Annotated in this window: 52 protein-coding genes, 1 tRNA gene and 4 pseudogenes; 27 read left to right on the top strand and 30 right to left on the bottom strand. The window is 60.5% G+C overall.

The window, feature by feature from the left end:
- Window positions 1-97 precede the first annotated feature (97 nt).
- Complete coding sequence (locus I2H36_RS13120; RefSeq protein WP_196264355.1) at window positions 98-310, top strand: hypothetical protein; 213 nt, start codon at window positions 98-100, stop codon at window positions 308-310.
- A gap of 22 nt (window positions 311-332) precedes the next feature.
- Here the strand turns inward: I2H36_RS13120 and I2H36_RS13115 are convergent, their stop codons facing one another.
- Window positions 333-881 (bottom strand): c-type cytochrome, encoded by a 549-nt coding sequence (locus I2H36_RS13115; RefSeq protein WP_246718800.1) that lies wholly within the window; start codon window positions 879-881, stop codon window positions 333-335.
- Window positions 878-1,993, bottom strand: coding sequence for a hypothetical protein (locus tag I2H36_RS13110; RefSeq protein WP_196264353.1), 1,116 nt, complete (start codon window positions 1,991-1,993; stop codon window positions 878-880). The genes I2H36_RS13115 and I2H36_RS13110 overlap by 4 nt, the downstream gene beginning before the upstream one ends.
- 371 nt (window positions 1,994-2,364) lie before the next feature.
- Here I2H36_RS13110 and lepA point away from each other — a divergent pair, with 371 nt between their 5' ends.
- Together lepA and I2H36_RS13100 are read left to right on the top strand one after the other, a co-directional pair.
- Window positions 2,365-4,170: a translation elongation factor 4 gene (gene lepA / locus I2H36_RS13105; protein WP_196264352.1), complete on the top strand. Its 1,806-nt coding sequence runs from the start codon at window positions 2,365-2,367 to the stop codon at window positions 4,168-4,170.
- Window positions 4,171-4,431: 261 nt separating this feature from the next.
- On the top strand, window positions 4,432-5,667 hold the full coding sequence (locus I2H36_RS13100; protein ID WP_196264351.1) for an MFS transporter: 1,236 nt from the start codon (window positions 4,432-4,434) through the stop codon (window positions 5,665-5,667).
- 20 nt (window positions 5,668-5,687) lie between these two features.
- Here I2H36_RS13100 and I2H36_RS13095 read toward each other — a convergent pair whose 3' ends face one another.
- The 3 genes from I2H36_RS13095 to I2H36_RS13085 all read right to left on the bottom strand — a co-directional run bounded on the left by I2H36_RS13095 (window position 5,688) and on the right by I2H36_RS13085 (window position 7,676).
- Entirely contained in the window at window positions 5,688-6,467 is a 780-nt protein-coding gene (locus I2H36_RS13095) for an SDR family oxidoreductase (RefSeq protein ID WP_196264350.1), read from the bottom strand.
- 67 nt (window positions 6,468-6,534) lie between these two features.
- Window positions 6,535-6,960: an arsenate reductase (glutaredoxin) gene (gene arsC / locus I2H36_RS13090; protein WP_196264349.1), complete on the bottom strand. Its 426-nt coding sequence runs from the start codon at window positions 6,958-6,960 to the stop codon at window positions 6,535-6,537.
- 95 nt (window positions 6,961-7,055) lie between these two features.
- Window positions 7,056-7,676, bottom strand: coding sequence for a hypothetical protein (locus I2H36_RS13085; RefSeq protein WP_196264348.1), 621 nt, complete (start codon window positions 7,674-7,676; stop codon window positions 7,056-7,058).
- Window positions 7,677-7,815: 139 nt separating this feature from the next.
- On the opposite strand from I2H36_RS13085, the gene I2H36_RS13080 reads away from it, so the two are divergent.
- Window positions 7,816-8,649, top strand: a complete 834-nt coding sequence (locus tag I2H36_RS13080; protein WP_196264347.1) for a lytic murein transglycosylase — start codon at window positions 7,816-7,818, stop codon at window positions 8,647-8,649.
- 98 nt (window positions 8,650-8,747) lie between these two features.
- Here I2H36_RS13080 and I2H36_RS13075 read toward each other — a convergent pair whose 3' ends face one another.
- The 5 genes from I2H36_RS13075 to I2H36_RS13055 form a co-directional block, all read right to left on the bottom strand.
- Window positions 8,748-8,921 carry a DUF1328 domain-containing protein gene (locus I2H36_RS13075; RefSeq protein WP_036347532.1) on the bottom strand — a complete coding sequence of 58 codons (174 nt, stop codon included), beginning with the start codon at window positions 8,919-8,921 and terminating at the stop codon, window positions 8,748-8,750.
- 96 nt (window positions 8,922-9,017) lie between these two features.
- A complete protein-coding gene (locus tag I2H36_RS13070) occupies window positions 9,018-10,109 on the bottom strand; it encodes an ATP-dependent DNA helicase (RefSeq protein WP_196264346.1) in 1,092 nt (363 codons plus the stop codon).
- Window positions 10,106-11,071, bottom strand: coding sequence for a DMT family transporter (locus I2H36_RS13065; RefSeq protein WP_246718799.1), 966 nt, complete (start codon window positions 11,069-11,071; stop codon window positions 10,106-10,108). The genes I2H36_RS13070 and I2H36_RS13065 overlap by 4 nt, the downstream gene beginning before the upstream one ends.
- Window positions 11,072-11,405: 334 nt before the next feature.
- Window positions 11,406-12,272, bottom strand: coding sequence for an AAA family ATPase (locus I2H36_RS13060; RefSeq protein WP_196264345.1), 867 nt, complete (start codon window positions 12,270-12,272; stop codon window positions 11,406-11,408).
- Window positions 12,273-12,408: 136 nt separating this feature from the next.
- Window positions 12,409-12,819, bottom strand: a complete 411-nt coding sequence (locus tag I2H36_RS13055; protein WP_196264604.1) for a PRC-barrel domain-containing protein — start codon at window positions 12,817-12,819, stop codon at window positions 12,409-12,411.
- A 185-nt stretch (window positions 12,820-13,004) separates the two neighbouring features.
- On the opposite strand from I2H36_RS13055, the gene I2H36_RS13050 reads away from it, so the two are divergent.
- Window positions 13,005-14,165, top strand: a complete 1,161-nt coding sequence (locus I2H36_RS13050; protein ID WP_196264344.1) for an SDR family oxidoreductase — start codon at window positions 13,005-13,007, stop codon at window positions 14,163-14,165.
- A 106-nt stretch (window positions 14,166-14,271) separates the two neighbouring features.
- Entirely contained in the window at window positions 14,272-15,192 is a 921-nt protein-coding gene (mepA, locus tag I2H36_RS13045) for a penicillin-insensitive murein endopeptidase (RefSeq protein WP_196264343.1), read from the top strand.
- 71 nt (window positions 15,193-15,263) lie between these two features.
- Here the strand turns inward: mepA and msrA are convergent, their stop codons facing one another.
- Window positions 15,264-15,923, bottom strand: coding sequence for a peptide-methionine (S)-S-oxide reductase MsrA (gene msrA, locus I2H36_RS13040; RefSeq protein WP_196264342.1), 660 nt, complete (start codon window positions 15,921-15,923; stop codon window positions 15,264-15,266).
- A gap of 86 nt (window positions 15,924-16,009) precedes the next feature.
- Window positions 16,010-16,162: a hypothetical protein gene (locus I2H36_RS13035; RefSeq protein ID WP_196264341.1), complete on the bottom strand. Its 153-nt coding sequence runs from the start codon at window positions 16,160-16,162 to the stop codon at window positions 16,010-16,012.
- Window positions 16,163-16,533: 371 nt separating this feature from the next.
- On the opposite strand from I2H36_RS13035, the gene I2H36_RS13030 reads away from it, so the two are divergent.
- Together I2H36_RS13030 and I2H36_RS13025 are read left to right on the top strand one after the other, a co-directional pair.
- A tRNA-Ser gene (locus I2H36_RS13030) sits at window positions 16,534-16,623 on the top strand.
- Between the two features lie 596 nt (window positions 16,624-17,219).
- On the top strand, window positions 17,220-18,341 hold the full coding sequence (locus I2H36_RS13025) for an AraC family transcriptional regulator (RefSeq protein ID WP_246718798.1): 1,122 nt from the start codon (window positions 17,220-17,222) through the stop codon (window positions 18,339-18,341).
- Between the two features lie 458 nt (window positions 18,342-18,799).
- On the opposite strand, the gene I2H36_RS13020 is transcribed toward I2H36_RS13025, so the two are convergent.
- The gene (locus tag I2H36_RS13020; protein WP_425523307.1) at window positions 18,800-19,783 is read right to left on the bottom strand and encodes a formylglycine-generating enzyme family protein; all 984 of its coding nucleotides are present in this window, start codon (window positions 19,781-19,783) and stop codon (window positions 18,800-18,802) included.
- A 282-nt stretch (window positions 19,784-20,065) separates the two neighbouring features.
- Between I2H36_RS13020 and I2H36_RS13015 the strand changes: the two genes are divergently transcribed.
- The 3 genes and pseudogenes from I2H36_RS13015 (at window position 20,066) to I2H36_RS13005 (ending at window position 24,280) form a co-directional block, all read left to right on the top strand.
- Complete coding sequence (locus I2H36_RS13015; RefSeq protein WP_196264340.1) at window positions 20,066-22,597, top strand: arylsulfatase; 2,532 nt, start codon at window positions 20,066-20,068, stop codon at window positions 22,595-22,597.
- 546 nt (window positions 22,598-23,143) lie between these two features.
- Window positions 23,144-23,611 carry an RrF2 family transcriptional regulator gene (locus tag I2H36_RS13010; RefSeq protein WP_196264339.1) on the top strand — a complete coding sequence of 156 codons (468 nt, stop codon included), beginning with the start codon at window positions 23,144-23,146 and terminating at the stop codon, window positions 23,609-23,611.
- Window positions 23,612-23,663: 52 nt separating this feature from the next.
- Window positions 23,664-24,280: pseudogene (locus I2H36_RS13005) on the top strand (class I SAM-dependent methyltransferase).
- Between the two features lie 736 nt (window positions 24,281-25,016).
- Here the strand turns inward: I2H36_RS13005 and I2H36_RS13000 are convergent.
- Window positions 25,017-25,496, bottom strand: a complete 480-nt coding sequence (locus tag I2H36_RS13000; RefSeq protein WP_196264338.1) for a fasciclin domain-containing protein — start codon at window positions 25,494-25,496, stop codon at window positions 25,017-25,019.
- A gap of 171 nt (window positions 25,497-25,667) precedes the next feature.
- On the opposite strand from I2H36_RS13000, the gene I2H36_RS12995 reads away from it, so the two are divergent.
- Together I2H36_RS12995 and I2H36_RS12990 are read left to right on the top strand one after the other, a co-directional pair.
- Window positions 25,668-26,144: a hypothetical protein gene (locus tag I2H36_RS12995; RefSeq protein WP_196264337.1), complete on the top strand. Its 477-nt coding sequence runs from the start codon at window positions 25,668-25,670 to the stop codon at window positions 26,142-26,144.
- Window positions 26,145-26,248: 104 nt separating this feature from the next.
- Complete coding sequence (locus I2H36_RS12990) at window positions 26,249-26,698, top strand: sensor histidine kinase (protein ID WP_196264336.1); 450 nt, start codon at window positions 26,249-26,251, stop codon at window positions 26,696-26,698.
- A 236-nt stretch (window positions 26,699-26,934) separates the two neighbouring features.
- Here I2H36_RS12990 and I2H36_RS20510 read toward each other — a convergent pair.
- The 3 genes and pseudogenes from I2H36_RS20510 to I2H36_RS12975 form a co-directional block, all read right to left on the bottom strand.
- Window positions 26,935-27,237: pseudogene (locus tag I2H36_RS20510) on the bottom strand (DUF5681 domain-containing protein); the annotation flags it as partial.
- A 236-nt stretch (window positions 27,238-27,473) separates the two neighbouring features.
- Window positions 27,474-27,797, bottom strand: coding sequence for a DNA methyltransferase (locus I2H36_RS12980; RefSeq protein ID WP_196264334.1), 324 nt, complete (start codon window positions 27,795-27,797; stop codon window positions 27,474-27,476).
- Window positions 27,798-28,022: 225 nt separating this feature from the next.
- Window positions 28,023-28,856, bottom strand: a complete 834-nt coding sequence (locus I2H36_RS12975; RefSeq protein WP_196264333.1) for a ParB N-terminal domain-containing protein — start codon at window positions 28,854-28,856, stop codon at window positions 28,023-28,025.
- Window positions 28,857-29,621: 765 nt separating this feature from the next.
- Here I2H36_RS12975 and I2H36_RS12970 point away from each other — a divergent pair.
- The 4 genes and pseudogenes from I2H36_RS12970 to ppsA all read left to right on the top strand — a co-directional run.
- A pseudogene (locus tag I2H36_RS12970) lies at window positions 29,622-29,929 on the top strand (cyclophilin-like fold protein); the annotation flags it as partial.
- Between the two features lie 378 nt (window positions 29,930-30,307).
- Window positions 30,308-31,144 (top strand): universal stress protein, encoded by an 837-nt coding sequence (locus tag I2H36_RS12965; protein ID WP_196264332.1) that lies wholly within the window; start codon window positions 30,308-30,310, stop codon window positions 31,142-31,144.
- A gap of 54 nt (window positions 31,145-31,198) precedes the next feature.
- Window positions 31,199-31,636 (top strand): universal stress protein, encoded by a 438-nt coding sequence (locus I2H36_RS12960; protein ID WP_196264331.1) that lies wholly within the window; start codon window positions 31,199-31,201, stop codon window positions 31,634-31,636.
- 120 nt (window positions 31,637-31,756) lie between these two features.
- A complete protein-coding gene (gene ppsA / locus I2H36_RS12955; protein WP_196264330.1) occupies window positions 31,757-34,177 on the top strand; it encodes a phosphoenolpyruvate synthase in 2,421 nt (806 codons plus the stop codon).
- 72 nt (window positions 34,178-34,249) lie between these two features.
- Here ppsA and I2H36_RS12950 read toward each other — a convergent pair whose 3' ends face one another.
- The 3 genes from I2H36_RS12950 to I2H36_RS12935 form a co-directional block, all read right to left on the bottom strand.
- Window positions 34,250-34,978: a universal stress protein gene (locus I2H36_RS12950; RefSeq protein ID WP_343234451.1), complete on the bottom strand. Its 729-nt coding sequence runs from the start codon at window positions 34,976-34,978 to the stop codon at window positions 34,250-34,252.
- Window positions 34,979-35,159: 181 nt separating this feature from the next.
- On the bottom strand, window positions 35,160-35,351 hold the full coding sequence (locus tag I2H36_RS12945) for a hypothetical protein (RefSeq protein ID WP_196264618.1): 192 nt from the start codon (window positions 35,349-35,351) through the stop codon (window positions 35,160-35,162).
- A 453-nt stretch (window positions 35,352-35,804) separates the two neighbouring features.
- Window positions 35,805-36,236 carry an Hsp20/alpha crystallin family protein gene (locus I2H36_RS12935; protein ID WP_246718797.1) on the bottom strand — a complete coding sequence of 144 codons (432 nt, stop codon included), beginning with the start codon at window positions 36,234-36,236 and terminating at the stop codon, window positions 35,805-35,807.
- Window positions 36,237-36,479: 243 nt separating this feature from the next.
- On the opposite strand from I2H36_RS12935, the gene I2H36_RS12930 reads away from it, so the two are divergent.
- Window positions 36,480-37,298 (top strand): universal stress protein, encoded by an 819-nt coding sequence (locus I2H36_RS12930; RefSeq protein ID WP_196264326.1) that lies wholly within the window; start codon window positions 36,480-36,482, stop codon window positions 37,296-37,298.
- On the opposite strand, the gene I2H36_RS12925 is transcribed toward I2H36_RS12930, so the two are convergent.
- Together I2H36_RS12925 and I2H36_RS12920 are read right to left on the bottom strand one after the other, a co-directional pair.
- Window positions 37,195-37,878 (bottom strand): phosphoribosyltransferase family protein, encoded by a 684-nt coding sequence (locus tag I2H36_RS12925; RefSeq protein ID WP_196264601.1) that lies wholly within the window; start codon window positions 37,876-37,878, stop codon window positions 37,195-37,197. The genes I2H36_RS12930 and I2H36_RS12925 overlap by 104 nt on opposite strands.
- A 692-nt stretch (window positions 37,879-38,570) precedes the next feature.
- A complete protein-coding gene (locus I2H36_RS12920) occupies window positions 38,571-38,855 on the bottom strand; it encodes a hypothetical protein (RefSeq protein ID WP_196264325.1) in 285 nt (94 codons plus the stop codon).
- Window positions 38,856-39,101: 246 nt separating this feature from the next.
- Between I2H36_RS12920 and I2H36_RS20070 the strand changes: the two are divergent.
- Together I2H36_RS20070 and I2H36_RS12910 are read left to right on the top strand one after the other, a co-directional pair.
- Window positions 39,102-39,714: pseudogene (locus tag I2H36_RS20070) on the top strand (TCP-1/cpn60 chaperonin family protein); the annotation flags it as partial.
- 290 nt (window positions 39,715-40,004) lie between these two features.
- Window positions 40,005-41,072 carry a sensor histidine kinase gene (locus tag I2H36_RS12910; RefSeq protein WP_196264323.1) on the top strand — a complete coding sequence of 356 codons (1,068 nt, stop codon included), beginning with the start codon at window positions 40,005-40,007 and terminating at the stop codon, window positions 41,070-41,072.
- Window positions 41,073-41,152: 80 nt separating this feature from the next.
- Here the strand turns inward: I2H36_RS12910 and I2H36_RS12905 are convergent, their stop codons facing one another.
- Window positions 41,153-41,830: an IS6 family transposase gene (locus I2H36_RS12905; protein WP_196264600.1), complete on the bottom strand. Its 678-nt coding sequence runs from the start codon at window positions 41,828-41,830 to the stop codon at window positions 41,153-41,155.
- Between the two features lie 205 nt (window positions 41,831-42,035).
- On the opposite strand from I2H36_RS12905, the gene I2H36_RS12900 reads away from it, so the two are divergent.
- From I2H36_RS12900 to I2H36_RS20500, 3 genes are all read left to right on the top strand, one after another.
- Window positions 42,036-42,635: a hypothetical protein gene (locus tag I2H36_RS12900; RefSeq protein WP_196264322.1), complete on the top strand. Its 600-nt coding sequence runs from the start codon at window positions 42,036-42,038 to the stop codon at window positions 42,633-42,635.
- The gene (locus I2H36_RS12895; protein ID WP_196264321.1) at window positions 42,632-42,952 is read left to right on the top strand and encodes a c-type cytochrome; all 321 of its coding nucleotides are present in this window, start codon (window positions 42,632-42,634) and stop codon (window positions 42,950-42,952) included. The genes I2H36_RS12900 and I2H36_RS12895 overlap by 4 nt, the downstream gene beginning before the upstream one ends.
- 496 nt (window positions 42,953-43,448) lie before the next feature.
- Window positions 43,449-43,673 (top strand): DUF6894 family protein, encoded by a 225-nt coding sequence (locus I2H36_RS20500; protein WP_425523306.1) that lies wholly within the window; start codon window positions 43,449-43,451, stop codon window positions 43,671-43,673.
- Between the two features lie 31 nt (window positions 43,674-43,704).
- On the opposite strand, the gene I2H36_RS12890 is transcribed toward I2H36_RS20500, so the two are convergent.
- The 3 genes from I2H36_RS12890 to I2H36_RS12880 form a co-directional block, all read right to left on the bottom strand.
- Entirely contained in the window at window positions 43,705-43,920 is a 216-nt protein-coding gene (locus I2H36_RS12890; RefSeq protein WP_196264320.1) for a hypothetical protein, read from the bottom strand.
- Window positions 43,921-45,089: 1,169 nt separating this feature from the next.
- Entirely contained in the window at window positions 45,090-47,849 is a 2,760-nt protein-coding gene (locus I2H36_RS20065; RefSeq protein WP_196264319.1) for a PAS domain S-box protein, read from the bottom strand.
- 581 nt (window positions 47,850-48,430) lie between these two features.
- On the bottom strand, window positions 48,431-49,189 hold the full coding sequence (locus I2H36_RS12880) for a helix-turn-helix domain-containing protein (RefSeq protein WP_196264318.1): 759 nt from the start codon (window positions 49,187-49,189) through the stop codon (window positions 48,431-48,433).
- A gap of 293 nt (window positions 49,190-49,482) precedes the next feature.
- Here I2H36_RS12880 and I2H36_RS12875 point away from each other — a divergent pair, with 293 nt between their 5' ends.
- Window positions 49,483-50,220: a response regulator gene (locus I2H36_RS12875; protein ID WP_196264317.1), complete on the top strand. Its 738-nt coding sequence runs from the start codon at window positions 49,483-49,485 to the stop codon at window positions 50,218-50,220.
- A 383-nt stretch (window positions 50,221-50,603) separates the two neighbouring features.
- Here I2H36_RS12875 and I2H36_RS20055 read toward each other — a convergent pair whose 3' ends face one another.
- Window positions 50,604-50,759, bottom strand: a complete 156-nt coding sequence (locus I2H36_RS20055; RefSeq protein WP_246718796.1) for a hypothetical protein — start codon at window positions 50,757-50,759, stop codon at window positions 50,604-50,606.
- Between the two features lie 532 nt (window positions 50,760-51,291).
- Window positions 51,292-51,987, bottom strand: coding sequence for a hypothetical protein (locus tag I2H36_RS12865; protein ID WP_196264316.1), 696 nt, complete (start codon window positions 51,985-51,987; stop codon window positions 51,292-51,294).
- A gap of 235 nt (window positions 51,988-52,222) precedes the next feature.
- Between I2H36_RS12865 and I2H36_RS12860 the strand changes: the two genes are divergently transcribed.
- From I2H36_RS12860 to I2H36_RS12850, 3 genes are all read left to right on the top strand, one after another.
- Window positions 52,223-52,516: a hypothetical protein gene (locus I2H36_RS12860; protein WP_196264315.1), complete on the top strand. Its 294-nt coding sequence runs from the start codon at window positions 52,223-52,225 to the stop codon at window positions 52,514-52,516.
- Window positions 52,517-52,662: 146 nt separating this feature from the next.
- Window positions 52,663-53,526, top strand: coding sequence for a universal stress protein (locus I2H36_RS12855; protein ID WP_196264314.1), 864 nt, complete (start codon window positions 52,663-52,665; stop codon window positions 53,524-53,526).
- A gap of 180 nt (window positions 53,527-53,706) precedes the next feature.
- Window positions 53,707-54,033, top strand: a complete 327-nt coding sequence (locus tag I2H36_RS12850; RefSeq protein ID WP_196264313.1) for a DUF1476 domain-containing protein — start codon at window positions 53,707-53,709, stop codon at window positions 54,031-54,033.
- Window positions 54,034-54,135: 102 nt separating this feature from the next.
- On the opposite strand, the gene I2H36_RS12845 is transcribed toward I2H36_RS12850, so the two are convergent.
- Both I2H36_RS12845 and atpC read right to left on the bottom strand, forming a co-directional pair.
- On the bottom strand, window positions 54,136-54,474 hold the full coding sequence (locus I2H36_RS12845; RefSeq protein ID WP_196264312.1) for a phasin family protein: 339 nt from the start codon (window positions 54,472-54,474) through the stop codon (window positions 54,136-54,138).
- 28 nt (window positions 54,475-54,502) lie between these two features.
- Window positions 54,503-54,895 carry an ATP synthase F1 subunit epsilon gene (atpC, locus tag I2H36_RS12840; protein ID WP_210331072.1) on the bottom strand — a complete coding sequence of 131 codons (393 nt, stop codon included), beginning with the start codon at window positions 54,893-54,895 and terminating at the stop codon, window positions 54,503-54,505.
- Window positions 54,896-54,998: the final 103 nt, after the last annotated feature.

The raw sequence follows: 54,998 nt of genomic DNA, 5'->3' as shown, positions 1-54,998 counted from the left end.
TCCTCCCGCAATGCGGCCGGCATCAGGCGAAGCTTAAGCCTGATCCTGCTTTGGATTGCCCCCTTCGTTACCCGTGACCCAACGGAGAACCCGCATCATGTCAGACCGGTCTTTTCAGGAGATGGTGGAGGTCATGCCATCGCCTTCCGATCTGAAACAGATCAAGGATGCCGTGCGGGATTTGCGCGCTTCAAGCCCCGGAAGCGCTCTCGCCGATCTGGTCGAGAAAAAGATCCGGGCAATCGAGAGCCGCCATCCTGTGTCACGTCTCCACGAGTCGGCGGAGCCGCTGCGATGGATCGGGCAGTAAGCAACGTGTCACACTGAGTCGGTCACTGCTTCGGCGGCAGCGGATCAGGCACCTTGTTCTTCACAGGAGGAACTTGGCGTAGATAGGCGAAGACCGCCTTCAGGTCGTCATCGGTCATATTTCCATAGGCTGGCCACGGCATCGGCGGCAGGATCGGCCGGCCCTGACCCTGATGGCGCCCCGTGCGCATGGTCTGGATGAATTGCTGCTCGGTGAAATCCCGCAGCACACCGGTTTCCGGGTCTGGCGTGAGATTGGCGGAGAAACTGACACCCCAGGGGCCGGACCAGCCTGTCGAGGTTGGATTCATAGCGCCACTCCAGGGTGGTGAGAGAGTGGCCGGAGCGGAAATCATCACATCCTGCGGGTGGCCCGACAATGCCCGCTTCATGTCAGGTTCCGGACCGGCAGAGCCCGTGGTCCAGGGCGTGTGGCAATCGTGGCAACCTGCGATCGAGACCAGATACTCGCCGCGCTTCACCTGCGCGCCGGCGCTGTCCTGAGAAGACACGGTGCTGGGCACCAACAAGGCAGTCGTCAACATCATCGGCAAAGCGCGGTGCATGGTCATCTCCCTTCCTCGTTTATGTGCGCTTGCTGAATGGAAGCACCCTTCTCTTCGATCCAGCGGTAGAGCAGGCGCACGGCTTCGTCATCGATCAGGTCAGTTCCGAGCGGCGGCATCTGCAAACTGGGAGAGCGGGAGGAGATCCGCTGCATCAGCCCGCTACGGTCCGGATGCCCCGGCGCAACACGCAACACAGCGTCGGGTGACTGGCCGGGAGCCGGCTTCTTCACAGATTGCCGGACGGTGCTCGCGATGGCCGGTTCGTCTGAATTCATGACGCTGTGACGGAGGAAGAGCCCGATGTTCTGCAATGAGCCCCGTTCGTTGTGGCAATGCCCGCAGTTGCCATGCATGTAGCCGAGAGCGGCGCGCTCCGTCGCCGTCGCGGCCGCGATCCGAGGCGGCGTATCGAGCAGCGCCCGGGGCAGACCGACGAGCAGGCCCCTGTCGACAAGATATCTAAGATCCACATGCGGTTCGGGCTGAAGCTCGGCATGCGACGCGCCGAGATCCCGCTCCGGCGAAAGCTGCAGGGTGCTGAAGCCGAGAACCTCGGACGGGCCTCCCTGATGACATGCCTTGCAATCGGTCACACCCGGAATCGTATGCGTGCGCCCGCCTGCGAGAGGATATACGCCGCGCTTGCCGCGGGCTGAGACCAGTTGCGCCTCGCGGCCATCGGCGCTCCAGGCATAGGCGGCATAGAGCCACTGACCGTCAGCCCGGCGTTCGAGGTAGCGCGTCTCGACCCTCTCACCATTGAAGGAGAATTCTTTCCAGAAGCGCGTGCCAACCGGGAAGATCCAGACCTCCGGATCGGACCCGTCAATAGCAGTGCCTGGCGGCAGCGAGATCCAGCGGCGCTTGGTGGCGCCGTCGCTCCACAGCGGGTATTGCGGGGCAAAGGCGAGATGAGCAGAATCGACCTGTAGAGTGTCGAAATCGGCATAGAGGCCGGTTTCCTGCAGTGTCGATGGCGGGCTCCCGCTCGCTGGTTGCGGAACGGCCGGCTCACTCTTGAGTATGCCGTAGAAGAGGAGCATCGCAGCAACTGCGACCGAACAACGAACCTGACCGGACCACAGCAGCCTTCTGGCGGCTATCACCTGGGCCATATACGTTTTTCCTTCCACCAGGATGAACGCATGCCGATGGATACGCCTGTTCTCCTCACGGTGCGGTGATCCTACGCACCTGCGCGTCGTGCTGCTAAAACTCTTCGGGGGTGGCTCTTCGGACGGTTCTCGCCTCGAAAGGGATCAGGCGAGGCGAGCCAGACCGCATTGCACCCCTGGGCGGCCGCCTGCCCCGTGAGGCCATAGACGCCGGGTCCCACCCCCGGCCTGAGGAAAAACTTCAGAGGAACAGGATATTGATGGCGGATCGCGAGACTCCCCCTTGCGCGCGACACCGCCTTCCCTTGGCATATGGGGGCCGGGCTGCTATTGCCCGGCCAACAGGGTTTCACACCCGCCAGAGTTTACTGATGACCGCGCGCACCTTCGACAATATCCGCAACTTCTCCATCGTGGCCCATATCGACCACGGCAAGTCCACGCTCGCCGACCGCCTGATCCAGACCACGGGGGCGCTCACCGCCCGCGAAATGACGGAGCAGGTGCTCGACAACATGGATATCGAGCGCGAGCGCGGCATCACCATCAAGGCCCAGACGGTGCGCCTGGAATACAAGGCTCAGGACGGCAAGACTTATATCCTGAACCTGATGGACACCCCCGGCCACGTGGACTTCGCCTATGAGGTCTCGCGCTCTTTGGCCGCCTGCGAGGGCTCGCTCCTGGTGGTCGACGCGTCTCAGGGGGTGGAGGCGCAGACGCTAGCCAACGTTTACCAAGCCATCGACGCCAATCACGAGATCGTCCCGGTCCTCAATAAGATCGACCTGCCGGCTGCCGATCCGGACCGGATCAAGGAGCAGATCGAGGAGGTGATCGGCATCGACGCGTCCGACGCCGTTCCGATCTCGGCCAAGACCGGCCTCAACATCGAGGGCGTGCTGGAGGCCATCGTCAAGAAACTGCCGCCGCCGAAGGGCGACCCTGACGCGCCGCTCAAGGCGCTTCTGGTCGATTCCTGGTACGACGCCTATCTCGGCGTGGTCGTGCTGGTGCGCATTATCGATGGGTCCATGAAGAAGGGCTCGACCATCAAGATGATGGGGACCAACGCCACCTACAGCCTCGACCGCGTCGGCGTGTTTTCGCCGAAGATGCAGGAAATGCCCGTGCTCGGTCCGGGCGAGGTCGGCTTCTTCACCGCCTCGATCAAGGAAGTGGCCGATACCCGCGTCGGCGACACCATCACGGATGACCGCAAGCCAACGGCAGAAGCGCTTCCGGGCTTCAAGCCCGTGCAGCCGGTGGTGTTCTGCGGCCTCTTCCCCGTTGACGCCGCCGAGTTCGAGAACCTGCGTGCCGCCATGGGCAAGCTCCGCCTCAACGATGCGAGCTTTTCCTACGAGATGGAGACTTCCGCCGCGCTGGGCTTCGGCTTCCGCTGCGGCTTCCTCGGCCTGCTGCATCTCGAGATCATCCAGGAGCGTCTGGAGCGCGAGTTCAACCTCGACCTCATCTCCACCGCGCCGTCCGTGGTCTATCACCTGAAGCTGCGCGACGGCTCGACCATCGAGCTGCACAATCCGGCCGATATGCCGGACGTGATGAAGATCGAGACCATCGAGGAGCCGTGGATCCGCGCCACCATCCTCACGCCCGACGATTATCTCGGCTCGGTGCTGAAGCTGTGCCAGGAGCGGCGCGGCGTTCAGATCGACCTGAACTATGTCGGCAAGCGCGCCATGGTGGTCTACGACCTGCCGCTCAACGAGGTGGTGTTCGATTTCTACGACCGCCTGAAGTCGATCTCGAAGGGCTACGCCTCCTTCGACTATCACATTTCCGACTACCGCGAGGGCGACCTCGTGAAGATGTCGGTGCTGGTCAATGCCGAGCCGGTGGACGCGCTCTCCATGCTGGTCCACCGCGACCGGGCCGAGGGCCGTGGCCGCGCCATGTGCGAGAAGCTGAAAGAGCTGATCCCGCCGCACATGTTCCAGATCCCGGTCCAGGCGGCCATCGGCGGCAAGATCATCGCCCGCGAGACCATCCGGGCGCTGCGCAAGGACGTTACCGCTAAGTGCTACGGCGGCGACGCCTCGCGCAAGCGCAAGCTGCTCGACAAGCAGAAGGAAGGCAAGAAACGGATGCGCCAATTCGGCAAGGTCGACATCCCGCAGGAAGCCTTCATCGCGGCGCTGAAGATGGATACGTGAGGCACGTCCTGCATCTTTCATTGAAATCCCAAGGCCCAGCTCACCCGCAGCTGGGCCTTTTTTTGCGACGACCCTGCATCATCGAACATTGGAACATCCCCTCCCTGGCAGAGTTCAATCCAGGCACCGGGTTTGATCTCTACACTGTCATCTGCCGAAATGCGGGGTCTTTCGACGCCGGGCTTCAGCACGTCTGCAAGTGAGGCAAGCTTCACGCACCGCATATCCGAGCCACAGGATCTCATTTCACGAGGAGAGCCCATGACTTCGTCCTTGCGGACCACGCTCCCGACCCTCTTCGCCCTTCTTCTCGGCTATGCCCTCATGCAGGTCGGCAATACCCTGCAGGGCACTCTCCTCAGCGTGCGCGGGAGCATCGAGCAGTTCACCCCCACGGAGATCGGTGCCGTAGGTGCAGCCTTCTGGGCGGGGATCGTGCTCGGCTCTCTCTGGGCTGGACGGGTGATCCATCAGGTGGGGCACACGCGCGCGTTCTCAGCCCTGGCCGCCATAGCCGCATCGGCCGCTCTCCTCCATCTGCTGGTGATTAGCCCAGCCATGTGGATCGCCGCGCGGGCCGTGACCGGCTTCTGCTTTGCGGGATTGTTCATTGTGGTGGAGAGCTGGCTCAACGCCTCCGCCACGGTGCAGACGCGCGGGCAGGTCTTGAGCCTCTACAGCATGACGGGGCTCGTCGCCGGCATTGGTGGCCAGATGCTCCTGCCTGCGGGCGATCCGCATGGGTTCCGGCTGTTCTGCTTCGTGGCCATTCTGATCTCGCTCGCCCTCGTACCAACCGCCCTGTCCCGGGCGACCGCTCCGGCCCATGCGGTGAGCGATACGAGGATCAACCTGATGCAACTCTACCGGCAATCGCCCTTCGGCGTAGTGGCGGCGGTCCTGTGCGGAGTGACCACGAGTTCCTTCTTCGCGCTCGGCCCGGTCTGGGCACAGGAGCGAGGCTTGGACACCATGGGGGTCGCAATCTTCATGGCCTGCGGCACGCTGGGCGGCTTCGCGACCACTTACCCTCTCGGCTGGCTCTCGGACCGGATGGATCGCCGGCATGTGATCATCGGCGCCTCCGCCATGGCCGCTTCCATACTGTTCGTGCTCATCCATTTCGTGCCGTTGGACGGGCCCACCTGGCTCGTTTTTGCCTACGTGACCATCTTCGGCGGCAGTGTCATTCCGACTTACAGCATCGTGACCGCGCATGTGAACGACATGGTGGAACCCGGCGAATTCGTAGCGGCAGCCGGTGGATTGCTGATCCTGCTTGGCATCGGCGCAACCATCGGCCCCGTGATTGCGGGCATGGCCATGACCGAATTCGGACGCTTCGGCCTCCTTTATCTCGTCATCGTTACCCAATCTCTCATGGCGATCTGGGGGGCCTATCGCAGCATCCAGCGCGCCGCACCGCCCACGGAGGCGAAGGAGACTTTCGTGCCGGAACCCACCGTTCCCGTAGGAACACGGCTGGAGGCGCATTAGGGCCTCAAAGTCACAGGTCTTTACACCAGAAGCGATTGCGCTCCGTCGATCCAGACCGGTGTTCCCGTAATGTGACGGGCGCGATCAGAAGCGAGGAAGAGCACGAGTTCCGCTACTTCCTCGCTCGTGCCGGGCTCATTGCCGGTGAGCGGAATACGGCCGGCAGGAAACTCAGCTGGCACCTCCGCCTCCTCTATGTTGCGCTTGTCCGTGTTCTCCGCGATCTCCGTATCGATCTTGCCGGGGCAGACCGTGTTCACACGGATCTTGTGCTTGGCGAGTTCCACAGCCAGCATCTGGGCCATCGCCACCTGGGCGGCCTTGGTGGCGGAGTAGGCCGTAGCGCCTGCACTCGTGAAGGTGCGCGTACCGTTGATGGAGGCGGTGATCACGATGGAGCCTCCCGCTGTCTTCAGATGCGGCACCGCATAGTGAATTGTCAGGTAGGTGCCGCGCAGATTGGTGTTGATGGTGCGGTCCCAGTCCGCCGGCTGCAATTCGTCGATCGGCGCCCAGACACCGTTGATGCCTGCATTGGCGAAGACGATGTCGAGCCGTCCATAAGCCTGGACAAGATCGGCCACCGCCTTCTTCATCTGGCTCTCATCCGCTACGTCGGCAACGAGCGGAATGGCCTTGCCTCCGGCCTGATCGATCTCCTGCGCGACTTTGCGGATCTCATCCTCCGTATGGCTGAGCACGCCGACCATGGCGCCCTCGCGGGCTAAGCGCAGAGCCGCCGCCTTGCCGATGCCGGACCCTGCGCCCGTGACGAGCGCGACCTTGCCTTGAAGTTCCATTGGCTGTTCCTCCGGTGATGGAATGTCTTGTTCCTGAACCGAAGGAGCGCCCGCTTGTTCCGCAGCGTCAGGCGATGCTGACGCGCCGCCCCGTGGCATCGACCACCGGCTCACCGTCTTCCTTGACGAACTCGCCCAGTTGCGGCGGCAGGATGTCGAGCACCGCTTCCGATGGCCGACACAGTCTGACGCCGAGGGGCGTGACCACGATGGGACGCTCGATCAGGAGCGGATGCTCCATCATGGCATCGAGCAATTGATCGTCGGTGAGGGATGGATCACCGAGGCCGAGTTCCTGGAACGGCGTTCCTTTTTCGCGGAGCACGTCGCGGGCACTCATCCCCATGCGCTCGATGAGCTGGCGCAGGAGCAGGCGCGTGGGCGGGCACTTCAGATACTCGATGATGTGCGGCTCAATCCCCGCATTGCGGATCATCGCAAGTGCGTTGCGGGAGGTGCCGCATTGGGGATTGTGGTAGATGATCACGTCCATGGCTTGATACCCGTCCTTGCACGAACCCGTCCCTGGTACTTCTACCGTGAATGGCTAACGGGTAAAGAAGAAGCGTTCAACGCCGTCGTGGGCTCTCAGCCCTGGCAGGCTGCCCTGCCCTGTACCTGCAAGCGTGCCAGGAGACGCCGCGCGAGTGCATCATGGGCCGCCTGGGTTTTGACCCCGCTCAGGGAGAGTTCGAGTACCCATTCGCCCGAGAGCGGCACGATCAGCGTCTCGACCGTCATGCTCGGAGAGGCGCTCGGCAGGTTGGCATCGATCCATGTTGCGGACCAGCGGGCGGCCCTCCCGTGGGGGGATAGGGAAACCGATTGCGCGGGACGGCCGAGAAGATCCTCATAATCCTTTTGCAGGAAGGCCGCATCGCGGCTCGCGAGATCGGGCTGAGGCATGTCGCGGAGCTCTCCGGCGGAGCGAAGGCCGATGCCGATCTCAACGTCAGAAACGGTGGACTTCAGCCCCTGGGCGGTGCGGCGCCATTCTTCCGGGAGCGAGAAGGAGAAGCAGAGGCCTGACGAGACAGCACCCATGACCGATGTCTGCCGTATCATGGGATCGAAGCGCACCTGAACAGGCTCACTCCTCCCGGGCTGGTCGAGCGGCCCGTTGGCAGCCTGTGTGCCGGAAGCGGCAGAGAGCAGGACCAGCGTCGCAGCTTGAAGTGTCCTTGCTCGCCAGGATTTGACGCTGCGCACTCGGTCCTCCTGCTGGAACGGCCCCATTTCCATAGCAACGCACTCGCACTGCTCCGGTTGCGTCAATGGCCTGTGATCTTGAGTTGCAGCGGATGAGCCCTACCTCGCTCAGGAACGAAAATGAACCTGGAGAGACTTCATGCAGGCCTTCATACGCGCCTCGCTCATCGCAGCCACTCTGCTCGTGGCGGGCCAAGCTAGTGCTGCCACATGCCGGGATCCGGCCGGCTTTGAGAAATGGCTCGACGACATCGCGCAGGAAGCCGTGGCGCAGGGCATCTCGGCCCAAGCCGTCAAGCAAGGCCTGTCCGGTGTCACCTTCGATCAGAGCATCATAAAGAAGGATCGCGGCCAGGGCGTGTTCAAGCAGAGCTTCGAGCAGTTTGCTGGCCGCATGGTGTCTCAATCGCGCCTTAAAGGTGGCGCCAACATGCTGCAACGGCATGCTGGTACCCTCCAGCGCATCGAGCAGCGCTACGGCGTGCCGGCTCCAGTGCTGGTGGCGATTTGGGGCCTGGAGACCGATTTCGGTGCCGTGAAGGCCAACTTGCCAGTCATCCGCTCAGTCGCAACGCTTGCCTATGACTGCCGTCGCTCCGACTTCTTCAAGGCTCATTTGTTCGATGCGCTGCGGATCGTCGACAGAGGCGATTTGTCTCCGGCCGAGATGCGCGGAGCCTGGGCGGGCGAGATGGGACAGACCCAGTTCATGCCGTCGAACTACGTGAAATACGCGGTCGATTTCGACGGCGACGGACGCGCCGATCTCCTGCGCAGCCCAGCGGACGTGCTCGCCTCCACGGCCAACTATCTCAAAGGCCATGGTTGGGTGAAAGGCGCGGATTGGGAACCGGGCACGCCCAACTTCGAAGCCATCCGAGCCTGGAACAAGTCGCAGGTGTATTCGAAGACAATTGCATATTATGCAAAGAAGCTCGCGGGCGAAGATACCTCGGCCTTCGCCAGTCAGTGATATCTTTGGAAAAGGCGGGCCTGGAGCCCGCCTGTTCCATTTCATTGATCAGTCGCGGGCGCGGATCCGGCTCGTTGAACGGGCCGAGCGGCACCTTCCTAGAAGATCAGTTCGCCTGCTCCCCAGGCGAGTAGGATGAAGATCACGAAGATCAGCAGGAAGATCCCGAACAGGACCTTGGCGATGCTGCGCGCTCCGGAGGCAATTCCCGTGAAGCCGAGGGCACCGGCCACGAGGGAGATGACGAGGAAGATCAGAGCCCATTTGAGCATGTCCGCAAACCCTTGCTGCTTACTGTCCAGCTTCTACCATAAGCGTTCAAGCCCGATCGGGTTCCCGTATGCCGATGCGAAGCCTGAAGCAGCCTTCTAGATCACCACGGTGATCTTCTCGGCGGCCCGGGTCAACGCCGTGTAGAGCCAGCGGCTGCGATGCTCGCGAAAGGCAAAGGATTCATCGAAGAGCACGAGATCGTCCCATTGCGATCCTTGGGCTTTGTGGACGGTCAGTGCGTAGCCATAGGTGAACTCGTCTGATTCCTTGCGCAGGACGAACGGCACCTCCTCCTCCGTACCCTCGAAGAAGGCCTTGTGCACGGCCACCTCCACGGACCGGCGACGGGCATCGTCGTCGGGCAGCACGTCCATTCGGATGAAGTCGTTGCGGATGCCGCGCAGGGCCTGGATGCTCCAGGTGCCGCCGTTGAGCAAGCCCTTGGTCTTGTCGTTGCGTAGGCAGACGAGCTTCTCGCCCGCCGCCGGCATCGGATCTCGATAACCGTTCAACTCGCGCAGCCGGGTGTTGTAAAGGCGTCGCGTCTTGTTGAGACCGACCAGCACCTGATCGGCCGCCATAACGGCAGCGGCATCGATCTCGCGACGGCGGATGATGCGGCTTTCGCCATAGGTGCCAGCCTCAAGGCGGCCGCCCTCCCGAACCTGCATGGAGAGATGGATGATCGGGTTGTCCTTGGCCTGACGATGCACCTCCGTGAGCATCACATCGGGCTCGCCTTCCGTGAAGAAGCCACCGCCCTTGACCGGCGGCAACTGCGCCGGATCGCCGAGCACCAGAACCGGCTGGCCGAAGGACAGGAGATCGCGCCCCAGTTCCTCGTCCACCATGGAGCATTCATCGATGATGATGAGGTCGGCCTTCGAGGCCGGGCTCTGGCGATTGAGCACGAATTGCGGACCGTTCTCGTCGGACTCCCGCGAGCGGTAGATCATGGAATGAATCGTGGAGGCATCCGCGCAGCCCTTTGTGCGCAGCACGAGCGCCGCCTTGCCCGTATAGGCGCCAAAGGCCACATCGCCCTCCACGTGCTCGGCGATATGCTTGGCGAGCGTGGTCTTGCCGGTGCCGGCATAGCCGAACAACCGGAACACCGGGCGGTCGCCGCGGCGCAGCCACTCGGCGACGGCTTTCAGGGCAGCATCCTGTTGCGGTGACCAGGTCATGCGGAGCGTGCCTCGCGCTGAAGGGAATAGAGAAGACCCACGATGATGCAGAAGCTGCCGAGGAAGACATAAGGATCGAGCCGCTCACCATAGAACTGCCAGCCGACGAAGGCGATCAGCGGGATGCGCATGAAGTCCAGGGGCACGACCATCGTGGCATCTCCCTGACGGTAGGCGTTGGTCAGGCAGTAATGGGCGAGCAGGCCGCCGAGGGAGATGCCGATCAGAGGCAGCACGTGGACGGTCTCGATCTGAAGCCAGAAGGCCCGCCTCACGCCCGCAAGGTTCATGGGCAGCTGCAGCAGGTTCATGAAGAACAGGATCGAGAAGGTGCTCTCGGTCATCGTGAGGCGCTTGGTCATGATCGCCACGAGAGCAAAGCTGAAGGCTACTCCGAGCATCAGGAAACTGGCCGGCTGCAAGGTTTCCAGCCCCGGCCGCAGGATTACGAGAATGCCCACGAAGCCAAGAACAACAGCTACCAATCGGCCTCGTGTCATTGTCTCTTTCAGCAGCGGAATCGCCAGCAGCGCCACCCAGGCCGGCGTCGTGAATTCGAGTGCGAAGACGGTTGCGAGCGGCAGAAGCGTGAGGCCGAAAGCCCACCCATCCGTACCGGCGAAATGCAGGACGTTGCGTGCGAGATGGAGACCGAAGCGCCGCGGCTTCAAGCCTGGTCTCATCTCAGGCCTGACGAGTGCAAGGGCCAGCAGGATCAGGACGCCGGCACCGTTGCGGACGGCCAGCATCTCGAAGATGGAAAAGGCAGATGCGAGCGCACGCACGGCAATGGCGGTTGCCGAGAAGGCGAGGAGCGCGCCGCTCATCCAGAGGACGACGGCAAGGATGCTGCGTTGGGGCACGATGAACCGGACGATGTGAATGCTCCTTCCGCTTACCTCGCTGCTCCCGTCGCGTGAAGCCTCCATCGACACGAGGCCTCCAGCGACCAAGGCGCGCATCAGTGACAGTCTTCAAATCGGCAGACCTCGACTCGGATGACGAGTCATTGAACATGATTCTTGACTCGAATGATCACACGCATGCCGCACGTCATGCCCGAGAGTCGATTTTTTTCGCGCTGCGCCGGAGGGCGGCATCGGACGTGTGAAAGGCCCTGATCTTCCCTCTCCAAGTGAGGAGGATTGCACTGCGATGTTGAACATTCATTAAGATGTTCGAATACTCGCGCAGTGGAGAAGATCAACTTCTGACATCATTTAAGCATATGAATGCAAAAGACTTTTTCAACAATACTCGGCAACCTCCTAAGGCGCTCGATCATGTCGAAGCCTTTTAAAAACAGAGTCTAACTCTCTCATCCTGCACCCGATATTGAGTCCTGCATCGGCAAGTGAAGAGAACAGTGCCGAGCAACATATCCACAGAAAAAGTGAGCGTTCTACTGTCTACACTTTCCGTTATTCGGAACCCCCTTGGTATAACGACGTTGCCTTGCAAGCGTGACGGTTGCACGCGAAGGCCCTTGAAGGAGGCGGCAATGCCGACAGATACCAAGAACCCGCTGACGATGCTGTTCACGGGTGACACCGGTGCGACCAGCACCAAGAAGAAGACCGCGAAGAAGAGCAGCTCTCGCAGCGGCTCGTCCAGCACCAAGAAGTCGGGCTCGAAGAGCTCGGGCGCAAAGAAGACGACGGCCAAGAAGACGGCTGCGAAGTCGACCTCCAAGTCGGCTGCGAAGTCCTCGGCCAAGTCCGGCGCCAAGAAGTCCACCGCGAAGAAGACGGCTGCCAAGAAGACGACAGCCCGGAAGACCGCTGCCAAGAAAACCTCGGCAAAGTCTTCTGCCAAGTCCGCGGCGAAGAAGACCACAGCCCGGAAGACGGCTGCCAAGAAGACGACTGCTGCTAAGAAGACGACAGTTAAGAAGGCTTCGGCCAAGTCGGGCTCATCGGCTTCCCGCAAGTCCTCGTCGGCTCGCTCCGGCGCATCGCGCTCTTCGGCCAAGAAGACGGCCTCGCGCAGCTCCAGCCGCGGCGCGGTGAAGTCCTCGTCCCGCAGCTCGGCGTCCAAGTCCCGCAGCAGCTCCAAGTCGGCGCCCAAGCGCGCTGCCGCTGCTTCGAGCCGTACCTCTTCCACGAAGAAGTCGGCCAAGGTCGCCAAGCGTTCGTCCAGCTCCCGTTCGTCGAGCTCCCGCAAGAGCCCGTCGAAGTCGCGGCGCTAAGACGCCCATGCCGCACGCGCCGGGATAGGCCTTTCTATCGTCCGGCGCATGCGCATAAAAAATCGCCCGGTGAAAACCGGGCGATTTCTTTTTCCCAGGTGTCAAGGCCGGTTACCGGCCCGAGCTCATCGGGTCGCTCGCACCCCAATAGGGGGTGGCATTGTAGTAGCGGTGGACGTGCTCCTCCCATTCCCGGTCGTAAGAGGCATCGTGCCCCTCCGCACTGCGTCGGGGAGCCCCGCGCAGCTGATCCTCGTTGAGGTTCAGCTCATAAGCATCGAGTTCGGTATTGTACTTCAGGACGCCCCATGGAAGCGTATAGTATTCCTCGCCGAGACCCATGAAGCCGCCGAAGCTCATGACCGCATAGGCCACCTTGCCGGACCGCTTCTCGATCATCACGCGCTCGATCGTCCCGATCTTCTCACCGTCCGAGCGGCGGACGGGCGTTCCCTCGACCTTGTCGCTGGCGATCAGGCTATGGGTTTCGCGAACGTCACCGCTCTGTGCCGTCGTCTGCATCATCTCGCTCCTTCGTCTGTGAGATCCTAAGGCAACGCTCGGGTTGAAAACCCGGTTCCGATGCCTGGTTCCGCTTCTCCAAGCTTTCCAAGGCTTTGCCCCGCTCGAAGCGTTGCCGTAGGAACCCCCTCATCGCCCTCACGTTGATCATCGTTTCCAAAGTCGAGGATAGGAGGGAGATTGCCATGGCGGTTCGCCAGAAGCCGATAGAGGAGCAGGTGGTCGTTATCACCGGCGCATCCAGCGGTATCGGACTTGCAACAGCGCACCAGTTCGCCGAGCGTGGCGCGAGAGGCCTCGTCCTCGTGGCTCGCAACGAGGAAGCCCTGAGCAAGATTGCTGATGAGCTCAGCCATGGCCGCACCCGTGCCGTCGCGGTGGCGGCGGATGTCAGCAAGCGGGAGGATCTGGAGCGCGTGGCGCGCATGGCCATCGACACCTTCGGCGGCTTCGACACCTGGGTGAACGATGCAGCCGTCGCTCTGTATGGCAACCTGAACGAGATCCCCATGGAGGATCAGCGGCAGCTCTTCGACGTGAATTATTGGGGCGTCGTCAACGGCTCCATGATCGCGGCCGACCACATGCGCCGCCGCGGCGGCACCATCATCAATGTCGGCAGCGTCCTGTCCGAGCGGGCCATGATCCTGCAGACCCAGTATTCCGCATCCAAACATGCCGTGAAGGCCTTCACCGATGGCTTGCGTATGGAGCTGGAGAACCAAGCCGCTCCGGTTGCGATCACGCTGATCAAGCCCTCCTCCATCGACACGCCTTATGTCGAACATGCCCGCAACTATCTTGACCACAACAATGCCGTTCCTCCGCCGTCCTACGATCCGCATCTTGTGGGCAAGGCGATCATGTTCGCGGCCGAACATCAGCGGCGCGAGATCACGGTCGGGTTCGGCGGCTGGGTCATCGGCGCCATGGGCAAGGTGGCCCCGCGCCTGATGGACAAAGCCATGGAGTGGACGGGCTACGGTTCGCAAACGACGGATCAGCCGGAACGCTCCGGCATGCGCGACAACCTCTATCAGGCCCGTGAGGACGGCGACATGTACTCGTCCCTGCCCGGCGAGCCGCGCAAGACCAGCCTCCTGCTCGAGGCACAGCTTCATCCCTTTGTCACGGCGGCCGTCCTCGCCGGCGTTGCTGCCGGCATCGCGGCGCTGTTCATCCCATCGATGGGTAGCGGACAGCGCCGACCTCAGGTGAAGCGCCCGACCCCGCGCTACCAGCCCACCATGCGGCGCACCGGAAACGGACACGACAAACGCACTCTCGGCCCAGGCCATATGAGCCAGCGCGGCCCCTACGAGGGCCGCCCGCAGCCGAGGCACTGACCCTCACGAAGGGCCGGACCTTACATCCGGCCCTTCTTTTGAAGAGCGACAAGATGGCCGCTGTCGGCACGTTTCGAAGTCGCAGGTTGCAGGTTAGCCTTCCTGAATGAATCCGATTCGCTTCTCCGCCATCGCGCTTGCTCTCGTCATCGGCGGCTCTGCCGCCGCACAAGACAAGGGTACCCTGACTCCGAAACCCCTGCCGCCGCTGGCCAATCCGGATGATCCGAAGCTGGCCGCGAAGGAACTCTTCGGCCGGCGCACAACGCCTGCCGACCTGCGGGCGCGCTCCATCGGCGGCTATGCCCGCGGCTGTGTCGCGGGCGCCGAGGCTATTCCGGTCGACGGGGAGAACTGGCAGGTCATGCGCCTGTCCCGCAACCGCAACTGGGGCCACCCGCAGCTAATCGATTTCCTGCAGAGGTTCGCCACGCGGCTTCCTTCCGTCAATGGATGGCCGGGACTTCTCGTCGGCGACATCTCGCAGCCGCGCGGCGGGCCCATGATCACGGGCCATGCCTCGCACCAGATCGGGCTCGATGCAGACATCTGGCTCACCCCCATGCCCAACCGCCGCCTGAGCCGGGCCGAGCGGGAGGAGCTGTCGGCCACCAACATGGTACGTGACGACTGGCTCGACGTGGATCCGAACCTCTGGACGCCCCAGCACACCGCACTAATCCGCGCTGCCGCTCAGGAACGTGGCGTCGCCCGGATCTTTGTGAACCCCGCCATCAAGAAGGCGCTGTGCCGCGAGGCGGGCGCGGACCGCGGCTGGCTGAGCAAGGTGCGGCCGATGTGGGGCCACAACTATCACTTCCATATCCGCCTCGCCTGTCCGGCCGGCAATGCCGGGTGCTCGGATCAGGACCCGCCGCCCGGCGGCGACGGCTGCGGAGCGGAGCTCGCGGGCTGGTTTACGCCTCAGATGCTGAATCCGAAGCCGGGCAAGCCCCGCCCGCCTCTGACCATGGCGCAGCTGCCCAACGAGTGCCGTGGCGTTCTTGAGGCACCGGACGGGCCCTGAACAAGAAAGAGAGCGGCTCGCCCTTGCAGGAGGCAAACCGCTCTCTTGGGTCTTGAGGTCGATGGAGCGGCCTATTCGGCCGCGACACCCACGCCAATGAGGCAGGACACCCCGGTTCCGCCCAGGCCGCAATAGCCGTTCGGGTTCTTGGCCAAGTATTGCTGGTGGTAGTCCTCGGCGAAGTAGAACGGACCTGCCTCCACGATCTCGGTCGTGACCGGCCCATAGCCCTTGGCTGCGAGCGCCTGGGCATAAGCAGCCTTGGAGGCCTCGGCGGCCCTGCGCTGATCCTCGTTGAGCACGTAGATCCCGGAGCGGTACTGGGTGCCCACATCATTGCCCTGGCGCATGCCCTGGGTCGGGTCGTGGTTTTCCCAGAAGGTCTTTAAGAGGGCGTCGTAGGAGATCACCTTCGGGTCATAGACCACCAGCACCACCTCATTATGGCCGGTGAGACCTGAGCAGACCTCCTCGTAGGTTGGGTTAGGCGTGATGCCGGCGGCATATCCCGCAGCCGTGATCCAGATACCGTCGCCCATCTGCCAGAACTTGCGCTCCGCACCCCAGAAGCAGCCGAGACCGAACACAGCCTTCTCCATGCCATCGGGATAAGACGGCAGCAGCGGGTGGCCATTGATGAAGTGCCGCTCAGCGGTCGGGATGGGGCTTGACCGGCCCGGCAGGGCCTCTGCGGCTTGCGGCAGGTCGGTTCGTTTGCGGAAGCTGAACATGGGGGATCCCTCGCGTGACCCCGCTTATGTAATCATCAACCTGTTCTGATGGGAGGGGCCGCTTGCCTCACCTTGCTGTGAGGTTTTTAGCGCTCTGCCAAGTACCCGATGGGCTCGAGGGGCTTCTGGCCCAGCCAGAGCAGAAAGGCGCCGATGATGAAGCCGGTCACCGAGGCGGGCAATTGAAGACCATAGGTGGCAATCGGCTCCCACAGCCATGGATAGGCACGTTGCGTCATGCCTCCCTCCAGGCCAGCTATGCTCCCGGGGAAGATGACCCCGATGACCTTTCCGAGAGGGGCGAACGATACAGCATTATTGACGATGGAGCGTGTCCCATCGATTACCAACCCAACAAATCCTGCTGCAATCAGCAGGAGACCAAGGCTACGCGCTAAAAACTTCAAGGGAGGATACCTCTCCAAACAGAGGGGAAGTATCTAATCTCTTTTATCGCAATGGCAAAGGCGATTCCGGATGATTTGTGGCAAGTTCGGCCTTGCCTTTTGCCCCAATTTGGCGATACACGGGCGCTCCGTTGATGGAAGCGGAGAACCTGAAATGACTGCCGGATGGCGGTCAAGGTTCCTGAGCCGAGCAGGCTCATGCAGGAGGGGTGGCCGAGTGGTTGAAGGCGCACGCCTGGAAAGTGTGTATACGGGAAACCGTATCGCGGGTTCGAATCCCGCTCCCTCCGCCATTATCTAAGTATATGAAATTTCAGACTTTTTCTCTTAAGGCCTTCTGTCCTTAAGTGCCGGATTCCTTGTGCCAATTTCGTGGCAGCCATTCTCTGAGTTACATTCTCTAGACGCTAACTAGGGCCCTTGGGGCGCCAACTTTGCCTCTGTTCTCCGCCCTAAGTTCACCCAGTCCGGTTGTCGCGTATCAGGCAGGTGCGGGTGCAATCGATTGGACCAATGACTGCGCTCCATTCGATAGCGGACCTTCCGTGAAGGTACGAGAAGTGCCAGCTCCAGACCTTCCTGATCCAGCCCAGCCGCCGAACTCGCCTCTAACCTAACGCGCAAGTTCTCCATAATTGGTCGGATATGCAGCCCAAGGAAGACATCCTTGGCGGCATGAGCGGCATCGCGCGACCATCAGGATCGACAGGCGGGAGCCGCATCGACTCATCGAGCCGCCTGGACGCGCAGGTGTGGCCCCGCCAGGAACCACAACGGGGCGACCGCGGCCCCATATTCACCAATTTCGTTGATCAGGATCAAGGCAGGCTTCCGGTGATTGGGGGAGTCTCGGAAGCGTGCGACGATCCTCTCCGGCAGGAGGCTGCCCATGCGTCCCCCGCGTCCGCCCGCGTCAGACCCGATCGAGGTTCCGCCGGACCCGCTTCGCCGGACCGAAACCGCGTCGCCGAACCGGATGCCACCGCCGGCACTGTCGACCGGGGTCATCCGGATCAGCGTCACCAAGGAGATCGTGCCGCTCCTGCGCGCGTTTGGTGCGGACCCGGACGAGGTGATCGGTCAGGCTGGTCTGGATCCGAGGCTCTTCGACGACGAGAACAACACCATCCGGTATGCGGCCCTTGGCCACCTGCTCGCGCGTTGCGTCGCACGCACGCGCTGCCCGCATTTCGGTCTGCTGGTCGGGCAGCGGGGAACCCTGTCGACGATCGGCCCGGTCGGCGGCCTCATGCAACACCTGCCGACCGTCGGCGAGGCACTATCGGCCCTCGTCGAGCACCTGCATCTCCATGACCGGGGCGCCGCCCCGACGCTGTCGGTGTCCGGGGACGTGGCGCTGCTCGGCTACGCGATCTACGAGCCGGGCGTGGAGAGTCCGGAGCAGATCACGGACGGGGCGATTGCCGTCGCGATGAACATCATGCGGATGCTCTGCGGCCCTGATTGGGTGTCGGACGAGGTGCTGCTGCCGCGGCACGCGCCGGCCGACCTAGCCCCTTACCGGCGCTTCTTCCAGGCCCCCGTCCGCTTTGACCAAGAGGTCGCCGCCCTAGTCTTCCCCGTCCGCTGGCTCGGGCACCGCATCGCCGGCGCGGACCCGATCTTCCGCGAGGTGTTCGAGGCCCGCGTCCGGGACCTTGAGGCCGCCGCGGAGAAGGGTTGGCAGGAGAACCTGCGCCGCCTGCTCCGGACCGAGATCCTGACCAACCGGTGCTCGGCCGCGACCGTCGCGGACCGCCTTGCCGTGCATCGTCGCACCCTGAGCCGGCACCTGCACGCTGACGGGACGGGCTTCCGTGGCCTGGTCGACGAGGCCCGGTTCGAGATCGCACGCCAGTTGCTGGCCAACGGCAAGGTGCCGCTCAATCAGGTCGCCGCGGCGCTTGGCTATTCCGAGGCCAGTGCCTTCACGCGCGCCTTCCGGCGCTGGTCGGGCCGGACCCCGACGGCTTGGCGTGCGGAACAACGCCAATCCGCCCTCGAACCATAGCGGGACTGCCGATTGTCCTGAAATGTCCGGCCGCTGTCTGCCGCGGTCAAACAGTCCCCGGCTGATTGGGCATGATGCCTTTCCGGAGGCCTCATTCCCCGCATTCCCTTGCCGAGGCCTTCACAAACTCAGCCCCGTCGAGGTCAACCTGACGGGGCTTTTTGGCGGTAGAACCATTTCCATGAGGCCCGACGCTGTTCGGTGTTCACCCTGAAGCCGGGCGCCGCGATGCCGGGTGTCTCGTCGGTGCCACGGTGCGGATCCACGGATCCGCATGTTCCTGCCGGATGCATCAGCATTCCGGACAGATGCCCTTCGTGACCTCCGATCGATTTTCCGGGGCCGTTCGCCCCTGCCGGATCGCGGTCGCATCGTCGCTCGAGAAATCCTCGGCCGGACTCTCGGTATGGTCGTCACTCCCGAGGCACGGAGCATCCGTCGTGCGGCTGAGACCATCATCAGGTGGATGCATCCCTGAAGATGCAGCGGAATCCGACATGGCTGGTCGACGTGTCGACCGGCTCCGGATGGCGGGCCGCCGGGCGGTAGCGGCGACAGTAGCTTGGGGCGCACAAGTGCGAGCCACCCTTGAGCACCCTGCGGGGAATGTGGATCTCCGGCTGGCAGGGATCGTAGCTCTGCTCTTCGCGTGCCCCGCGCGGGTTCAACGGAACGCAGCAGGGCTTGGCCGCATCGGCCGAATGCCTCGCCGCATAGAAGTCGCTCGTCCACTCCCAGACGTTGCCGATCATGTCGTAGAGGCCATGGCCGTTCGGCGGGTAGGTTTTCACCGGCGAGGTGTGCTCGTAGCCATCCTCGCGCGTGTTCCGGAACGGAAATGCCCCTTGCCAGATATTGGCCATGGGCCGCCCGCCCGGCATCAGTTCGTCGCCCCACGCGAACTCGGCGCCGTCGAGCCCGCCGCGGGCGGCGTACTCCCACTCGGCCTCGGTCGGCAGCTCCTTGCCGGCCCAACGGGCATAGGCCTCGGCATCCGGATAGGCGACATGCACCACCGGATGATCGTCGAGTCCCTTGATCGACGAGCCGGGTCCGGAGGGCCGGCGCCAGGTCGCCCCGAACACGAAGGCCCACCATTGGCTCCAGTCCTGGAGGCTCACCGGATGGTCCGGCGGGCTGAAGACGAGCGAGCCGGCCCTGAGCATGTGCGGCAGCGCGCCGGGATAGTCCTTCGGATTGGGCTTGGTCTCCGCCACCGTGACATGACCGGTGGCCTGAACGAAGGCGCGGAACTGGCGGTTCGTGACCGGCGTGGCATCGATCCAGAAGCCGTCGACGGTGACGCGATGGACCGGTGCCTCCTCGGGATAGTGCCGGTCCGAGCCCATGCGGAACGTGCCGCCCGGCACCCAGGCCATGTCTGGGTGCGGCGGGGTTCTTCCGGGAATCTCTGTGCCTGGCGTGAGATCGACGGCGGTCATGGCAGTCGGTGCCTCCTCGGGGTGCGAACGAAGCCGGCAGTGTTCCGCGGGCCGCTTCGGCCTGCTTGACCGAACCGGACAAGCCCTTGGCCGATCAGGACAGGATCCGCCGTGTGGAGGCCCCGCCCGACTTTCGGCCCATCATCCTGTCCGATTCCGTCAAGCCGATGTCCTGTCCGATCAAGCAGGCCCTTTCGGGCTGATGTGGAATCAAGGCTGAGCCGCACGCAGCCGCCGGGATGGCCCAGCCTGCCGCGCGCCCGTTACCGGAGGATCGCGGACATGAAGGCGACGTCACTCACCCTTGCCCTCGTCACTGCCAGCCTCCTGACGCTCTCGGTGGCCCAGGCCCAGCAGGCGCGCGGCGCGCCGGATGCGACCACCGCCATCGACGGCCGCCAGCTCCCCGCCCCGGACCCGCAGTTCGGCGGCGTGATCAACGACGATGCCTTGCAGTCGAAACCCTGGTGGGCGCCGCGCATCGTGCCGCCGCAGGGCGCGCCCAATGTCCTACTGATCATCACCGACGATGCCGGCTTCGGGGTGCCCAGCACCTTCGGCGGTGTTATCCCGACGCCGGCCCTGGATCGCGTCGCCAGCCAGGGCCTGCGCTACAACCGCATGTTCTCCACGGCATTGTGCTCGCCCACGCGCGCGGCGCTGATCACCGGGCGCAACCACCACTCGGCGGGCTTCGGCGTCATCTCAGAACAGTCCACAGGCTTCCCGGGCTACAACAGCATCATCGCCAAGGACAAGACGACCATTGGCCGGATCCTGAAGGACAATGGCTACGCCACGTCCTGGTTCGGCAAGGACCATAACACGCCTGCCTTCGCGGCCAGCCAGGCTGGGCCGTTCGACCAGTGGCCCGTAGGCATGGGCTTCGAGTACTTCTATGGCTTCGTCGGCGGCGACGCCAACCAGTGGCAACCCAACCTCTTCCGCAACACGACGCAGATCTATCCGTTCGAGGGCAAGCCGACTGGGAGCTGGAACCTGGTCACCGCCATGGCCGACGATGCCATCGACTACGTGAACCGGATGCACCAGATCCAGCCGAACAAGCCGATCTTCGTCAAGTACGCGCCCGGCGCCACGCACGCGCCGCATCATCCGACGGCGGAGTGGGTCAAGACGATCAGCGACATGCACCTGTTCGACGACGGCTGGAACAAGCTGCGCGAGCGCATCTTCGAGAACCAGAAACGGCTCGGCGTGATCCCCCAGGATGGCAAGTTGCCGCCGTGGCCCAAGGACGTGCTGAAGGAGTGGGACGCGCTCTCGGCCGAGGAGAAGAAGCTGTTCATTCGGCAGGCCGAGGTCTACGCCGCCTATGCGGCCTACAGCGACCACGAGATCGGACGCGTGATCCAGGCCTTCGACGACATTGGACAACGCGACAACACGCTGATTATCTATATCAACGGCGACAACGGCACCAGCGCCGAGGGCGGGCCGAAGGGGACACCCAACGAGGTGGCGTTCTTCAATGGCCTGAACGAACTGCCGGTCGATGTCCAGATGAAGTTCTACGATGTCTGGGGCACCGAGCAGACCTACAACCACATGTCCGCGGGCTGGTCGTGGGCCTTCGACACGCCGTTCTCCTGGTTCAAGCAGAACGCCTCCCAGCTCGGCGGCATCAACCAGAACATGGCCGTCTCCTGGCCGGCGCGCATCAAGGACAAAGGCGGATTGCGCGAGCAGTTCGTGCACGTGATCGACGTCGTGCCGACGATCCTCGAGGCCGCCGGCATCGGCGCACCGGAGGTCGTCGACGGGATCAAGCAAGCGCCGATCGAGGGCACGAGCTTCGCCTACACCTTCGACGCGGCCAACGCCAAGGCGCCGTCGCGGCACACGACGCAATACTTCGAGATGTTCGGGCAGTGGGCGCTCTACCACGACGGCTGGTTCCTGAGCACCAAGGTCAACCGGGCACCCTGGGAAGCCTTTGGTCCAGCCAATCCCGATCCGCTCAACAACCAGGTGCTCCAGTTGTACGACCTGAACACGGACTTCAACCAAACCACCGACGTGGCGGACAGGAACCCGCAGAAGGTCGCGGAGCTGAAGCAGATGTTTGTCCAAGAGGCAAGGAAGCACCAGGTGTTCCCGATGGATGCCTCGGTCGCCGGGCGCATCGTCGCGCCGCGGCCGAACATCACCGCGGGACGGACAGAGTTCGTCTACACTCGGCCGATGACCGGGTTGCCGCAGGGCGACTCGCCGCTTTTGCTGAACACCTCCTACACGATCACGGCCGACATCGAGGTGCCGCCGGGAGGTGCCGAGGGGATGATCCTGACCTCGGGCGGGCGCTTTGCCGGTTACGGCTTCTATTTGCTCAAGGGCAAGCCGGTGTTCCTGTGGAACCTGGTCGACCTGAAGCGGGTAAAGTGGGAGGGGCCGGAAGTCCTCACGCCTGGCAAGCACACCGTGGAATTCGACTTCCGGTATGACGGCCTCGGCGCCGGCACCCTTGCGTTCAACAACATGAGCGGCGTCGGTCGCTCCGGCACCGGTACGCTCAAGGTGGATGGTAAGGCGGTGCAGACGATCACGCTGCCGCAGACGTTGCCGATGATCTTGCAATGGGATGAGAGCTTCGACGTCGGCTCGGACACGCTCACCGGGGTAAACGACGCCGATTACAAGCCGCCGTTCCCGCTGACCGCCAGGCTGGACAAGCTGACGATCAAGGTGGACCGGCCGACGCTGTCGGCCGACGACATCAAGAAGCTCGAGAGCGCGCAAGCCACGGCAGTGGATGGCACGCCGCTGACGCGGGTCCAGGCCGCGCCGCATTAGCCGGGCACAAGCTTCCGCGCCGCGCGCCTGCCAGGGACGCAGATGAGGCAAATGACCCCGGTCTGCGTTCTCCGCCAAGGGCGAGAAGCGGCCGGGGCAATGGGTCGTTCGACGGGTTCTGACATGAACTCACCCAAAGAGGGCCACGTTGAATGTCTCCTCTGGGTCAAACCAGGATACTCCCGGCTCTTCGGAAACGTCTGGTGTTGCCGTCGCAAGCTGACATTCGGCTGACTTCAGCTCCGTGGCAGAAAGAGTCGTTTCGAGATTGGTGAAATCTCGATTGGATCAATAGGCGGAGCACCCAACACGGCCTATTGCGGCGCTATTCGGATATTGCTCAGCGCGGCTCGCTCTCATTCTCACACGCCTGCTAACAAGGCACTAACCCGTGGCCGCCCATGGATAAGGGCACCCTCCCAGCCATGCATATGCGTGGCGGAGGGTTCGCCGAACGGTCCAGATCCGATTCTCGATGACGAAAGAGGAAGGCACAGAATCTCTGCTGGGTTGACACACGGCAACTCATGCAACATATAAAGTTACATGAAATACGACAGCCGCCTCTCCGGCATCTTGCACGTCCTCCTCCACATGGCCGACGAGGACGTGCCTGTCACATCGGAGCACCTCGCCAAGGCAATGCGGACCAACCCTGTCGTCATTCGGCGCATCATGGCTGGACTGCGCCAGCAGGGTCTCGTGCGGTCCGAGAAAGGACACGGCGGTGGCTGGAGGATCGCCCGCGATCTTTCCACCGTAACCGTTCGCGACATCTACGAAGCCATCGGCTCGCCCCACATCTTCGCCATCGGGAACCGGACAGAAGCACCGGGCTGTCTTGTGGAGCAGTCGGTGAACGCGGCGATGAACGATGCCTTCGCCGAGGCGGAGGTCCTGCTGCTTGAGCAGTTTGGGAAGGTTACGCTGGCTGCGCTCAGCGCGGACTTCCACGCCCGCATGACCCAGCGGGCCAATCAATGCGCATTCGAGGACCAGACCGATGTCGCATGATGCATTCGCTGACCCACAGGCCGTCGCACGCTACGCTGAAGGGCTACCACGAATGGTGCCTGGCTTTGCCGGCCTGCAACGAATGACGATGGTTCTCCTCGCTGAACGTGCCACGGATAACGCGCAGGTGCTCGTTCTCGGTGCGGGCGGCGGCCTCGAAATCAAGGTGTTCGCCGAGGCGCAGCCTGACTGGTCCTTCGATGGCGTTGATCCGTCCGCTGCGATGCTGGACCTTGCGCGCAAGACCCTCGGAGAACTCTCGGCCCGCACTCGATTGCACCAAGGCCTCATCGACGTCGCGCCGGAAGGTCCGTTCGATGCCGCAACCTGCATTCTGACCCTGCACTTCATTGAAGGCGAGGAGCGCCTGCGAACGCTTAAGGAGGTTCGGCGCGCCGCTTGCGACCCGGTGCGCCCTTCGTCGTCGCCCACTTCAGCTTCCCGCAGGGACCCAGTGAACGTGACGTCTGGCTTGATCGATATGCCGCCTTCGCGATTGCTTCTGGCATGAATTCCCCCATGGCAAACAATGCGCGATCCGGGATCGGATCTCGCTTGCCGATCCTTGCGCCCGACGAAGACGAGCAACTCCTGTGGGATGCTGGGTTCAGTGGGATCAGCCTTTTCTATATGGGCTTCACGTTCCGCGGCTGGGTCGCGTACGCCTGATCGTTGCTTCGGTTTCGGGTCACTCTTTCACATTCCGGCTTCCCCAACGAACGTCGGCACTTGAGTATGGAAGAGGACCAAGCGCTTACGTCTCAGGAGTGCCAACAGAAGGTATTTCCAGTTTTTACATCTCACCTTCGAGCCCTTCAAGTCGTCACGGCTGAACAGAGCTCACGGAAGAATTTTTATGTAACAGAGCTCAAACAAGCTTCGATGTGTTAGCCAAAGCACAGCGGAGATTGCTAATCCTGGTCGCCCTCAGTCGAGAGCCGCTCAATCTTGATTTCGACGAGATCAGCGAGGGCGCTGTCGGGTGCTAGAGCACGCAAGTCTTGCGCCAGTTCTCGCAGTTCATCCAATGTGGCTTCTGACATCAGAGTGTTTGCGGCTTTGATCGTCTCTTCCGTGAAGTCCCTGCTCTTTCTTTCAATCCAGACTGACGAGACAGACAAAATATGTGAGGTCCGGCCGGGATGGGTTCACTCTGTATCGTGAACGCAGCCCCTTGTTTGCCAATATCGCTGGAATGACGAACTCGGCAGCATGACAGAATAGCCCACCCCGCTTGCAAGACTCGACCTCGACCGTGGGGGTGCCTAGCCGTCATGCGATCGCCTGCCCCGCCTTTGGCAAAGTCGGGTGCTTCCTGATGAGAAGGCATCAGGCGTCGACCAAATCATCAACACCCAAACGCCCGGGATGACGGCGCCCCGCCATCCCCAAGCTTTGACAAACGTTACAACTTCGGCATGATCACGCTGTCGATCACGTGGAAGACGCCGTTCGATGCGTTGACGTCAGCCTGTGTGACAACCGCGTCGCCCACCATGAAAGTATTGCCGCTGGCATCGATCCGTACGGCGCTGCCCTCGACGGTCATCGCGTTCGTCGTCTTACCCTTGAGGTCGCCGGACATGACGTTCCCAGCCACGACGTGATAGGCCAGCACCTTCTGAAGCTGGGCCTTGTTCTCGGGCTTCAGTAGATTCTCGACCGTTCCGGCCGGAAGCTTCTTGAAGGCTTCGTCGGTGGGCGCAAAGACCGAATAGGGACTCTTGCCCTTGAGGGTTTCAACAAGTCCGGCGGCCTGAAGGGCCGCCGTCAGCGTCTTGAAGCTGCCATTACTGACGGCGGTTTCAACGATATTCGCCGCTGCGGACGGGCTTGCCGCGACGAGCATTGCAGCTATGGCGTAGGCACTATACTTCGCGTTCATCCTTCTATCCTCAGATCGCTGCGCCCTGTCGGTTCACCGGCGCCAGCCTCGATGGATGTAGCCAGAGCCCACCCTGGTTTGCATCAGGAGTTTCCTGAGTGGAGCCGAGTAATCACAGTAGAGGCCCGCGTTCTCTCTTGCTGCCATGGGAAGTCCACGCGCATTCGCCATATGTCCTATAGCGCCAGCCGCGCAGCCGAGTTTGAGGCCAGAACGGACCATCCTACCCATAATGATGCCTTATCCTTAGCGCAGCCGGGATCCCGCAAATGGCTTCGCGCGGTCGCAAGGGCGCCGCAGGCTCACCGCCTGCCAACCCTGATCGTGCCCGACGTGGAGGCGGAGGCCTTGCTGCGCTCCACCCTGGATGCCCTGTCGGCCCATATCGCGGTGCTCGACGAAGCCGGCACGATCATCGCGATCAACCAGGCTTGGCGCGCCTTTGCTCACGCCTCCGGCTATGCCGACGGCAACCACGGCGTCGGGATGAATTACGTAGCTGTCTGCGAGGCCGCGGCCGCCTTGTCGCAGAATGCGGCGCGAACCGCGGCGGCGCTGCGCGACATCATGGAAGGCACCCGATCCGAGTTCCGGATGGAGTATCCCTGCCGCAGCCCGGGGGGCCGCGCTGGTTTCAGCTTCGCGTAACGCGGCCAGAACAGGCGCAGACCCGCCGTATCGTCATCGCGCATGAAGACATCACTGAGGTCAAGCGCACACAGGAGGAATTGGCCCGGCTGAGCGGCCGCCTCATGCATCTGCAAGACGAGGAGCGGCGCGCCATTGCGCGGGAACTTGATGATACCACGGCCCAGAACCTCCTTGCCATCACGTTGAACACAACGCGCCTGCAGGAGGGGCTGCGCGATGCGGGGGAACCAGCCCGCCGCACACTGATGGAGACCCTCGAACTGGCCGAGCAGAGCCTTCAAGAAGTCCGCACGCTGTCCTATCTGCTCCATCCCCCACTCCTCGACGATACTGGGCTCACGGCGGCCTTGAGTTGGCTCGCCCGAGGTTTCTCTCAGCGAAGCGGCACTCAGGTCGACATCAGCATCGAGAACAACGGTGAGCCCTTGCCCAGGCCCATTGCCACCGCCTCTACTGGGTGGCCCAGGAGGCGCTGTCGAACGTTCATCGTTACTCGGGCAGCAAGCGCGGGCACTGGCCCTGAACGCATCGCTCAAGGGCATGCGCTATAGCTTGCACATGCCATGCCGGCACGAATACCATGTCTGGGTGGAGCAGAGTGAAAGCTTTCCAGGTAGGCGGGAACAGATGGGTTCGTGCAAGCGCTTGAAACGCTCGCATATCGGAGAAGGACGGATCGGCTATCGACATGGCTCGCCCTCCGGCGTCTTGATCGACTTCCCGCAAGGAGAGGAGTGCGGGACGGCTTCTCCTTGTTTGGAAGTCGCATACACTTCTCCGAACCATGTCAGAATATCGTGATCACTAGCCTCCAAGGGCGAACCTCAGGCGGGCTGCCTGGGTTGGTCGGTGGAAGACGCCGCCGCTCGCAATCCTCCTCGAGCTTCGAGATCGTTTGGATCGCTTTGACGTCGCCCTCCGCAGCCTTGTTGGCCAGACGCGTCATGGCAATCTGCGCGTTGCTGAGCTTCTTGGATCGTCCGCCTTCACCAACCCGCACTTTGGCCGACAGTGCTTCCCTCAGATGCGTATTAAGACTTCTGGCACCTTTAGGCCGCCTTTTCGGATTGCCGGACTTCTTAGGCGGAAATTGTGAATGCTTAGGAGGCTTTTTGTAGCCGACTTCATAGTCACCCTTACGAAGCCGGGTGGCTGAGCCTTCAGCTGCGGGCTAGGATGGCGCTGCAACCAGCTCAGTGTGCTCTGCAGAACCAAGAGGCTCGGGCGTATGACGCAATGTGGATGGTGCATGCTCCTGGGCTAACTCCGGCTTCCTGAGTGTCATAGTGATCGTGCGCATGGGCTTCTTCGCTATCATGGCAGATCTCACTTTTGCACCCGGGTACACACGCGGGCCTGGGGAGCTTGGATGCTGCGCTGCTTGATCAAGTCGTTCAGGGTCAAACCTGTCTCGCAATGAATGGCGTCCCGGCCCGTGAAGTGCTCCCAGCGGCGGATGGCGATCTGGGCGTATTTGGGTTCAATCTCCAGGGCAGCAGCACGGCGGCCAATGGTTTCGACCGCCAGGATGCTGGTTCCCGACCCTACAAAGGTGTCGATGACCCATTCATTGCGGCAAGTGACGTCTTTGAAGGCATCCGCCACGAGGGCGCTTGGCTTGACGGTAGGATGGACTGCCAGATCGTTCATGCGGCCTGCCCGGAACGTGTTCACCCCAGGGTATGTCTATAAGTTGGAACGGTTTCTACCGGACTTCCCCTTCTTGAAATTGTTTTGATGCGCTTCTTACCCGGCACCAAAGACGCCCATCAATTCATGCTGACTGCGGTACGTCCCGCCTTGAACTGCGTAGGTTTTGTTCCAGACTACAAGGTTAAGATAAGAGGCATAAGCAGCTTCAGCGGACTCGATCATCTAGTGCACGTGCTTCCATTCGATGCAGAGAAAATGAACCGCCGATTGGCGTGAGACATGGGCGACATTGCTCAATATCGATTTCATGAAAGCCACGAATTCTGTCCGGCTCATCTCGCCCGAGCCCATGGCGAACTCGACATGCTGGATTTTGCCGCGACCCACGATGCTGCTGATCTTGACATTATATGGCAGGTCGAGAAAGGTCGCAGCCGTCTGCTCTCCATTCATCAGGCGATCGGCGGCAGACCGCTCGCGTGCGTCGCCGACAAGAAGCCTGTGCTCTCCGAGCACAAAAAGATTGCCATGCTGCAAGACAATCATTTCCTGCAACAGAGCTGGGTCGATCTCGTCGGCCGGATTGTGTGAACTATCCTCAAAGCCGATCGTCAGCTGATCGATCTCGGCCATTCCCAGACCGGTATCGGTAAGCTGACAGCCGATGCTCTCGAGCAATGGAGTCAACTCTGGAATTTGCTCGGCGAGTTTCTTGCGGTCGGTGCGAGCGCCCTCGACGATGCAGTTATCTGCGATGAGGAAAACCCGCTTCTGGGCTTCCGAAAGGTCGATAACCTGCACGACCGGCACGCACTGAGCGCCGCTGCAATTGCTCGCTTGAATACGACCATGACCGGCAAGGATCGTCCACATCTCGTCAGCAATGATGGACGAAAGATGCCCTGCGATTTCGAGAGAACGTCCGATCTTCTTGATCTGCTTGGATGAATGGACCCGCGCGTTGTGCGGGTTTGCGGGCAATTGAGCAACGAGGCAGAGGCCACACCGTGCTGTGACGCCTGGACGGATGTCGATAAAGGCTGCGTCCTTGATCAACGAGGCGCTTGAGCCTCCAAGATCAACTTGTGAATTGAGAGGGTCTGCACGTCTTAACATATCTGGTCTCCATGCTGAATAGGAGGCCGGCCACTTCACAGCAGCACACCTCCAGAAACGGTCACTCTTATCCTGGTGTGGTGAACCAGAGTGAACCGAGACTGCTGTCGTAGAAGGTGCTGCTGTCTGATCGCGAACCGCCGATCATGACGGGCCGAGCACATCAAGCATAGAACTATTCCGACTTTAGATGCAAAAGCTGCAATGTGGGATTGATCAATGGTCGGATTCGGTTGCTGTGAAGTCAGTAACCGGCCTCACAGAATCACAGATAGCCCTCTCAGTTGCTCAATGGAGTGCATCACAATCCGATGCTACTCTCCTTAGTTCTAGACGGGCCTGCCTGTATCCGCTTCTTTCCGCAAGTAGATACTCTTTAATATTGGCGCTGAAGGGTGTCAGAATGGCGCGAAAGAACACGCCAACACCAACATTGAATCCGCTCGGGACACCCCATGGGACAATCGTTGGAAATAGAGACCTCGCCCAGCTTGATTATAGCCCCTGACCAACTTCGATCCGCTCGCGAACAGGATCATGGCTGGCAGGGCCTCTACTTGGCGTTCAGCTCGTAACCTCGGCTTTATGACGCCTGGCAGCCGGACCTAAGACCCTAGAGACGAGAGAAAGCGCTGGCGGTTCTGAAGCAAAGGTACAGCGGCGGCGACACATACCCCATTTGACCCCTCTCCGTTCCAGTCATGAGCAGAGCTCTCAGACAACCCGTCGGCCCGGGATGTGACCACACTTTTCCCCCTGGATCTCACCATGGAGGACTACGGCAACAACGAGAAGATTACCTACCTGCCGCGCAAGCTCACGGAGGATGGCAGCGGCCCCTTCAGCAACGAGCGGCCGGGCGATCTCTGCTACTTCAAGCCATGGGGCAACTTGGCCATGTTCTACGTCGATTACCACTGGGACGGCTTGGTCCGGCTCGGTCGCTTCGACGGCAGCTTCGAGCAGCTAGGCGTGGGGGCAAGTTCCCGCCGCATATCGAGCGCATCGGGTAGGGACTGGCTTAATTTCCATGGCCACTTCGATGTGCCATAGCCTCCGTCAAGGTCGGTTTACGGGTCACTAGCTGAAATCCTATGGTTGTCCGAACTATCACCATCGTCCTGCGCGCCACGTGATGGCCTATCTACATGATCGGCGAGCCCAGTCTATCGTCATTATGGAGAGCTTCTGAAGGATTGCAGAAGTGGTGATCCGCAGATAATGGCGGCCTATAATGTGGATTTGTCAGGGGCTTACGGATCCAGGTTCTGGCCATAAACCTCAATCATTGCCCTGGCCTTATGGACAACCAGAATCAAACAATAATACTTTGATGAATATCAATCTGGATCTCTGAATCTGCATCATTATGTCTTCAATAGGAGAGGGATATGATCCAGAATCTCAAGAGCGTTCTCATCGGGTTCAACCAGGAGGAAAGAGCGCGACCTTCAGCTTTGCACTATGGCTTCTCCCTAGCGCGCCAGGCTGATGCACATGTGTCTATTGCCGCCTTGTCTCCTGAGCTGACGGTCACTCATGCTTTTATCAGTGAAGTGGCGACGACACTGGTTGAAGAAGAGAACAGGCGCCTCAAAGGTATCGCCAGCGAACTTGCCGAGCAGGCACGCCAGGATGGGCAGGCGCAGGGCGTGTCCTGCACGGCTGAGGCCATTCATCGATCCTATCCCGTGCTGGCGACCGAGTTTGCCAAGAGGGCACGGGTGCACGATCTCACCATCTTTGATGCACACCCCGATGCCCTGAGCTTCAATCGGGGAGTCATTGAGGAAACTTTGTTCAACAGTGGGCGGCCCCTCATCCTGGTTCCACCTAGCTTCGATACTTTCAAGATCAGCACTGCAATCATCGCTTGGGATGGAAGCGCAAAGGCAGCCAAAGCTGTCGCTGATGCTCTCCCACTTCTCAAAATGACGCAGAAGGTCGAGATCGTCTGTATATCAAGAGAAAAGGATCTGTCCGCATCGGTGCCAGGTGCAGAATTGGCGCCGAACCCTACCCGCCACGAGATCGACTGCACAGTCACGGAACTCACCGCTCATAATGGAGATGCGGGTGAAGCCTTGCGGTCTCACGCGAGCCATATCCGGGCAGATCTCATCGTTATGGGTGCTTTCGTCCACTCGCGGTTGCGCCAATTCGTTCTGGGCGGCGTCACACATACCATGTTGAATAACAGCCCCGTGCCAGTTCTGCTCTCGTACTGAGAGGCGAGATATCCTGAAAGGCAACCCGGTCTATGATCCAATGAGGTGGTTCTGATGTACACGCACATTCTGATTGCAACGGATGGTTCCTCCCTGGCCTCCCGGGGCGTTGAACATGGTGTGAGATTGGCTAAGGCCTTGAGCGCCAGCGTTACCTTACTGACCGTCTCGGAACGATTTCATACCTTCAGCCTTGAGCCTACTCAGCTTGAGGAAACATTATCTTCCTTCAGGGAGCATATGTCGAAGGAGGTCTCGAAAGTCCTTGCCGATGCGAGGAGGCTAGCGGCAGCCGCCGGTGTCGAGACAACTGCACTCCACAAGGAGAATGACGAACCCTATCAAGCCATTATCCGCACCGCGGAAGGAAAAGGATGCGACCTGATTGTCATGGCCTCTCATGGCCGTGGCGGTGTTTCGGCGATGTTTCTTGGAAGTGAGACCCTGAAGGTTCTCTCTCATTCGAAGCTGCCAGTTCTCGTGATCCGCTAACGTACTCTGTCGAGGTCACGTCGATTTTCGAACCCGCCTCACTTACGTGGGTCTCTGTGTTAACGGATTGCGCAGCGAGGACTACCTCATCAGCCGCTAGGTTTGATAGCGAGGTGCCACATGACGTCAGAGTATCGCTACATCAGGTTCTTCAAGGATATCAGCCTTGAGGATGTCGCGTTGGTTGGCGGCAAAAACGCCTCTCTCGGCGAACTCTATCGGAAACTCACGTCAAAAGGTCTGCTGGTGCCGAACGGCTTCGCGGTCACCGCGGAAGGATACTGGGTTACCTTGCAGCAGGCAGATGCGTCGCCCCGCTTGCATACAATCCTTGATCCTGTCGATCCCGGGAATGTCTCAGACTTGGCGGAACGGGCGAACGAAGCCCGCGAACTCGTCTCCAGCTCTCCCCTTCCACCGGACCTGTCGGCTGAAATCTGCCGAGCCTATCAGGAGCTAAGGAATGAATATGGCACTGGGCTGACAGTTGCCGTACGCAGCTCTGCAACCGCAGAAGACCTCCCGAATGCGAGCTTCGCTGGGCAGCATGAAAGCTATCTCAATATCAGTGGCGAACAGCAGGTTCTGGATGCCGTGCGTCGCTGCTTCGCCAGCCTGTTCACGGACAGGGCCATTCGTTACCGGATCAACAACGGGTTCGACCACTACAAGGTTTTGAATTCCGTCGGCGTCATGAAGATGGTGCGTTCGGACTTAGCCGCTTCCGGCGTTGCTTTCTCCATCGACACCGAAAGTGGATTTCCCGATGTCGTCTTCATCACCGGCGCTTATGGGCTGGGCGAGAATGTAGTGCAAGGCGCTGTCGACCCTGATGAGTTCTATATCTTCAAGCCGACTTTCAAGGGAGGCAAGCGCACGGTCCTGCGCCGCGCCCTGGGAACCAAGAAAATCAAGATGGTCTATGCGGGCGGCGGATCGCGCAACCACACCCGCAACGTTCCAACCGACAAGAAGGATCAGGCGCGCTACTGCCTGCAGGATGAGGAAGTTCTCCTCATCGCCGAGCATGCCATCAAAATTGAGGACCATTACAGCGCGAGAGCAGGCGAGAGGCGCCCTATGGATGTCGAGTGGGCGAAAGATGGAATTGATGGCAGAACTTATATCGTCCAGGCGCGCCCCGAGACCGCTGCATCCAGGATTGATCGCGGCAAGTACGAAGAATATCGCCTGACCGGCAAAGGACCTGTGTTGGTGACGGGCCGCGCCGTCGGCGCCAAAGTCGCATCTGGGAAAGCCCGCGTGATCGGTCATTCGTCGGATCTCGCCCAATTCCAGCCTGGAGAAGTGCTGATTTCCGATACCACATCTCCAGACTGGGGCACTATCATGAAGTCGGCGGCGGCCATCGTTACTAATCGGGGTGGGCGTACATGTCATGCCGCCATCGTTGCCCGAGAACTTGGACTGCCCGCCGTGGTGGGAACCGACAATGCCACAGGAGCGATCTGCACAGGCGACGTGGTGACCGTTTCCTGCGCTGAAGGCATCACTGGAAAGATCTATCAAGGTTTGATTCCCTTCGATGTGGAGAAAACCGATCTTGCTGCAATGCCTCGTCCGGCGACCAAGATCATGATGAATGTCGGCGATCCTGACAGCGCATTCTCCTTGAGCTTTCTGCCCAATGACGGTGTCGGCCTTGCGCGCATGGAGTTCATCATCTCCAACGCGGTCAAGGTTCACCCGATGGCTCTGATCGATCAGGACCGCCTCGACCCGACCGAACGCGCCGAGATCGCACGCCTGACAGAGGGCTATGCAAGGCCGTCCGACTTCTTCGTCGAGCGTTTGTCGGAGGGGATCGGTACTATTGCCGCTGCGTTCTACCCTAAGCCCGTGATCGTGCGGCTGTCCGATTTCAAGACCAACGAATATGCGAGCCTAATCGGCGGCAGCGCCTTCGAGCAGGAAGAAGCCAACCCGATGATCGGCTTTCGGGGTGCATCCCGCTATGCCCATCCAGCTTACGAGCCAGGCTTTGCGCTCGAATGCGCAGCGCTGAAGCGTGCCCGCGACGAAATGGGCCTGACGAACATTGTAGTGATGGTTCCGTTTTGCCGCCGCATCGAAGAGGCCGAGCGCGTGATTGCGAAAATGAGCACGTTTGGGCTCACGCGCGGCAAGAATGGGCTGCAAATCTATCTGATGTGCGAGATCCCCAACAACGTCATCCTAATTGATGAATTTTCCCGATGCTTCGATGGCATCTCGATCGGCTCGAACGACCTCACGCAATTGACACTCGGTGTGGACAGGGACTCCGAGATCGTGGCCTTTGATTTCGACGAGCGCGATCCCGGCGTGATGAAGATGATTGCTCTTGCCGTAGAGGGGGCACGCCGCAACGGCCGCCATTCAGGCATTTGTGGCCAAGCGCCATCCGATTATCCGGAAGTTGCTGAGTATCTTGTGCGTCTCGGGATCGACTCGATCAGCCTCAATCCCGACTCTATCTTGAAGACCACCCTGCGCGTGCTCGATATAGAGCGCCAGATGAAAAGAGACCAGAACTCATAATCATTAGACCTCCCCGAATTGGCTAAGAGGCCTGTCTGCCTGGCTGATATATGTGCTGTAGTTTCTTCCAGGCTAGTGAGAGAAAAAGCAGCACTTGGGGCTATGCTTCAGAAGGTCGCCCGTGACGCCGCCGAGCACCCACTCTCTCAGACGGGTGTGCCCGTAGCCTCCAACCACGAGGAGATCGGACCCGGTCTGTTCCGCAACCAGCAACAATTCATCAGCGACTGATCTCTCACGCTGTGTCCGGACCTCAGCGTCCGCCTTCACGCCATGCCGTTCAAGGTATAAGACGATCGCGTCTCCTTGTGCGACCGCTGCATCAATATGTTCCCTTTCGACGATTTCGGCCACTTTGACATGGTCCGCTCGGACGAGAAGAGGTAAAGCGTCCCATACGGCACGGCGGGCTTCACGTGTATCCTTCCATCCGATTACGACATGCTGAGCCTCCAGGTAGTCCGTTCCCGGTGGAACGACGAGCAAAGGCCGTCCCAGTCGCATCAAAAGGTCGCCGGGATCGACCGTTTGATAGGGCTCGTCTTTGAGGCGCTGAAGGTCACGTCCGGCAATCACGACATCCGCCGCCCTGGCCTCCTGGGCCACGATCTTGGATGGCGATCCAATGGTCGAACGCCAGGCTGCTGGCACTTTCTTACAAGCTGGCTGCTCCCAGAACTTGGTCTCGGCAGCCTGTAAGCTCTTCCTGAGATCCTCTTCCTCCATCCGCAGGATCTCCCCATCAACGTTGATCCCATAGGGGTCTGCAATCGGCAGAGGCGGCATTTCGCCAGCGGACACGCCGATCAATGCCGCATTGTATTTCTCCGCCAGAGACCCTGCGAGGACAAGCCGGGCATCCGAAGAGGTGCTGCCAGCCTCGACATGAACGAGAAAAGCTCGGTAATCCATCGCGCGCTCCTTATCCGAGCCGCACCTTTGCGGGCACGCAGCTCAATCTTCGATGCGGGTTCGACATGCTCTACTGGCTCGTGGTCCGCGTCCAAGCCGGCGGATCACTCGCCGGGAAGGATTCAAGATCGGCCTTCTCGACGATATTGGGCAGTTCATCCAAGCTATCGCAGATCACGGTATCACTGTGACCGAAGCCCTTGCGGCAATCGAGAACGGAGATGACCTCGGGCTTGATGCAGAAGAGTGCAACGCCCTCCAACCCGTTCGATACATGCTTCGCAATAGCCTCGGAGAATTTTTGTACGAGAATTCGGCCTGCTCGCTCGCATTGCTCCTGGCCTTTGATCCGTAGCGCTCGTCCGGCAAGCGAAAGTCCCCGGATCGAGCTCCAATCGTCGTAGGCAGGTTGATTGTCAGAGAGATTCGATTATCACGGGCGATGTTGCACGCCTTCTTCGAGACACTTGAGCACCCGAAATAGATGAACAAATCCTCATGGGCAAAGCTGACAGTCGGTGCCTGTGGATAGCCATCATCGCGGAGGGTCGCGATCGTCAGGTCGTCTGCACTGCTGAGGATTGATAGAATGTTTTCCCGAAGAGCTTGATCCATGGCCCTGCCTTCCGAGCGTATGGTATTCGTCACGCAACCGCAATGATCTCACCGTTTCGGGAGAGGCGAAGCGGCCTCCCCCGAGATACGGAGATCGAGGTCAAGCAGCCTTGATCTCGATCTTGGTTTCTTTTTTTGCGTCCTCCGTCTTCGGAATTGAAACGGTCAGTACACCCTTCTGGAAAGTCGCATTGACCTTGTTGAGATCGATGCCATCCGGCAATGGGAAGGAGCGTTGAAAGGAGCCGTAGCGCCGCTCAGACATATAGTAGTTCACGTCCTTTTCTTCTTTTTCCTCGCGCTTCTCGCCCGAGACGATCAGGCTTCCGCCGGCAAGTCTCACCTCGATGTTCTTTTCGTCCATTCCGGGAAGCTCGACCGTAATCTCGTATCTGTCGGGGCGCTCGACAAAGTCGACGACCGGCTCAAGCTCTCGCTCCGTTCTCTGCCAGAATGGTCCCAGTTCCGGCATGCTCAACCGTGATGGGGACTGAAAGAATCCTCGTCCAAGCTCATTGAACAGCCGATCCATGTCCCGGCGCATGCGATTGAATGACCCGGACCCTGTATCGAGAGCAGCTTCTTTTCCTCTCTGGACCGGAAGTTTGGTTGTCTCAGCCATAATAAGCCTCCCGTAGTGTCGCCAAATGAGGCCTCAAGGATGCCAGAGACTCCATGCGGGAGATTGCGTTTGATCAATCACGCCTACTCTTTTTCAGGTCATCGTCAGCGTGACACAGGCTGAAGGTCAGCCAGCAATATGTAGGAGGAAGGCATGGCCCTGAAGGATCTGTTGGTTCTTGGAGGTGCGGGCACGCAGGCCGCGGTCACCTATGGCGTTTGGCTCTCAGGCGTAACCGGAGCTTTTCTAACAGGAGCGATCCCGGTGATTCAGCCCTCATTCCCGCCCGGTCTGATAGCCGAGCTGCCCGACGATCTCGTCTCCCGCGTGCGAGATGAGGCGGCGGATGACGCAACCAGAGCCGCCCAGGAGTTTGCCGATGCCGCGAGAGACAACGCAATCCAAACGGATGTCATCAAGTTTGATGCGACAGCTGGCGACATAGGTTATTCCTTCAGTCGTCTGGCACGGTGCTTCGACGCCTGCATTCTTCCACAACCCGATCCTAATGGGCTCTACACCACTTCCATCGTTGAAGCTGCCCTCTTCGGGTCGGGGCGCCCCCTTCTGGCGGTGCCTTACATCTATGTGGGCCAGCACATCAAGACAGTTCTCATTGCCTGGGACGGTGGCGTCCAGGCTGCCCGTGCAGCCTCTGATGCCATGCCACTGTTGAAATATGCCGAACAGGTGCAAATCGTCACCGTCAGCAAGGAAGAGAAGAGGCCTCATTACTCAGGACGGGACCTCTCCCGGCATCTGGCGCGGCACAACATCGATACGACGGTCAGGACGCTTCCGGACGAAGAGATCGATGTTGCGAGTATGATTCTCTCGTATGCCGCCGACCACGGAGCCGATCTGATCGTCATGGGCGGTTATGGCCACTCGCGCCTGCGAGAGCTGATTCTGGGCGGGACAACCCGGGAGATTCTCCGCTCCATGACTGTTCCGGTGCTCCTGTCGCATTAGGCCTCACGCAGGAGGAACGAGCCACCATGACCCTTGAGGGTTCCGTCGGCCTTCTCGATCCCTCACTCCGAAGTTCGGCAAGAGTATCCGATGGGGCCACCGGCACTGCCAGAACAAGCTTTTTCGGGTTGCGCGCCCGGATCGCCCGCAATGCTACGCGGGTTGTTGCGCCGGTGGCAATGCCATCATCGATCACGATAGCCGTTCGCCCAGTGATATCTGCCCGTTCACGATGCCCCAGATAACGCTGACGCCGCCGCATGATCTCGGCGATCTCAGCGTCACAGACAACCTCGAATTCCTGTTCCCTGACACCGGAAAGCAGAATGACGTCCTCATTGCGCACGACGATGGGCATCTCGCCATCGACGACAGCGCCCATGGCCAGCTCAGGTTGTGAGGGTAGGCCGATCTTACGCGCGATAATGAGATCGAGCGGTGCGTCGAGCGCCGCAGCAACCTCGGCCGCAACGGGAACACCGCCGCGCGGCAGGGCGAGAATCACCGGATGCTGATCCTGATATCTCACGAGCGCGCCAGGGAGTTTACGGCCAGCGTCGGATCGATTCCTAAATGACATCGCTTGCTCCTTGACCATTATCACCTGTCTAACGGCTCATGATGCCCTGCTGGAATGGTCCCGGACTTCCTGAAACTCTGCGGAGCGGGATGCTCGATCACACTGGTCAGCAGAGCAACTCTGCTCTCTCATGGAGAAGTTGACTACTCCTATTCACGAGGGCATTGGCGCTGTGCTTACAGCGTCTCAGCCTGAACCGTCGCGCTCGGCAAGTTTCGGACGATTTCGTTAGACGCTGCCACTCCGTCACCGCTCAGATCTCGGCCTGCATGTGCTCAAAGGTCCGTATCAGGGTCGACGCATTGGTCGCGGCTTCGATGTTGTCAGCTGTGAACACGTCGTCATCGTCGTTGGGCGCAAACACGACATTGTTCCCAACACACTCGACACCCAGGCATTCCTGGCAAATGCGGGCCAAGGCCTGCTCTTCCAGGTCCTCCGGTGTCTTTGGCGAACCCACCGATGGGACCGACGCGGGTCAAAATGATGAATACCGGTACGATCGCCTCATGCTTTGATGAGTCTCGATGCTGAGCTGACCACTTTACAAGTGATCGGTTACAAAGCTTCCAGCGAAATAACCAAGCTCGGAGATAAGCACTTCCCGATAATCACCATCCCTAGGCATACTCATCAGATAGTCCGATGAGCGCTTCCTGTGCCGCGTCGTCGGCCATAGCGCGAGCCTCAAGCTAGCCTGATCGGTCGAGGTCGCCCCACCCGATCCAGGCAAGCGCGATTAGATCGATAACATTGCCCGCAGTCATCTGATCAAAGGCGGCCTGGAATTCGTGCGTTGCTGTATCTTCCCAAGAGTTTTCAAGAGACACGCGCCCGGCATTCTCGGCGAGGTTGGAGCCGGTATCGACCCCGGCAGGATACGCCTCGGCGTCGAATTCGCGCGCTTTGACGATCCTGTAGAGCACCGTTTCGTGGCCGATATTCAGTTCCCCAGGGTTGGCTCTCCCGTCCTGCATCGGGACACTCTCTTCCCTCAATTTGGCTTGAGACCCACCATGGCAGCCGTTCCGTATTGACCCGAATCGATCCGAGCCAACGAACGTTGCAAACGGATCGGGTAATCAGGCCCGGATCAAGATTCTGTACCAGCCGCCAGTCTGGTCCGGTATGATCTTTGTCAATGTAATAAACGAGGAGTGTGCCATCCTGGCAGCGACACTGTTGGGTGCTGTGTCGTAGTTCAGCCATCGGAAGGATTCCGGATGGCCTTCAAGCGAGTTCTCTTCCACTCTGCCGCTCGCGAGAGGATCTTGAGGGGCGCCAGCCAGCTTGCGGATGCCGTACGCGTGACTCTCAGCCCGCGGTCAAAATCGGTGCCTATCGAGGGAAAGTGGGGCGCTCCGATCGTCTGCAACGACGGCGCGCCATCGTCAAGGAGTTCGAGCTCAAGGACCCTGAGGAAAACCTGGGCTCGCGGATGCTGCGTCAAGCAGCGAAAAAGACGGGCGAGATGGTTGGGATGGAACAACCACCGCAAATATCCCGGCCCATGTCATCTTCGCGGACGGCGTCAGCAACGTGGCCGCTGGCGCCAGTGCGGCCGACATAAAGCGCGACCTGGATCGTGGTGCCGAGAAGGCTATCGAGACCCATAATGACCGAGCCATCGGCGAGCTGATCGCGGACGCTATGGATAAGGCCGGCAACGAGGACGTCCTCACGGTTGAGGAGTCGAAGACGACCATAACCGTCCTTAATGTCGTCGGGAGGATGCAGTTCGATTACGCCTATCTCTCCCCGTAATTCATCACCAATGCGGAAACCATGGAAACCGTGCTGGAGGACTGCCTGATCCTGCTGCCAGATCGCAAGATCTTTCTGACGGAGGCGACCATGATGGAAGTCCCAGAAGCCAAGAAGGAGCACGTTGCCGAGGCAGAACTATCGCTCTAGAGTCGATGAGATGATTGCTCGCGCTAGGTGAGTCAGACCCGCGTTGCCCTTTCGGCCCGAAGAACCGTCACCTTGTGTTCTGGCGTCCGCATCAGGCGATCGAGCACTCTTGAGGAAAGCCGTTTCCCGAACAGTTCGGTTCAGTTCGGTGGAGCGAAACGAACAATTCGCCAGTCGAAATAGTGTCAGTCACTTGATCGCGGGGAAGTCCGATGGGCAGCAATATTGACAAGGCCACTGGCAAGTCCAAACTTCGCTCGTTGTCGCCGCTAAAGCTTCGACCCGCTTTGAACGTCGACGTTTTGACACTTGTCGCTGATGCCGTGATCTGCACTGACCAAGACGGACACATCTTGGTTTTCAACCAAGCTGCCGAGCAGTCTTTCGGCTATCACGCGAGCGAGGTGATCGGCCAGCGGGTGGAAGTGCTGATTCCAGAAAACCAACGTGCCGATCACCTTCGTCAGGTTCGCAAATTTGGTTTGGGATACGGTGCTGCCAGCCGCCTCATGGGCCGTCGTCGGGAAGTCACGGGCCGGCGTAAGAACGGAGACGAGTTTCCTGCCGAGGCAATGGTATCTCGCCAGACGATCGACGGCAGGATGATCCTGACCGTAGTGATCCGAGACATAACTGAACGCAAGGAGTTGGAAAAGCTGCGTGATGTGGTGGCGCGAGAAATGGATCATCGGATGAGGAACGTGCTGGCGGTAGTCAGTTCCCTTGTCTCACTCAGCGCAGCGAACGCGGTGGACGTGGAAGACTTCAAAGAGTCGCTTTTGGGCCGGTTGAAGGCCTTGGCCGCCACTCAGGGTGCCCTACGCTTCGGCGAGCAGCAGAGCACCAGCTTAAGAGAGCTTCTTGTAGCCGAACTGGCGCAGTACCAAACTTCAGGGGAAACCAATTTAACGGTTGGAGGTCCTCCCGTTTCGGTGGGACCGGCGGCAGCTCAGATCCTGGCGCTGACCCTCCACGAGCTTGCGACAAACTCGGCGAAATATGGTGCTCTGCACAATGCCAATGGGCACGTTTCCGTAATCTCGGCCTACACAGGCGAGGGAGACGACCAAATTATGATCCAGTGGCAGGAAACCGGAGGGCCGCTTGTCAAGCCGCCAGAGCGGAAGGGATCTGGTACGGACTTGATCAAGCAGCTTGTTGGAAGGGCACTAAGAGCAGACGTGGCCATTGAATATCGACCGGAAGGACTGGTTTGTCGGATGACATTGCCGAGGGCCACGGTGGAAGCAGGTTGCTCGGAACAAGCTCAGCGCCGTTGACGTTGACAGGAAGGCGGAAGAGATTTGCAACCTGGTCGTGAACGGAGAGGAAACGTTGAATCGACTTTGTCACGGAAATGTCAACGAGACGAACTCTGAGCATTGGATCTTCGGGTTGAGACCTCAAGAGCCGCGATTTGCAATTGCTCCACTGCCTCTGCTCCGAAAAGACGAAGGGTAGGGCGGGAGATGGGGCGGCGCTGGGCTGCCGCAACCGACTTGAAATCTTGCATCTTCCGTTGTCGTCGCCGTACAACCTGTTGCGAGTTCTCGGCTCGATTGTTCTTGCGCAGGTCCCGTTTGCGCTGAGCTGAGAGGCTCAACTCCAGCTTGGCAGCTCCGTAGAATCCGAGCTTATCAGTCACTAACATGCCCGGTGCGAAACCCTGCTTCTTGAGCAGCTTACACATGAGCTTCAAGGCCGCTGCTTTGTCTCGCCGAGGCTGCGCGATGATTTCCGGGATCTCGCGCTCGCAGTCGACGGCTCGCAAAAGACACACGCTTCGTCCTTGGATCGAGACTATTACCTCATCCAGATGCCAAGTACTGGCAGGCCGCGGTCGGCGCAACTTGCAGGCAAAGGTAGGTCCGAACTTGTGTATCCATCGCCCGACGGTGACGTATGAGACGTAGCGCCCACGCTCGACCAGGAGTTCCTCGACATCTCGGTAGTTGAGGGTGAAACCCAGATAAGACCAGACCGCATGCCGAATAATCTCAGGTGGAAACTGGTGGCTTGCATAGGAAATGGACTGAATCCTCCTACCCTATCGCGCGTTGGACAACCGGTCAGCAGTTCCCGTGACAATGCCGGCAGAGCTGGAGAGCGGCGTTCCAAATGCCGATATCTCGCGAAGGCAGACCGATCCGAGCTTATGAAGGATTGCGAATAGTCAAAGACAGATTGTGCTCGCCGGCGGATCGTGGGGCCATTCGAGTCGATGACTGGCGGGAGGGTCAGCGATGCGCCAGATATTGCCCAGAGCGGTTTTTCTGACCAGCTTGCTGCTCAGTGGCCCAGCACTCGCCGATCTCTTTGGAGTCTCGCCTTACCAGTACGGCCTCCTTGTCAATGAGGCGCTGAAACAGGTTGGATCCGAGATCCGCCTTCATCGTAACAACTGTATGGAACGCCCTAGCGTCGAATGTCGCTTCTCCTCAGACCGCATTGTCGTGCTGGTGCAGGGACAGACCCATCCACCTCAGACGAGCCGTATCGTTATTGAAGCTGACCTTATGCAGGACGAAGCCGGTGGCGGCCCGATTCAGATGGTTGCTGGCTGCGTGCTGATGCTTGGCGCGACCATGGTGGTCGTGGATCCTCATCTTCCCGCAGTGCGCCGTGTGCAATTGCTCTCAGATCTTATAACAGAGGTCCTTGACAGGGGATCGAGTGAAAACGAAGGCGTGAATGCCCGTTACACCCTGGTCTTCGACGAGGCCGCAAGCGGAATGTTGAACATCGTGGTAACGCCGCTCAACTCCAGCACTGGCGATAGCCTCGTCGACCGAGGTCTTCGAAAATCTGGAACGGCAGCGCCTCGGCACTGGAGCCATCCATGATCCGCACGCTCGGCATCCTTCTTCTCCTGATGGTTCCTGCCTTTCCGAAAGCACAGGAGGCAGGCGATCCCAGTGCAGGCCTCCGCTTGGCTCGCGAAGTCTGCGCAGCCTGCCATGCAGTCGAGTCGGGACAGAACCGCTCGCCTCGCGCGCAGGCGCCGACCTTTACGGACATCGCCCTGGTACCCGGCATGACCACGACCGCTCTTACGGTCGCCTTAAGGACCTCACATAAGACGATGCCGAACATCATGCTGGAGCCCAGGGAACTCCGGGACGTAACGGCTTACATCACGAGTTTGCAGAGGCAACCTTGACCGACTGTGCCACGGGGTGGTTGCTCGCGGTAGGGCTGAACCGCATCAGAGCAATAAATCAATAATGCATCGTGCGGGAAGGGGCCATGCTTTCCCGCCCCGGGCAATGCGCCGATTTGAAGTGTGCCGCAACTGGTCCGGCCTTCGCAGAAGCATGTTGAATGTCTGCCGAACTCATGGCGAACGTCGTCTACAAGTCTACAACGCCTCCCGCAGCTGCGACAATCGTGGATGTCGCAACGCCTTTGTACGCTCCTTCGGACGCAATCATGAAGTTGTAGTACCGAAAGTCATCTAGTTGGTCAGGAGCCTACTGCCCGACCGGGAGAAAAGCTCGCGCATCGTCTCCTCCCCGCCTCAGGCTTGGCCAACATTCCTTTGATCATCTGTGGCGGGAAGCGGCCCTGCGCATTTCTTTGGATCGTTGACAAATGGCAAGGCCATGTGCCGCTCGCTCAGGTAAGTGAACGAGAAGGAGCGTTGGAAGACGAGATCCATGCCTAAATTCTTCTTTAATGTCGTCCTGAATGGCCAGCCGACGGTAGATGGGCTAGGACAGAATTTCCCGGATGAAGGTGCCGCGCGAGCGCATGCCCGGCATCTCACAGTATTGCTGGCGGATCGCTGTCGCGACCCGACGAACAGTTTTGTCGCCGTGAGTGGGTTGGATGGCCGTCTGGCATTCACGGTGGCGTTCCGGTCATCCGGACCACAGTCCTAGGAATTGGACCGACAGTTCCCGACCAGCGCTTTCAAAAGATAACGCAGGTGGAGCCTCCGAGCGGGATAAAGGCGATCTTCCGGTCCTTGTTCCAGAGCTCTACACTATTGCCGTTGGCGTATTCCCTAGCCCTGCTGATCGCCTCCTCATCAGTCTGATAATCGAGGACGTGAGCAACCAAGATCCCACCGTCTGGGCCGACGACATAGGCGCGGTATACAGGACGCGTCGCGAACGGAGAGTTCATGGCGAACCTCAAAAGGTTACGACGGGAGGCAGATCCACGTTTGCAAACGCTTGTTTAACCCATGTTAATACCTTGGGATAGTCGTCAAACTGTCCTTGCGGTCCCAATTGGGCTGGCTCGCACGTGGGGCGCCCCTACGACTCGCCGGGATAGACGCTTCCAAACACGTTCACCGGTGGGGGTGGCATTAATCCGTTGCCAGAGCCGTGTCACAGTGCATGGGAATGAAGAAAGGCAGAGCACGCGCGTTTTGCGGGCCATCAGGACATGAATCTTCGGTTCGAAAGAGAGGATAGCCCGAGGGGTCCATTAGAAGTGGCGGCGCCGTGCCGCTGAGGTCCTCGCCCGCGCCGCTTCGCTTTGAGCTAACGCAAATACGGGCAGAACGACCGCGAGCAGGAGTGGGAAGTTCATAAAGGCCCAGGCAATCGTGAAGGCTTCTCCTGCGAAGCTAGTGCATCGTGTGAAGAAGTGGGTCCCGGTTCTTCGTATATTACGACGTGATCTCAGAGGGAGAGAGGGCCGGATCTGGTTCCATCAGGGCAGCCGGGGCTCTGGGATCCCTCTATGAGGTGCGAAACATGATCGAGACGGCAACGCCGACGATCAGAGGAATCCCATAGGAAAACCGTCTCGCATGAGGTTGAGCAAGGGACGCAATCCCAAGCGAGCCGCTGCGGATGCGCCGGACCCGTGCACTGCCCTGTGGCGGTGCTAGGGCGATACGCAGGTCAGCCAACTCCTTATCATTGTCGTTAAGAGCAGATGCATTGAAAGCGGGCATCGCAGGCCTCCCATTCAAGTTAGGGCTGGCAAGACGATCAATGATGCGTACCTGTTACATCAACCCGGTGATCCGGCGAAGCCGGAGACGGAACCTGTCGCATGATCCCGTCCGCCCGGATCTGGAGTGCGCTTTGACTGTAGGCCAGCCCAGTGGCGAGGCTTGCTGTTCCGGAAAGAGCCGCCAGCGCGATGGTAGCTCCCGCGCCTGCGCTCAGAAGGGAGAAAGAACGAGCGACATTCATGTTTGGTCTCATCCTGGTTAGCGAGACTATAAAAGCCTGCTTCTGTTACGCCCGAACCGCACAGCCGTGAAATCGCGTGCCCGCTTGTGGCAGTTTGTAACAGTCTCCGTGGACTCGCAGGCATGCCCTGCGCCTGCCGGCCTAGGGCTTGGGCGCGCTGAGAATCTTCCGCAGGGTCTGCGCCAAATCCATCGTGCCGTAAGGCTTTCTGAGCCAGTGTGCCTCGGTCTCCTGGCCCCGCCGCACCACATCCAGCTCGGCATAACCCGAGGTGAACAGCACCTTTATCTCGGGCCGTCGGACCAGCACCGCTTCGGCCAGATCGGCCCCGGTCATGCCACCGGGCATCACCATGTCGGTGAAGAGCAGATCGACCTCCGGATGGCTGTCGAGCAGCGCCAGCGCAGCCGGACCGTTGGCCGCCTCCAGTACTTGGTAGCCGAGGTCCTGCAGCCGCGCCATCGTCATGCGCCGCACCCGCGGCTCGTCCTCGATCAGCAAGACCGTCTCCCCATGCCCACGCAAGACCTCCACTGGCGTCTCGGGCGCGCCAGCCTCTGAGGCCTCCTCCGCAACCACGGCGCGCGGCAGATACATCCGGACCGTGGTGCCGTGGTCAGGCTCGCTGTAGATCATCACGTGCCCGCCCGACTGCTTCACGAAGCCATACACCATCGACAGACCCAGCCCGCTGCCGGTCCCCACCTCCTTGGTGGTGAAGAACGGCTCGAACGCCCGTTCCTGCACCTCCTCGGACATACCCGTACCGGTGTCGGTTACTGCGATCAGCACATAGCGGCCAGCTTGGACCTCCGGATACAGCCGGGCATAGCCAGGTTCGAGTTCCGCATTCTCAGCCGTGATCGTCAGCCGGCCGCCGCCCGGCATGGCGTCACGGGCGTTGATCGCCAGATTCAGGATCGCGTTCTGCAGCTGGCTTGGGTCAACCAGCACGGGCCACAGGTCGTTGTCCGACCGGCCCTGCACTCGGACCGTCTCGCCCAAGGTGCGCCGCAGTAGCGGAGTCATGTCGCCCAGCAGATCCCCGACATCGGTCAGCTTGGGCTGCAACGGCTGTCGGCGCCCGAAGGCGAGCAGCCGCTCGGTCAGTTGGGCACCGTGCTCGGCCGTCTCACGGGCCTCTCTCACAAGCTCCAGCTGACGCTCGTCTGTCAGCCTCATCTCCAGCATCTCAAGGTTGCCGAGAATGACGGTGAGCAGGTTGTTGAAATCATGCGCGACTCCACCGGTCAACTGACCCACTGCTTCCATCTTCTGCGATTGCCGGAGTTCCTGCTCAATCTTCTGAGTGGCGGTGAGGTCGCGGATGAAGCCGGTGAACAGATGCTGCCCGCTCACCTGCACCTCGCCGACAGCAAGTTCCATTGGAAACACACTGCCATCCTTGCGCTGGCCGCTGACGACTCGGCCGATGCCGATGATGCGCTTCTCGCCCGTGCGCAGATAACGTTCCAGATAACCGTCATGCGCTTCCCGGTATGGAGAAGGCATCAGCATGCTGATGTTGCGCCCGATCACCTCGTTGGCCGCGTAGCCGAACAGGGCCGCGGCCGAGCGGCTGAAGGACTCGACGATGCCGCGCTCGTTGATCGTGATCAGGGCTTCCGGCGCCGTGTCGAGAATGGAATGGAGCCGTGCCTCACGCTCGTGCAGATTCGCTTCTGAGTGCTTGCGAGCCGTGATATCCACGGCGGCCGCAATAGCTCCGACTACGGCGCCCGCTTGATCCCGTAGCGGCGAGGCATTGTAAAGCAGGTCCACCCGTCGACCGTCTTCGAAGCGGACCTCCCATTCCTCATTCCGCACCTCTATGCCTTGGATAGCTCGCCGAAGCGGCGCCTCATCCGGCAGGACCTCCACGCCATTTCGGAATAGGGAACGGTGGGGTAGTCTCTGGGAAAACAAGTCCGACCCACCGAAGACGAGGGGCAGGTCGAGCAGCTCGGAGGCAAGCCGGTTCGCCCTCACCTCGCGCAGGTCCGGATCATAGGTGAACCACACCGCCACTGGGGCGGTCTCGATAAGTGCCTCCCACTCCGTCGTCCGTGCCTGTAGGGCAGCTTCAGCAGCCTTGCGCTCCGACAGGTCGAGCACAAACACCGCAAAGGTATCGCCATTGTTGACCGCAGCCAGCCTGAGGAGCACCGGGATCCGATCGCCATTACGGCGATATTCCTTCTCGTACATACACGAAACGCCGTGGGCGCGTGCCTCGGCGATAGCACGCTCGTCGGCGGCCAGCCACTCGGGTGGCGTGATCTCGTCCCACCGCACGCGATCCGCGATGAGATCCTCCTTTGTGCGTCCGATCAGGTCGAGATAGGCGTTGTTGGCCTCGATCACCCGGCCATCGGCATGCGACAGGATAGCCCCGATGGGGATGGCCTCCAGCACCGTGCGCAGCCGGGACTCGCTCGTCCGCTGCACCTCCTCGGCCTGCTCCCGCTCTCTGATGTCCTCGACAATGGAGAGCCGGTAGATGTACGCAGGGTTGGAGGAGGCCAGGGAGGAGGTCGCACGGACCCAGACTGGTCTGCCGTCTTTACGCAGATAGCGCGTCTCGATCCGGTAGCTGGGGATCTCACCGGCAAGGAGTTGCGCGGCAAGCGCCAGCACCCGCGGCACGTCCTCGGGGTGCATGATCTCATCAAACCTGCGCCCGATCAGCTCGCCCTTGGTATAGCCGAGCAGAGCGCACACGGCGTCGTTCACGTCAAGCAGATGGCCTTGGCCATCCACCAGCTCAATGCCTACAGCAGCCTGGTCGAAAACCAGCCGCAGACGCTCCGCATTCGGCTGCCCATGATCGGGGCGTTTGCCCGGATCGCTCGCTCTTCCGGCTGGGTCCGGCGGAGACTGTCCTTTGCCACCTTGGTGCATGCGGCCCGATCCTTGACGCTACCCCGTGCTCTTCGGGACAAAAACGAAAATGTCGTCAGATCCCAGGCAATTCACCGTCGGGATGCAGATGCTCTGCCAATTCCTCCGGATTGGGATCCGAACTAGGAACAGTATGAACCTCGGAAAGGCCAAACCGTCGATGAATTTGATCAACTCTGCGGCCGACCCAACAGGCTAAAGCCTGGGCGGGCGCATTGCTCCGTCCGGGCAAAACGGGAGCCTTGACCCTGATGTGTCTGGTGATCTGGAACAGGTGAAATCCATTCAGTTGCACACCCAGCTCTGGTGCCGTTAGGTCAATCCCAGGCGGGGGCACGTCATTCTAGTGCAGGGTACCAGCGTACTCCCAGGTGAATCTTTCCAGAAAAAACGGGACTGGACGATCCTCCGGCACAGCGCAGCAAAGATCAGGCGCCAGCCTGCGCCGAAACAGGTTGTAGGTTAACCCCAAAACCAAGGTGGTCCGTTGACTTGTATCTGTCTGCCACATCATAGCCTGGCCACTTTTGTTGATTTCGACGGTGGTTTCGGTTCCAGCTGGAAGGCGTGGCTGGGATACGTCAGTGCGGCCACTGTGGCGGGCACCAAGGCGAAGCCTGCCGTTCCCAAGGCTCAGCGCTATCAAGCTCGCCAGCAAGCTGCTGCAGGTCTGCCACCCGAACCAAGATCACCCTGTGGCGTCCCTCCAATGTAACCAACCCATCCCGCTTAAGCTTCGACATGACCCGGCAGACTGTCTCGATGGTCAAGCCGAGATAGTCGGCGATATCCTGACGGGTCATGGGAAGCTCGATGACCACCGGCCGCTTCCGGTCTGCTCCTGTCCGGCGCGCCGCCGACACCAGGAAATGGGCCGCCCGCTCCTCGGCCCCCAGCTGCCCCAGCACGACAATATGTTGCTGGGCGGCGCGGATCTCCTCGAAGACCTTCGCTAGAAGGAGCGACTGCAATTGCCCGTCCCCCTCGCTCATTGCCCGCAGGCGGGCGCGGCTCAGCCGACGCAGCCGTATAGGGGTAACGGCCTCGGCGGTGTAGCAATAGGTACCCTCGCAGGACAGGCCGAGCATCTCGCCAGCGAACCGAAAACCTATGATCGCACGCCGCCCGTCAGGCAGGATGCGGTAGAGGCGCAGGCAACCCTCGGCAATCTGGAAGATGTCAGAAGCCGCATCGCCCTCCCAGAACACCCCTTCCCCGGCGGCAAATTTGTCCACTGGCAGGGAGGCGAACAGGCTTTCCAGGGTTAAAGCCTCCGATGACAAGCCGAACGCCGGGAAGGTTGCACTGCTGGCTGAGGGGAGGAGATGGGAAGTGTACATGGGCTGCTCCTTCGCGGTCTTGCTTGTCATGACTAGAGCAGGCGAATGTCACACCCGTGCCGGGTTCCTATGTGATTGTGTACCAGTACGTAACAGTTCGTAACAGAGGCTCTGGACCAGCAGGGGCATGAACATCCGTCGAGGGCGCTCGCCGGTCGAAGGTTGACTGAAGGCTTCAGTGATGGATCGGCAGCTCGACTGTGGCACTTTCGGAGGATTCCCGGGTCTCGGTTCGTTGTTTAATGTAACGCACCGACGCCAAGAGCAACGGACCTCATGGATTTGGGCCGGTGATGACCGATGCGCCGCATATCCTCATCGTCGATGACGATGCCAAAATCCGTCAGATGCTAACCTGCTATCTGATTGATGAGGGCTTTCAGGTGAGCTCAGTCCCAAATGGGCCGACCATGCGCGAGTGCTTGGCACGCACAAGGATTGATCTGGTGCTTCTGGATCTGGTCTTGCCCGGCGAGGACGGGCTCCAGCTGGCCCGTGAGATCCGATCACAACTCGGCAGTAGCGCCATCGGAATCATCATGCTCACTGGCCGGTCCGACATGGTCGATAAGGTGGTTGGCTTGGAGGTCGGGGCGGACGATTACATCGCCAAGCCATTTCACCTGCGGGAAGTCCTCGCCCGCATCAAAAGCGTCCTGCGCCGCCTGCAACCTACCGCCCCGGCAGCACCCCTTCCCGGTAGCCTGGCCGTCGATGACGAGGTGATCCGGTTTGATGGCTGGCGGCTTGACCTAGGCCGCCGTGAGTTGAAGGCGCCGGACGGTTCCGAGATCGCGCTCACGACTGGCGAGTTCGACCTCCTCGTGACATTTGCCCAGCGCCCAGGCCGGGTGCTCAATCGCGACCAGCTGATGGACTTGACACGCGGCCGCCACTGGGAGGCTATTGACCGCTCAATTGATGCCCAAGTGGCGAGGCTGCGGCGCAAGATCGAGACCGACCCAAAGCATCCAATTCTCGTCAAGTCGGTGCGGGGTGTTGGATACGTCTTCACCGGCCACATCCAGTAGAAATGGCTCTGGCACGAGGCTCCTGAGGCTCGACCGGGATGAATTTGGGCGGGTTGCGGGTCAGCGCAAGACCTCACATGGAATGACAGGCGCCACAGGTCCATTGTATGCTAGCTGCGGCATGGCGTTTGACCGGCCGGGACAATCGCTTGACAGTCCTAGCCGCTGAGGCGGTCACACCTGATCGCTACCGGCCTCCAAGGCAATCAGGCCGCTACAGATGGTTCCGGCAGGTCGACCCGCAGTCCACCCCTCCCACGACATATGGTGAATTTCGCACATCGGCTGGATCAGGAAAGGGGAGACCTGGGCAGCCACTAGCAGCCGGCTCAGCGCGATGTGACATTGCGCGCGAGCAGAACCGCTGCGGCATCGATGAGTTCTCACTGCGCCGTTGGCATTAGATTCTCGGCCTTGAGCGTGAGCTCGGTCATGACATGCAGGATTTGCTCGTCGGCCTCCGCCACGCCCGCGTCGTCGAAGTCTTCGCGGATCTTGCTGAACACGTCGCTGCACTCGGGCTCGACCGCGGCACTCATGAGGATGTCCGAGTACGCCTCAGCGTCCCGACCTGTGAGTCCAGCTTCCCGGCGGCCCACCTGCCGAGGAGCTTGTTGCGGATGATCGCTCGTTCCACATTCTTGAAGCTGGTCATTCGATGTCCTCCGATTGCCGTCGTTAATTGCCCCTTCTCGTCATTGAGCTTCGCAGCCCGGGCCGTTTAAGCCGTTCGAGTGGACGTCGGTCAGGACGTAGTACGTCAACGGCAAGGGCATTGCACCTGCTTCACCTCGTTGAGCATGGCAAATTCCTCTTCGGCTCGTATGCAGAGATCATCGAAAGCCCTATGCCGGGCAATGTTGAAGGAGATCGCGACGAAGGAGTTTAAAACCTGTTGGCCGGTCGGCGTCCACTCAGCCCAACATGGAAACCAGCGAGGTGAACAAGTGCCTCATGTCCGCTGTGCTTTCCGCGTGCGTCGGCGGCCCGGCACTAGGGTTGTTAGCTGCCTTAGAGTCGCTCCGGATTGGTTCAGTACTTGGTTACCAAAGCTCCCGCGGCTCGAAGCCCTTATGACCCGATCTTCATCTGAGAGGGGTCAACCGGAGATGCCCCGCGGAAATTGTCGATCACGATGTACAGACTGATTAGCAGGACCCATGCGGGAAAAACGATGAAGCTCCAGGAAATATAGTAGCTGCCGAGCAGCAGCGTCAGCGCCAAAATATAACCGAGTATTGCAATCCAGCGCGGCGCAAAGCGCGTAAAGATCGCAACCGTCGATGTCGAGATCATGAACACGCCAGCTACCTTAATCGCGTAGACATTAATGAGGTTGTACGCAAACGCGCGGGCGAAGTGCAGCGTCACGGAGCCGATGACTTCGTTCGGATCGGCGACCGCCGCGGCCGTTAAGATGATGGCACCGATGGCCGCAGCGGCGACGAATAGCATCGCCAGGAAGAGCAGCGCGCTTCCAAGAAACACCGTCGCGAAAAAGCGATCCTCCAGGGGCCCCAATCGATCCCGCAGCACACCGATGAACCACAAGAAGGCGATGCCGGCGAACGGGATCAGGTTCAAGGCCAGTAGCACTAGCTCCACGTTGGTTTTGAGCCACGCTCCCGCTTCGAGCGGATCGGCTGGCAGGGAGATCCGAAGCAGCCAGAGGATCAAGGCCTGCAGGACCGAAAAGAGAATCCCGGCAATGGCCGCGGCCTTTGGCGTTCTCAGGGTCGCATGGGTGAGCGGGGCATCTTGCGGCATTGCCGGGCTCCTAACGCAGATGTTCAAGATCCGGACAGGCTGCGCACATTCTATGCCGAAGTCGAGGCCGGCCTATCCGCTTGGCGGCCCAGCCTTTTCCGGAGCCCCGAGGACGGTGCGTGAAGAAGCAGCTTCTGCACAGATACGGCGGCCGAAACTGTCAAGCGGGTGTCCCCTTCCGTCAAGCGCCAGCACCCCGGCCGCGCTACTGTGGAAGCAAAGGTGTTGGAACGCGATGAAGCCCGTCTTCGTCTCCATCGTTATTGCTAGTTTCGCCACAGGTGTGATGGCCCGGACGCGTCCTTCGACCGTGAACCTGCCCTGCCGCGCCAGTCGGCAACTGGTGCTCACACGAGGGGGAGTCGTCTTGGGCACCGGCGGCTACACGTATGACCGGTTTGTGCGAGACGGAACCTTCTGCACGATTGGCGAGTACATCCAACAGGCTTTCGTTCCGAGCCTCGATACGCCGCATTGCTTCGTCGGGTGCCGCTGCAAGCAGGGTCCAAGGGACCTGTCAGACGATTGAGATCCCTCGCCCTGACAACAGATGCGCGAGGAGTTGAGGATCGCAACGACAACCTGGATGCTGAGAGGAATGGACCAACGGTGGGATATTTCGGTCCTACAGCAGGAAGCGTCAGGGAACCTGATGTGAACAGGGAGAACAGTAACATGCTACGCAGCATCGTGATTGCTTTGGACGGCTCCCCGTCCAGCCTGCAAGCGATCCGGCTCGGGTTGGAGTTGGCCCGGCGTCATCAGGCCCATGTGGAGGGGCTGGGGATCGTCAACTCGGCGTGGATCCAACACCCGGAGGCTGTGCCCGCCGACGGGATAGCCTACAAGATCGTCTTGAACCCGCAGGAACTCCAGGATTCGGCGGAACGAATGAAAACCGTGCTTCGGGATTTTGAGGACAAAGCCTCGGAGGCGGGTGTTGCCTCGTGTAAAGCCCGCCGAGTTGAGGGCAATCCCGCCGAAGCGATCGAGATCGAGGCCGCGTCCCACGACCTCATTGTTCTAGGTCGCGGCAGCTTGGTCAGCGTGGCTGGCGAGATCTCGGAACTGCCGTGGTGTGTCGAGCACATTGTTAGGGGCGAGCCGCGGCCTGTGCTGCTCGTACCAGATGGCACTGCTTCAAGGCAAAGCGGCACGCAGGCGCCGGTCGTGGTTGGCTACGATGGCAGTCCGGCCTCCTCCCGGGTGATCCACATGTTTGCCCTCCTCGGCTTGGCCGCCGGGCGTATAATCCACGTCATTACGCTTGATCGGTCCTCGGCCGTCAGGGCAGAGGAAACTGCCGCCCGAGCTTGCACACTTCTCCGACGGCATCGAGCTGCCGAGGCATACGCAGTCGGTCTGGGTGATCGTGAGGCCGGGACTCCGGCGGAAACTATTCTAGGGCTAACGAAGACCCTCGGGGCCGGGATGATTGTCATGGGAGCCTATGGCCACCGCGGCATTCAGGAGATTTTCGGCTCCTGCACCCGGGAGGTTCTCCATGTATGTCCCACACCTCTGTTCGTTCATCACTGATACTTGGAGTATCGGAGGAGTCCTGCACGACTTCCGCTCCTTGCGACCGCCAAGGACTGGGTGAAGCCGGCAGAAGAAGAGAACCGCGGGCTTGGCAGCTGCCTTGGTCAAGCCAACGTGGTTTTCGTGTATAATGGGAGTCGCGGCGATCTGTTTGCCCCTGCAGCCTGGAGGTACTTCATGACGCTTTTCGAGAATCGAGAGCGGGCCTTCGAGCAGATGTTCGTGCATGACGAGGAGGCGCGGTTCAGGGCCCTGGCAAGGCGCAACAAGCTGCTGGGGCAGTGGGCCGCCACGCATCTCGGCCTCGCGGGCGGAAAGGCCGAAGCCTATGTCAGCGAGATCAGTGGAAGTTTGGTGGCGCGTGTTGTCGATGAAGGCCTCGTCGAGAAGCTGCGAGCCGACTTCGAGGCCAATGGTGTCAACCTTTCCGACGAGCAGATCCGCGAGAAAATGGCCGAACTCATGGCAGTGGCGGCTACCCAAGTTCGCTCAAGCACATGGTGAAGCCTTTAGTGCGATCTGCCTGACCCAATCCACCCGCTACCCACGAACCGCTGTGCCTCACTCAAGACCCCGGGCTTGATAGGGTGTCCACACAGGAGAGCCCTATCCGCGAGTAGGGCCTGCACTGTTGACGGATTTGGTACAGATGGTCATCAGCTTCGTCGTCTCGGCGCTGTAGTCGCGGAGGGTTTCCTGAATCCAGCGGGAATGGATCGATGTCCAGTCTGCGAGATTTCTGCAGGCCATCATTTCGCGGGTAGTCTCGCCATCCTTCTCAAGCCGCATGGACATGAAACTCATCATCTCGCGCTGGCATTCGGCGGTTGCGGTGAGCCACGCTTCCGTCGCCTTTGCCATTGCCTGACTCTTATCGCTTGATAACGCAAATTCCTGCGCGCTGCGGATCGTGTCTGACGTTGTCCTCTTCGACGCGGTGGTCATGATTCATCTCCTTGAATGGGATCACTTCTCAGAATGACAGGGTTGCTCTCACTTGCTCCAGGCGGCTGAGGGCAAAATCCGCCTCCCTACGGGCTTTGTCGTCCCGCATGGCTTCACGCATGGTCTCCAGGCGCAGGATCTCTTCGTCGAGGCTGTCGCGGGTGAGTTCTTCCGGGGGAAGAGCCCTCTCGACCAAAAGTGTGACGCTGTCACCGGTGATCTGGGCAAACCCGCCACGGACGAAAGCGCGGTGCCCGTGTCCCTGGACGTCGGTGATCGCAACGATGCCTGGGTGAAGCATCGCCATCGTCGGCTCATGACCCGGCATGACCGTCATGTCGCCCTCGGTTGCAGGGAGCATCACCGCCCGTACCTCGCCGGTGAACAGCACCCGCTCCGGCGAGATCAGCTCGAACAGCATATTGGCCACGGCATCCCTCCCTGATGTTGATGTCAGTGTCCGCCGAGCACGAGGGCCTGGATCGGGTACAGCAGCGCCTGAATGCGCAGGATCATGGCGTGCA

Origin of the sequence: Microvirga terrestris (assembly GCF_015694425.1) — a bacterium.
GTDB classification, from domain to species: domain Bacteria; phylum Pseudomonadota; class Alphaproteobacteria; order Rhizobiales; family Beijerinckiaceae; genus Microvirga; species Microvirga terrestris.
The sequence above is the reverse complement of the archived record's forward strand: the minus strand, read 5'-3'. Positions and strand labels throughout refer to the sequence as shown.

Bases quoted from the DNA above. Each gene is read 5' to 3' on its own strand.
- I2H36_RS13120 (WP_196264355.1), top strand. From the start codon at position 98: ATGTCAGACCGGTCTTTTCAGGAGATGGTGGAGGTCATGCCATCGCCT.
- I2H36_RS13115 (WP_246718800.1), bottom strand. From the start codon at position 881: ATGACCATGCACCGCGCTTTGCCGATGATGTTGACGACTGCCTTGTTG.
- I2H36_RS13110 (WP_196264353.1), bottom strand. From the start codon at position 1,993: ATGGCCCAGGTGATAGCCGCCAGAAGGCTGCTGTGGTCCGGTCAGGTT.
- lepA (WP_196264352.1), top strand. From the start codon at position 2,365: ATGACCGCGCGCACCTTCGACAATATCCGCAACTTCTCCATCGTGGCC.
- I2H36_RS13100 (WP_196264351.1), top strand. From the start codon at position 4,432: ATGACTTCGTCCTTGCGGACCACGCTCCCGACCCTCTTCGCCCTTCTT.
- I2H36_RS13095 (WP_196264350.1), bottom strand. From the start codon at position 6,467: ATGGAACTTCAAGGCAAGGTCGCGCTCGTCACGGGCGCAGGGTCCGGC.
- arsC (WP_196264349.1), bottom strand. From the start codon at position 6,960: ATGGACGTGATCATCTACCACAATCCCCAATGCGGCACCTCCCGCAAC.
- I2H36_RS13080 (WP_196264347.1), top strand. From the start codon at position 7,816: ATGCAGGCCTTCATACGCGCCTCGCTCATCGCAGCCACTCTGCTCGTG.
- I2H36_RS13075 (WP_036347532.1), bottom strand. From the start codon at position 8,921: ATGCTCAAATGGGCTCTGATCTTCCTCGTCATCTCCCTCGTGGCCGGT.
- I2H36_RS13070 (WP_196264346.1), bottom strand. From the start codon at position 10,109: ATGACCTGGTCACCGCAACAGGATGCTGCCCTGAAAGCCGTCGCCGAG.
- I2H36_RS13065 (WP_246718799.1), bottom strand. From the start codon at position 11,071: ATGCGCGCCTTGGTCGCTGGAGGCCTCGTGTCGATGGAGGCTTCACGC.
- I2H36_RS13055 (WP_196264604.1), bottom strand. From the start codon at position 12,819: ATGCAGACGACGGCACAGAGCGGTGACGTTCGCGAAACCCATAGCCTG.
- I2H36_RS13050 (WP_196264344.1), top strand. From the start codon at position 13,005: ATGGCGGTTCGCCAGAAGCCGATAGAGGAGCAGGTGGTCGTTATCACC.
- mepA (WP_196264343.1), top strand. From the start codon at position 14,272: ATGAATCCGATTCGCTTCTCCGCCATCGCGCTTGCTCTCGTCATCGGC.
- msrA (WP_196264342.1), bottom strand. From the start codon at position 15,923: ATGTTCAGCTTCCGCAAACGAACCGACCTGCCGCAAGCCGCAGAGGCC.
- I2H36_RS13035 (WP_196264341.1), bottom strand. From the start codon at position 16,162: ATGACGCAACGTGCCTATCCATGGCTGTGGGAGCCGATTGCCACCTAT.
- I2H36_RS13025 (WP_246718798.1), top strand. From the start codon at position 17,220: ATGCGTCCCCCGCGTCCGCCCGCGTCAGACCCGATCGAGGTTCCGCCG.
- I2H36_RS13020 (WP_425523307.1), bottom strand. From the start codon at position 19,783: ATGACCGCCGTCGATCTCACGCCAGGCACAGAGATTCCCGGAAGAACC.
- I2H36_RS13015 (WP_196264340.1), top strand. From the start codon at position 20,066: ATGAAGGCGACGTCACTCACCCTTGCCCTCGTCACTGCCAGCCTCCTG.
- I2H36_RS13010 (WP_196264339.1), top strand. From the start codon at position 23,144: ATGAAATACGACAGCCGCCTCTCCGGCATCTTGCACGTCCTCCTCCAC.
- I2H36_RS13000 (WP_196264338.1), bottom strand. From the start codon at position 25,496: ATGAACGCGAAGTATAGTGCCTACGCCATAGCTGCAATGCTCGTCGCG.
- I2H36_RS12995 (WP_196264337.1), top strand. From the start codon at position 25,668: ATGTCCTATAGCGCCAGCCGCGCAGCCGAGTTTGAGGCCAGAACGGAC.
- I2H36_RS12990 (WP_196264336.1), top strand. From the start codon at position 26,249: ATGCATCTGCAAGACGAGGAGCGGCGCGCCATTGCGCGGGAACTTGAT.
- I2H36_RS12980 (WP_196264334.1), bottom strand. From the start codon at position 27,797: ATGAACGATCTGGCAGTCCATCCTACCGTCAAGCCAAGCGCCCTCGTG.
- I2H36_RS12965 (WP_196264332.1), top strand. From the start codon at position 30,308: ATGATCCAGAATCTCAAGAGCGTTCTCATCGGGTTCAACCAGGAGGAA.
- I2H36_RS12960 (WP_196264331.1), top strand. From the start codon at position 31,199: ATGTACACGCACATTCTGATTGCAACGGATGGTTCCTCCCTGGCCTCC.
- ppsA (WP_196264330.1), top strand. From the start codon at position 31,757: ATGACGTCAGAGTATCGCTACATCAGGTTCTTCAAGGATATCAGCCTT.
- I2H36_RS12935 (WP_246718797.1), bottom strand. From the start codon at position 36,236: ATGGATCGGCTGTTCAATGAGCTTGGACGAGGATTCTTTCAGTCCCCA.
- I2H36_RS12930 (WP_196264326.1), top strand. From the start codon at position 36,480: ATGGCCCTGAAGGATCTGTTGGTTCTTGGAGGTGCGGGCACGCAGGCC.
- I2H36_RS12925 (WP_196264601.1), bottom strand. From the start codon at position 37,878: ATGTCATTTAGGAATCGATCCGACGCTGGCCGTAAACTCCCTGGCGCG.
- I2H36_RS12920 (WP_196264325.1), bottom strand. From the start codon at position 38,855: ATGCAGGACGGGAGAGCCAACCCTGGGGAACTGAATATCGGCCACGAA.
- I2H36_RS12910 (WP_196264323.1), top strand. From the start codon at position 40,005: ATGGGCAGCAATATTGACAAGGCCACTGGCAAGTCCAAACTTCGCTCG.
- I2H36_RS12900 (WP_196264322.1), top strand. From the start codon at position 42,036: ATGCGCCAGATATTGCCCAGAGCGGTTTTTCTGACCAGCTTGCTGCTC.
- I2H36_RS12895 (WP_196264321.1), top strand. From the start codon at position 42,632: ATGATCCGCACGCTCGGCATCCTTCTTCTCCTGATGGTTCCTGCCTTT.
- I2H36_RS20500 (WP_425523306.1), top strand. From the start codon at position 43,449: ATGCCTAAATTCTTCTTTAATGTCGTCCTGAATGGCCAGCCGACGGTA.
- I2H36_RS12890 (WP_196264320.1), bottom strand. From the start codon at position 43,920: ATGAACTCTCCGTTCGCGACGCGTCCTGTATACCGCGCCTATGTCGTC.
- I2H36_RS20065 (WP_196264319.1), bottom strand. From the start codon at position 47,849: ATGCACCAAGGTGGCAAAGGACAGTCTCCGCCGGACCCAGCCGGAAGA.
- I2H36_RS12880 (WP_196264318.1), bottom strand. From the start codon at position 49,189: ATGTACACTTCCCATCTCCTCCCCTCAGCCAGCAGTGCAACCTTCCCG.
- I2H36_RS12875 (WP_196264317.1), top strand. From the start codon at position 49,483: ATGACCGATGCGCCGCATATCCTCATCGTCGATGACGATGCCAAAATC.
- I2H36_RS20055 (WP_246718796.1), bottom strand. From the start codon at position 50,759: ATGAGTGCCGCGGTCGAGCCCGAGTGCAGCGACGTGTTCAGCAAGATC.
- I2H36_RS12865 (WP_196264316.1), bottom strand. From the start codon at position 51,987: ATGCCGCAAGATGCCCCGCTCACCCATGCGACCCTGAGAACGCCAAAG.
- I2H36_RS12860 (WP_196264315.1), top strand. From the start codon at position 52,223: ATGAAGCCCGTCTTCGTCTCCATCGTTATTGCTAGTTTCGCCACAGGT.
- I2H36_RS12855 (WP_196264314.1), top strand. From the start codon at position 52,663: ATGCTACGCAGCATCGTGATTGCTTTGGACGGCTCCCCGTCCAGCCTG.
- I2H36_RS12850 (WP_196264313.1), top strand. From the start codon at position 53,707: ATGACGCTTTTCGAGAATCGAGAGCGGGCCTTCGAGCAGATGTTCGTG.
- I2H36_RS12845 (WP_196264312.1), bottom strand. From the start codon at position 54,474: ATGACCACCGCGTCGAAGAGGACAACGTCAGACACGATCCGCAGCGCG.
- atpC (WP_210331072.1), bottom strand. From the start codon at position 54,895: ATGCTGTTCGAGCTGATCTCGCCGGAGCGGGTGCTGTTCACCGGCGAG.